This window comes from bacterium, assembly GCA_035549195.1.
In the GTDB taxonomy this organism is placed as follows: Bacteria; Oederibacteriota; Muellerivitia; order Muellerivitales; family Muellerivitaceae; genus DASZRK01.
This window is the reverse complement of the sequence record DASZRK010000040.1, coordinates 1-57,671: the sequence shown is the minus strand read 5'-3', so window position 1 is coordinate 57,671 and position 57,671 is coordinate 1. Positions and strand designations below refer to the sequence as shown.

51 protein-coding genes, 1 tRNA gene and 1 pseudogene (1 of these 53 running past the window's edge) are annotated in these 57,671 nt (G+C 61.5%); 5 read left to right on the top strand and 48 right to left on the bottom strand.

Features of this window, described 5'->3' with window-relative positions:
- The 7 genes in view from lptB to VHE12_08345 are tightly spaced (at most 53 nt apart) and all read right to left on the bottom strand, a layout consistent with a single transcriptional unit that may run on beyond the window.
- On the bottom strand, positions 1–737 hold the 5' portion of the coding sequence (gene lptB / locus VHE12_08375; protein HVZ80798.1) for an LPS export ABC transporter ATP-binding protein. 1 nt of this gene lie to the left of the window's left edge; only the first 737 of its 738 coding nucleotides appear in the window; its start codon is at positions 735–737; only part of the stop codon is in view: it crosses the left edge, with 2 bases visible at positions 1–2.
- A gap of 53 nt (positions 738–790) precedes the next feature.
- A complete protein-coding gene (locus VHE12_08370; GenBank protein ID HVZ80797.1) occupies positions 791–1,588 on the bottom strand; it encodes an LptA/OstA family protein in 798 nt (265 codons plus the stop codon).
- Positions 1,589–1,596: 8 nt separating this feature from the next.
- On the bottom strand, positions 1,597–2,262 hold the full coding sequence (gene lptC, locus VHE12_08365; protein ID HVZ80796.1) for an LPS export ABC transporter periplasmic protein LptC: 666 nt from the start codon (positions 2,260–2,262) through the stop codon (positions 1,597–1,599).
- Positions 2,263–2,273: 11 nt separating this feature from the next.
- Positions 2,274–3,209 (bottom strand): lysophospholipid acyltransferase family protein, encoded by a 936-nt coding sequence (locus VHE12_08360; GenBank protein ID HVZ80795.1) that lies wholly within the window; start codon positions 3,207–3,209, stop codon positions 2,274–2,276.
- 2 nt (positions 3,210–3,211) lie between these two features.
- On the bottom strand, positions 3,212–3,754 hold the full coding sequence (locus tag VHE12_08355; GenBank protein ID HVZ80794.1) for an HAD hydrolase family protein: 543 nt from the start codon (positions 3,752–3,754) through the stop codon (positions 3,212–3,214).
- Positions 3,755–3,767: 13 nt separating this feature from the next.
- Positions 3,768–4,736 (bottom strand): KpsF/GutQ family sugar-phosphate isomerase, encoded by a 969-nt coding sequence (locus VHE12_08350; protein ID HVZ80793.1) that lies wholly within the window; start codon positions 4,734–4,736, stop codon positions 3,768–3,770.
- A gap of 9 nt (positions 4,737–4,745) precedes the next feature.
- Positions 4,746–5,450: a C4-type zinc ribbon domain-containing protein gene (locus VHE12_08345; GenBank protein ID HVZ80792.1), complete on the bottom strand. Its 705-nt coding sequence runs from the start codon at positions 5,448–5,450 to the stop codon at positions 4,746–4,748.
- Positions 5,451–5,587: 137 nt separating this feature from the next.
- Here VHE12_08345 and VHE12_08340 point away from each other — a divergent pair, with 137 nt between their 5' ends.
- Positions 5,588–6,067, top strand: a complete 480-nt coding sequence (locus VHE12_08340; protein ID HVZ80791.1) for a flavin reductase family protein — start codon at positions 5,588–5,590, stop codon at positions 6,065–6,067.
- Here VHE12_08340 and VHE12_08335 read toward each other — a convergent pair.
- The 7 genes from VHE12_08335 to VHE12_08305 form a co-directional block, all read right to left on the bottom strand.
- Positions 6,064–6,639 (bottom strand): hypothetical protein, encoded by a 576-nt coding sequence (locus VHE12_08335; GenBank protein ID HVZ80790.1) that lies wholly within the window; start codon positions 6,637–6,639, stop codon positions 6,064–6,066. The two genes, VHE12_08340 and VHE12_08335, sit on opposite strands and share 4 nt — an antisense overlap.
- 9 nt (positions 6,640–6,648) lie before the next feature.
- Positions 6,649–8,919: a nitrite/sulfite reductase gene (locus tag VHE12_08330; protein ID HVZ80789.1), complete on the bottom strand. Its 2,271-nt coding sequence runs from the start codon at positions 8,917–8,919 to the stop codon at positions 6,649–6,651.
- Between the two features lie 94 nt (positions 8,920–9,013).
- Complete coding sequence (locus tag VHE12_08325) at positions 9,014–9,544, bottom strand: DinB family protein (GenBank protein ID HVZ80788.1); 531 nt, start codon at positions 9,542–9,544, stop codon at positions 9,014–9,016.
- A gap of 61 nt (positions 9,545–9,605) precedes the next feature.
- Positions 9,606–10,367, bottom strand: coding sequence for a class I SAM-dependent methyltransferase (locus tag VHE12_08320; protein HVZ80787.1), 762 nt, complete (start codon positions 10,365–10,367; stop codon positions 9,606–9,608).
- 25 nt (positions 10,368–10,392) lie between these two features.
- Entirely contained in the window at positions 10,393–10,665 is a 273-nt protein-coding gene (locus VHE12_08315) for a hypothetical protein (GenBank protein HVZ80786.1), read from the bottom strand.
- A 513-nt stretch (positions 10,666–11,178) separates the two neighbouring features.
- Positions 11,179–11,382, bottom strand: a complete 204-nt coding sequence (locus VHE12_08310) for a hypothetical protein (GenBank protein ID HVZ80785.1) — start codon at positions 11,380–11,382, stop codon at positions 11,179–11,181.
- Between the two features lie 92 nt (positions 11,383–11,474).
- Entirely contained in the window at positions 11,475–12,518 is a 1,044-nt protein-coding gene (locus VHE12_08305; protein ID HVZ80784.1) for a hypothetical protein, read from the bottom strand.
- 153 nt (positions 12,519–12,671) lie between these two features.
- On the opposite strand from VHE12_08305, the gene VHE12_08300 reads away from it, so the two are divergent.
- The 3 genes from VHE12_08300 (at position 12,672) to VHE12_08290 (ending at position 15,749) form a co-directional block, all read left to right on the top strand.
- A complete protein-coding gene (locus VHE12_08300; GenBank protein ID HVZ80783.1) occupies positions 12,672–14,663 on the top strand; it encodes a beta-galactosidase in 1,992 nt (663 codons plus the stop codon).
- Positions 14,660–15,400 (top strand): hypothetical protein, encoded by a 741-nt coding sequence (locus tag VHE12_08295; protein ID HVZ80782.1) that lies wholly within the window; start codon positions 14,660–14,662, stop codon positions 15,398–15,400. Before VHE12_08300 ends, VHE12_08295 begins: the two co-directional genes overlap by 4 nt.
- Before the next feature lie 148 nt (positions 15,401–15,548).
- The gene (locus tag VHE12_08290; protein HVZ80781.1) at positions 15,549–15,749 is read left to right on the top strand and encodes a cold-shock protein; all 201 of its coding nucleotides are present in this window, start codon (positions 15,549–15,551) and stop codon (positions 15,747–15,749) included.
- Positions 15,750–15,860: 111 nt separating this feature from the next.
- On the opposite strand, the gene xylB is transcribed toward VHE12_08290, so the two are convergent.
- From xylB to VHE12_08165, 25 genes and pseudogenes are all read right to left on the bottom strand, one after another.
- A complete protein-coding gene (gene xylB / locus VHE12_08285; protein HVZ80780.1) occupies positions 15,861–17,393 on the bottom strand; it encodes a xylulokinase in 1,533 nt (510 codons plus the stop codon).
- Positions 17,394–17,408: 15 nt separating this feature from the next.
- Positions 17,409–18,479: a M24 family metallopeptidase gene (locus VHE12_08280; GenBank protein HVZ80779.1), complete on the bottom strand. Its 1,071-nt coding sequence runs from the start codon at positions 18,477–18,479 to the stop codon at positions 17,409–17,411.
- Between the two features lie 120 nt (positions 18,480–18,599).
- A complete protein-coding gene (locus VHE12_08275) occupies positions 18,600–19,883 on the bottom strand; it encodes a sugar ABC transporter substrate-binding protein (protein HVZ80778.1) in 1,284 nt (427 codons plus the stop codon).
- 127 nt (positions 19,884–20,010) lie between these two features.
- A complete protein-coding gene (locus VHE12_08270; GenBank protein ID HVZ80777.1) occupies positions 20,011–21,003 on the bottom strand; it encodes a LacI family DNA-binding transcriptional regulator in 993 nt (330 codons plus the stop codon).
- Between the two features lie 91 nt (positions 21,004–21,094).
- Positions 21,095–22,261: a xylose isomerase gene (gene xylA / locus VHE12_08265; GenBank protein ID HVZ80776.1), complete on the bottom strand. Its 1,167-nt coding sequence runs from the start codon at positions 22,259–22,261 to the stop codon at positions 21,095–21,097.
- Positions 22,262–22,407: 146 nt separating this feature from the next.
- Positions 22,408–22,483, bottom strand: a tRNA-Ile gene (locus tag VHE12_08260).
- 31 nt (positions 22,484–22,514) lie between these two features.
- The gene (rpoD, locus tag VHE12_08255; GenBank protein ID HVZ80775.1) at positions 22,515–24,314 is read right to left on the bottom strand and encodes an RNA polymerase sigma factor RpoD; all 1,800 of its coding nucleotides are present in this window, start codon (positions 24,312–24,314) and stop codon (positions 22,515–22,517) included.
- Positions 24,311–26,098 carry a DNA primase gene (dnaG, locus tag VHE12_08250; protein ID HVZ80774.1) on the bottom strand — a complete coding sequence of 596 codons (1,788 nt, stop codon included), beginning with the start codon at positions 26,096–26,098 and terminating at the stop codon, positions 24,311–24,313. The genes rpoD and dnaG overlap by 4 nt, the downstream gene beginning before the upstream one ends.
- A 12-nt stretch (positions 26,099–26,110) precedes the next feature.
- Positions 26,111–28,501, bottom strand: a complete 2,391-nt coding sequence (locus tag VHE12_08245) for a Smr/MutS family protein (protein HVZ80773.1) — start codon at positions 28,499–28,501, stop codon at positions 26,111–26,113.
- Between the two features lie 65 nt (positions 28,502–28,566).
- Positions 28,567–29,202, bottom strand: coding sequence for a DNA-3-methyladenine glycosylase (locus VHE12_08240; GenBank protein HVZ80772.1), 636 nt, complete (start codon positions 29,200–29,202; stop codon positions 28,567–28,569).
- 16 nt (positions 29,203–29,218) lie between these two features.
- Complete coding sequence (locus tag VHE12_08235; GenBank protein HVZ80771.1) at positions 29,219–29,671, bottom strand: GatB/YqeY domain-containing protein; 453 nt, start codon at positions 29,669–29,671, stop codon at positions 29,219–29,221.
- Between the two features lie 181 nt (positions 29,672–29,852).
- A complete protein-coding gene (gene rpsU / locus VHE12_08230) occupies positions 29,853–30,053 on the bottom strand; it encodes a 30S ribosomal protein S21 (protein HVZ80770.1) in 201 nt (66 codons plus the stop codon).
- A gap of 163 nt (positions 30,054–30,216) precedes the next feature.
- Positions 30,217–30,555 (bottom strand): histidine triad nucleotide-binding protein, encoded by a 339-nt coding sequence (locus tag VHE12_08225; protein ID HVZ80769.1) that lies wholly within the window; start codon positions 30,553–30,555, stop codon positions 30,217–30,219.
- Between the two features lie 11 nt (positions 30,556–30,566).
- Entirely contained in the window at positions 30,567–31,169 is a 603-nt protein-coding gene (locus VHE12_08220) for a class I SAM-dependent methyltransferase (GenBank protein ID HVZ80768.1), read from the bottom strand.
- A 14-nt stretch (positions 31,170–31,183) separates the two neighbouring features.
- On the bottom strand, positions 31,184–32,494 hold the full coding sequence (mtaB, locus tag VHE12_08215) for a tRNA (N(6)-L-threonylcarbamoyladenosine(37)-C(2))-methylthiotransferase MtaB (GenBank protein ID HVZ80767.1): 1,311 nt from the start codon (positions 32,492–32,494) through the stop codon (positions 31,184–31,186).
- 28 nt (positions 32,495–32,522) lie between these two features.
- Entirely contained in the window at positions 32,523–33,602 is a 1,080-nt protein-coding gene (locus tag VHE12_08210) for a hypothetical protein (GenBank protein ID HVZ80766.1), read from the bottom strand.
- 66 nt (positions 33,603–33,668) lie between these two features.
- Positions 33,669–35,105: a tetratricopeptide repeat protein gene (locus VHE12_08205; GenBank protein HVZ80765.1), complete on the bottom strand. Its 1,437-nt coding sequence runs from the start codon at positions 35,103–35,105 to the stop codon at positions 33,669–33,671.
- Between the two features lie 166 nt (positions 35,106–35,271).
- Complete coding sequence (locus VHE12_08200; protein HVZ80764.1) at positions 35,272–36,477, bottom strand: hypothetical protein; 1,206 nt, start codon at positions 36,475–36,477, stop codon at positions 35,272–35,274.
- Positions 36,478–36,532: 55 nt separating this feature from the next.
- Positions 36,533–37,357 (bottom strand): phosphatidate cytidylyltransferase, encoded by an 825-nt coding sequence (locus VHE12_08195; GenBank protein ID HVZ80763.1) that lies wholly within the window; start codon positions 37,355–37,357, stop codon positions 36,533–36,535.
- Positions 37,345–38,127: an isoprenyl transferase gene (locus VHE12_08190; protein HVZ80762.1), complete on the bottom strand. Its 783-nt coding sequence runs from the start codon at positions 38,125–38,127 to the stop codon at positions 37,345–37,347. Before VHE12_08190 ends, VHE12_08195 begins: the two co-directional genes overlap by 13 nt.
- 9 nt (positions 38,128–38,136) lie before the next feature.
- A complete protein-coding gene (gene frr, locus VHE12_08185) occupies positions 38,137–38,652 on the bottom strand; it encodes a ribosome recycling factor (protein ID HVZ80761.1) in 516 nt (171 codons plus the stop codon).
- A 63-nt stretch (positions 38,653–38,715) separates the two neighbouring features.
- Entirely contained in the window at positions 38,716–39,456 is a 741-nt protein-coding gene (gene pyrH / locus VHE12_08180; GenBank protein HVZ80760.1) for a UMP kinase, read from the bottom strand.
- Positions 39,457–39,507: 51 nt separating this feature from the next.
- Positions 39,508–40,098, bottom strand: a complete 591-nt coding sequence (gene tsf / locus VHE12_08175; GenBank protein HVZ80759.1) for a translation elongation factor Ts — start codon at positions 40,096–40,098, stop codon at positions 39,508–39,510.
- A gap of 317 nt (positions 40,099–40,415) precedes the next feature.
- Positions 40,416–41,084: pseudogene (gene rpsB, locus VHE12_08170) on the bottom strand (30S ribosomal protein S2).
- A gap of 239 nt (positions 41,085–41,323) precedes the next feature.
- Positions 41,324–43,603 (bottom strand): GH92 family glycosyl hydrolase, encoded by a 2,280-nt coding sequence (locus VHE12_08165; protein HVZ80758.1) that lies wholly within the window; start codon positions 43,601–43,603, stop codon positions 41,324–41,326.
- A 162-nt stretch (positions 43,604–43,765) separates the two neighbouring features.
- Between VHE12_08165 and VHE12_08160 the strand changes: the two genes are divergently transcribed.
- On the top strand, positions 43,766–44,779 hold the full coding sequence (locus VHE12_08160) for a GNAT family N-acetyltransferase (GenBank protein ID HVZ80757.1): 1,014 nt from the start codon (positions 43,766–43,768) through the stop codon (positions 44,777–44,779).
- A 10-nt stretch (positions 44,780–44,789) separates the two neighbouring features.
- Here VHE12_08160 and VHE12_08155 read toward each other — a convergent pair whose 3' ends face one another.
- The 9 genes from VHE12_08155 to VHE12_08115 all read right to left on the bottom strand — a co-directional run.
- Positions 44,790–45,473: an NrsF family protein gene (locus VHE12_08155; GenBank protein ID HVZ80756.1), complete on the bottom strand. Its 684-nt coding sequence runs from the start codon at positions 45,471–45,473 to the stop codon at positions 44,790–44,792.
- The gene (locus VHE12_08150; protein HVZ80755.1) at positions 45,470–46,027 is read right to left on the bottom strand and encodes an RNA polymerase sigma factor; all 558 of its coding nucleotides are present in this window, start codon (positions 46,025–46,027) and stop codon (positions 45,470–45,472) included. The genes VHE12_08155 and VHE12_08150 overlap by 4 nt, the downstream gene beginning before the upstream one ends.
- Before the next feature lie 43 nt (positions 46,028–46,070).
- Entirely contained in the window at positions 46,071–46,769 is a 699-nt protein-coding gene (locus tag VHE12_08145; GenBank protein ID HVZ80754.1) for a chlorite dismutase family protein, read from the bottom strand.
- An 80-nt stretch (positions 46,770–46,849) separates the two neighbouring features.
- Positions 46,850–48,913, bottom strand: a complete 2,064-nt coding sequence (locus VHE12_08140) for a DUF2723 domain-containing protein (GenBank protein ID HVZ80753.1) — start codon at positions 48,911–48,913, stop codon at positions 46,850–46,852.
- Positions 48,910–50,889, bottom strand: a complete 1,980-nt coding sequence (locus VHE12_08135; protein ID HVZ80752.1) for an O-antigen ligase family protein — start codon at positions 50,887–50,889, stop codon at positions 48,910–48,912. Before VHE12_08135 ends, VHE12_08140 begins: the two co-directional genes overlap by 4 nt.
- A gap of 47 nt (positions 50,890–50,936) precedes the next feature.
- Positions 50,937–54,893 (bottom strand): autotransporter domain-containing protein, encoded by a 3,957-nt coding sequence (locus tag VHE12_08130; protein HVZ80751.1) that lies wholly within the window; start codon positions 54,891–54,893, stop codon positions 50,937–50,939.
- 103 nt (positions 54,894–54,996) lie between these two features.
- The gene (locus tag VHE12_08125; GenBank protein ID HVZ80750.1) at positions 54,997–56,145 is read right to left on the bottom strand and encodes a glycosyltransferase family 4 protein; all 1,149 of its coding nucleotides are present in this window, start codon (positions 56,143–56,145) and stop codon (positions 54,997–54,999) included.
- Between the two features lie 7 nt (positions 56,146–56,152).
- A complete protein-coding gene (locus tag VHE12_08120; protein ID HVZ80749.1) occupies positions 56,153–57,301 on the bottom strand; it encodes an NAD-dependent epimerase/dehydratase family protein in 1,149 nt (382 codons plus the stop codon).
- Between the two features lie 45 nt (positions 57,302–57,346).
- Positions 57,347–57,671, bottom strand: a 325-nt coding sequence (locus VHE12_08115) for a hypothetical protein (GenBank protein HVZ80748.1), incomplete at its 5' end; no start/stop codon positions are given.

The window sequence follows — 57,671 nt, the reverse complement described above, 5'->3', positions numbered from 1 at the left end:
TACTTCAGCGAGAACCGCTCGCCCAGGTAGATCTCCTTGGCCTTCTTGTTGGTGGCGAGCTTGGAGGCGGTGCCGGCGAGCAGGATCTTCCCTTCGAACATGATGTAGGCCCGGTCCACGATGGAGAGGGTCTCGCGGACATTGTGGTCGGTGATGAGGATGCCGATCTTCTTTTTCTTGAGGTAGCGGATGATGGCCTGGATGTCCTGCACCGCGATGGGGTCGATGCCCACGAAGGGCTCGTCCAGCAGGATGAAAGTGGGTTGGAGCACCAGGGCCCGGGCGATCTCCACCCGGCGGCGCTCGCCGCCCGAGAGGGTATAGGCCTTCTGCTTGGCCAGGTGGGAGACCTTGAACTCCTCGAGCAGTTCCTTTTTGCGTTTTTCCCGGTCCACCTTGGAGAGGGGCGTCAATTCCAGGATGGCCAGCAGGTTCTCCTCGACGGTGAGCTTGCGGAAGATGGAAGGTTCCTGGGGAAGGTAGGCGATCCCTAGGCGCGCCCGCTTGTACATGGGAAGCTCGCTGATGTCCTGGGCCCTTGTCTCGTCCTGGAAATAAACGGCCCCCGCGTCGGGCGAGATGAAGCCGGTGGTCATGTAGAAGGTCGTGGTCTTGCCGGCGCCATTGGGCCCGAGGAGCCCGACCACCTCGCCCTGGTGGACCTCGATGGAGACCTGGTTCACCACCCGCTTCTTGTTGTAAACCTTGATGAGGTTCTCGGTGCGAAGGGTCTTCAAGCGGCGCTCCTCATGGAATGGTCGGGCCATTATGGCCTAAACCCGCCCACCCGTCACCGGTTGAAGGGCGATGTGGGACCGCCGGGCGTAGCCACCGGTGTAACGGAAGATAAAGGAAGTATGGGTCCCGGGCGTTGGGTCGTCGGGATCCTGGAAGCCGGAGAGACGGGACCTCCCGTCGGATTGAAATAGCCCTCGGCCATTCCCTCGACGATGACCCCGCGGTCCCCCGAAAGGTTGGAGAGGATCCGCCTTCCGGTCAGAAGGGCGCTGGGAGTAGTGAACCGGGGATCATCCTCCAGGACGAACTGGTCTTTCTGCGATAGGAAAGTGGCCTTTTGGGCCTCCGCCTTCCCGTCCGCGTTCTGGATGAGGACGTTCTGGTTGATGGTGACGGTCTTCTTGTCCGAATCCATTTCCATCTGGCGGCCCGTGACCGAGATGGGTTTCCCATTCTCGTCCAACGTGGTCATGACCGGGTGGTCGTGGGCGGTCATCAGGTTCATCCGGTCCTCATATTCCAGGTTGCCGCAGGTGAGGGTGATCCCTTGGCCCATATCCATGACCCGCACGTGTCCCTCCGCCGAGGCTTCCCGGTTGTCCTCCAGGGCCTGTAACTTCGCGCTCAGGAGAGTGATCTGGTCGTGAACGGCCTTCACATCGCCGGTAAAAAGGGTCAGCCCCTTGGGTTTGTCGAAGGTCAGCTCGTCGGCCGAGATGCGCACCGGCTTTTGGGACGAGACCTGCTGGACCTTTCCCTGGTCGATGTCATAGGCCCATAGGGGCGCCACCAGAACGGCCAACCCAAGCCATCCTGCCCGCTCCATTCCCCTCCCCCGTTCAGAAAGCATCGCGCCCCTCAAAAAGGCTTCGGTTTGCTGAAGGTCTGGATCTCCTTCGTGTCACGGACCTGCGTTTGGACGTTCCGGGTGAACTTGATGTTGTTGAGCTGGGTGTCGGCCACCATACCGTCGGCGCTGATGTCGTCCTTCCCCTTGAAGACATGCACATGCCCGTCGGTGTGGATGAGGTCGGTGTCCGGGTCCCAGCTCAACTTCTCGGTCTCCAGTTTCGAGCCGTTCTGGACGATGAGCTCCACGTGTCCGCTGGCCTCGGTGGCATTGGTCTCGGTGTTCACCACCGCCTTGTCCGCCGTCAGGGTGGAGACCAGCTTGTCCTTGCGGTAATACTCGGCGTAGATCGTGTCGGTGTAGGCCTCTTTCTTGTTCTGGTAGAGCCGGGCCTCGTTGGCATAGAACTCCCAGGTCTTGCGTCCTTGCACGGTGGAGACCAGGTGGAACTTCTGGATCAGGGCGTCCGGTGAGTTCTCCCCCTCGGAGAAGGTCTCGGGGACGGCCACGGGAGCCCGGTCCTTCCAGATCCCCCAGGCCACGAACCCGATGAGGGCCAGGGAAACCCCGACGATCCAGGTGTAGCGCCGCCGTTTGACCACGGCTGGTTCCTCCCCCAACGCCATGGGGATAGGTTCAGGAATAGGGACCAGGGGGGTCGATCGTTTGGGCATAGGCTTCTATTTTAAACCTTGTTCTCGTCATCCGGCCTGGTTTTCCAACGATCGTGCATCCAGACCCATTGATCCGGGTATTCCCTCACGTATTTCTCGATGGTCCGGGTCAGGTCCGTCACGGCCTCCAGCACGTTCTTTTCCTTGTCCCCTTCGGCGGGTACCAGGATCGCCTTTTCGACGTGCATCTCATAGCGGCCGTCCCGCCCTCGGACCATGAAGGCCGGCACCAGGGAAGCCCCCGTTCTCTGGGCGATCCGGGCCACCCCGGACTGGGTCCAGGCCATTTTCCCGTAGAAGGGCACGAAGACCCCGTCCTTCCCCGTGTCCTGGTCCACGAGGGCCATCATGAAATGCCCCTGGCCCAGGGCCTCCAGGATGCCGCGCAACGCGAAACCCCGTTTGATCATCTGGACCAGCCCCAGGTTCTTCACGCGGAAGTCCGTCACCAGGCTGTCGAAGCGCGGGTCATAGAGGTTCTGGGCCAATCCGGAAGTGGGCCCCAAGCCCGAAACATGGGAGGCCAGCAGTTCCCAGTTCCCCAAGTGGGCCGAGACCACGAAGACGCCCTTTCCCCGGGCGAAGGCCGCCTTGAGCTCCTCTTCCCCGTAAACAACCGCCACCTGGGAACGGATCCTTTCGGTCGTCCAACGCAACCAATGGACCGCCTCGAAGATGTTCCGCCCGAAATTGCGCCAGACCCGCCGGGCCAACCGGAGCCTCTCGGCGGAGGTCAGGTCGTCCCCGTAGGCGGTCTTGAGGTTGCGAAGGGTCTTGGCCGCTTCCCGTTCGGAGAGGGCGAAGACCACCGACCCGAAAAGGAGGCCCAGGCGCCCGACCTTTTCGTAGGGCAGGGCCTGGAGCAGGGCCATCAGGCCACGGGCGCAATGATAGATGACCTGGTGCTTGAATTTGACCGGACGTTCGGGAGCGGCGGCGAGGGGCAAGGTCAGACCAGCATGGCGCCGGAACCTATCCGGACATTGTTCCGGTGGAAAAGGTCCAGGGCCTTCTTCCAGCGGCCTTGACCCTTGAGGATATGTTCCACCACCTCGCGGAAGGCGCCTCCCCCGGCAGGGGCTTTCGTCACGTAATCGACGACCTTCTTCACCTCGGGACGGCCGTAGGGGTTGGTGGCGGAGAAGCCGACGCGTGAAAGCAGGGGGATGTCGATCAGGTCGTCCCCCATGTAGGCGACCCGCGAAAGGTCCAGCTTCAGTTTCTTGCAAAGGGCTTGGGCGGCGATGAGCTTATCCAGCTTGCCCTGGAACAGGTAGGGGACCTTCAAATGCTTGGCGCGACGGGCCACCGGCTTGGAGATGCGTCCCGAGAGCCAGCCGATCCGCAGGCCGCCATAAACGGCCAAGCGGTGCCCAATGCCGTCCTGGATGTCGAAGGCGCTCAGTTCCTCCCCGACCCCCAGATAGACCTTCCCGTCGGTCAGGCATCCATCCACGTCGGTGAGGAACAGCTCGATGTCCTTGATGGCCATATCGCTCTCGCTTTCAAACGATCTTGACGGCACCCCGCCCCAACAAGTCGTGCAAGTGGACCAGTCCGACGGGCCTTTTCTTCCCGTCCACCACGATCAACTGGAAGATGGACCTTTGCTCCATGGTTTGCAAAGCCTGGGCCAGGGTGGCCCCTTCCGGGATGGTGGAAGGCTTGGGCGTTCGGAGGTTCGAGGCGTTCCACCGGCGGATGTCGGGATCCTTCAGCATGGCCCGACGCAGGTCTCCATCCACGATGATGCCCTCCAGGCGTCCCGCCTTGCCCGTTACGCAGGCGCACCCCACCCTCTTGGCGTTGATCTCCCGAACGATGGCCGGGAAGGATGCCCCCATCGCCACCTTGGGCACCCGGGAACCCTGCCGCATGATATCCCCCACCTTCAAATGGAGCCGGCGGCCCAGCTCCCCCGCGGGATGGAAAAGGGCGAAATCCTTTTCGGTGAAACCCTGCGCCTCCATCAGGGCGACGGCCAGGGCGTCCCCCAAAGCCAACGCGGCCGTGGTGCTGGCCGTGGGGGCCAAGCGCAAAGGACAGGCTTCCTTTTCGACCCCCGCATAGACCACCACATCCGAAAGACGGGCCAGGGCCGAGCGGGCATTGCCGGTGAAAAGGATGATACGGCAGCCCATGCGCTTCAAATGAGGGATCAGGGTCTTGAGTTCGTCGCTTTCACCGCTGTTGGAAAGGGCCAGGACCACGTCACCCTTGGACGCCTTGCCCAGGTCCCCGTGCATGGCCTCCGAGGCGCCCAGGAAAAGGGCGGGGGTCCCGGTGGAGGAAAGGGTGGCGGCGATCTTCTGGCCGACCAGGCCCGATTTGCCGACGCCCGTCACCAACACCCGGCCCTTGGACCTAAGGACCAGCTTCACGGCGGCCCCGAAAGAAGCCCCGGTCAGTCGGGCCAAGCGGAGCAACCCTTGGGCCTCGATGCGGAGGACTCGTTTGGCGGTCTTGGCGCTCATGGTTCCCTTTTAGAGATAGAGATATCGGCCGCAATCGCAACGGTGGATCGCGATGCCCTTCTTCACTTCGTTCAGGAGCTGGGGAGGGACGTTCATATGACAGCCTTCGCAGATCCGGTCGTCGGACACCTTGGCCACCGCGATCTTCTTGTTGGTGTTCCGGAGCTTCTCGTAACCTTCCCGGAAATCCTCCGGCAATTCCATCAGCTGGGCGGACCGTTCGGATAGTTTCTCGGCCAGGGCCTTGTCCAACTCCCCGATCTTGGAGCGGATCTCCTTTTTTTCCTGTTCGGCCCTTTGCTCGTCCCGGTCCAGCTGCTCCTGGAGCCCTTGGATCCCGGCCTTCAAAGTGTCCTCCCGGAAAAGCCCCTCCAACGCCTTTTCCTCGGCCTTGGACCTGTCCTCTTTCGCCTTCGCGGTCTCGTGCTGGAGGGCGAGCATTTGCTCGTTGCTTTTGACCTCGCCCTCCTGGCCCTGGTATTTCTTGATCTTGGTCTCCAGGGTCCCGACCTCGATCTCGAGGGTCTTGCGGGCCTTGGCCTGGTCCTCCAGGACCTTCTTCTCGGCGGCGATGCGGGCCTTCAGTTCGGCCACCTTTTTGTCCAGGGCCGCGATCTGGGCCAACTGGTCCTTTTTCAGGCGCTCCAGCTCGTCCCGTCCCGAGTCCGTATGTTGCACCTGGATCAATTTTTCGAGGATATCGGCGGGATGCAAAGGGAGGTCCTTTCAGGGGCCGGGCAAGTTCCGAAAGTTTAACATGGCCCATCGGGATTGCCTTCCCCCAAAATGGGCCGTTGCCTTCGGCCCGGCCTTTGGGCTAAAAGGACCCATCCTGTGGAACGAGGTGCCCCATGAACGAAGCGGCGAAGAAGAAGAACCTTCGGATGATCCCCCACGCGCTCTATGTGCTGACCTCCCGGGCCGGCGACAAGGTCGCCGCTTCCACCGTCAGTTGGGTGACCCAGGCCTCCTTCCAGCCGCCCCTCATCGCGACCGGCATCAAGAAGGACTCCCACACCTACCAGGTGGTCTCGGAATCCGGGACCTTCGTCCTGAACTTCCTGGGGAAGGACCAAAAGGAGACCGCCCAGAAATTCTTCAAGCACGTGGAACCCCAGGGGAACACCCTGGCCGGGGAAGCTTTCCAGGAAAGCGCCGCGCTCAAAACGCCCTTCTTTCCGGGCATGGCGGGTCATGTGGAATGCAAGGTCACGGGCAAGCTGGACCAGGGGGACCATGTGGTGGTCTTGGCGGAGGTGGTGGGTGCGGAGGAAGGACCCTTGGAAGGGCCCTTGTTGCTCTCAACGACCGGCTGGCAATACGGAGGTTAGGCCGGCAGGCGCCCGGCCAGGGTCTCCAAGCTCTCGGGCTTCGGGACCTTCACTTCGAACCCGACGCGCCTCTGGGGGTCCTTCTCGGGGATCAACTGGAACTTTTCCCCGGCCAATAGGGAGGACAGGAAGGGGTTCAATTCGCTCTCCAAAGCCCCCAAACTTTCCGAATTGAACGGGGCTTCGGCGCGGTCATTGACGAAGACCTGGAAACGGGTCGTATCGAACTTGACCCCGCCCACCGCCGTGTCCTTCTCCAATAATTGGCATCCCTTCAAGACCCGGCGGAAGGCGGTGGCCAAGTGCTCCTGGGAGGATTTCTCCGGCGGCCGCTTCTGGGTGTAAAGGAAGCCACGCTTTCCCAATTCCTCATCCAAGCTGTAGTTGGCCTCATGGGCCACCACCAGGACCCCCGGTCCCTGGTGCACATGGGTGTACTCGGCCACGTCCACCAGCAGGCCTTCCAACAGGTCGTCCTGGATCCAATGGTGGAATACGGGGATGAAGGAAGAGAGCGGGATCTCGGTCCCCGACCCCAGGAAGAATTTCACGCCGATCTTTTGCAGGTTCATGATCCCCCCTTACTTCACGCCCGGCAACGGGGCCGGGACGGGGGCGGCATTGGCGACGTAGCTGTGGGCGGCCTCCAGGAACAGCTGGGCTTCCTCCACCCGGCGATGGGCTTCATCGTGGTTGGGGTTCTCCAGCCGGTTCTCATGGGCCTTGAAAAGGAAGGCCGCGAACTGGGTATTGTTGACATGCTTCACGAACTCGCCGGTATCGAAAAAGTGCTTGCGGAACTCGGCGACGGTGGCGTCCGACTTGCCCACCCATTCCCGGTCGCGGGTGCGCACCACGCCCTCGGCCGCGAAGATCATGGCCTCGTAGGCCAATGCCACGGCGGCTTTCAGGTCCTTTTCGTCCAGCTTTACCTGGGCCTCGAAGACCTTAGCCTCGGAGGCGGTCAGGGAGAACTCGGCCGGCGTCACCACCTCGCCCGCGCATTCGCCCTTACCGATGTCGGCGATGGTGTATTCCCGCACATCGCCCCAGTCGGTGAAAAGGGCTGGCTCGGCGTCGTGGGAGGGGATGACCGACAGGTCCGCCAGCAGTTCCTTGATGGCCACCTTGCCGATGCGTTGGACAAAAGCCTGGAAATCCTCGTCCTTCTTGCGTTCCTTCACGAACTTGTCGGTCAGACGCTTCACCGTCTCCGGGATGCGCTTGGAGGGGACCGCCGCCACGGCCAGGCCGTAGGACCCGCCGTTGTTCTTCCATTGCCCGCCCAGCACCAGTTGGAAATGGGGAACGGTATAGGACCCCGCCTTGCGGGAGACCCCGTAGAAACCCAGGTCGGAGATGTGATGCTGTCCGCAGGAATTGGGACAGCCGCTCACCTTGATCTTGAGGTCCCTCACCTCGGGGGGAAGTTGGGAAAGCATGGCGTCCATGCGTTGGGAAAGTTCCCGGGCCAGACCGCGTGAAGCGGAAATGCCCAGCTTGCAGGTATCGGTCCCGGGACAGGACGTGATGTCCGAGATGGTGTTGGCGCCTCCCTGGGCGAGCCCAATGGCCTGCAGTTCCTCGAAGAAGGCGGGCAGGTCGGCCTCGCTGACCCAGCGGAAGAGCAGATTCTGCTCCACCGTGGTGCGGACCGAGTCCTTCACATATTGGCGCGCCAGGCGGGCAAGACCCCGCAACTGCGTCGAGGTCAGGTCCCCCAAAGGAACCTTCACATAGACGGAGACAAAACCGAATTGGGGCTGGGTGACCACATTGGTCTTTTTCCAGTCCAGGAAACCCTTCGGGAGGGAGGAAGCGCGCAGGCTGGCCCCGGGCTTGACGGGTTTTTCCTCCTCTTTCAGGTACTGGGTGATCAGGCTGGTCCAACGGTCGTCATGGGGAAGGATCTTGCGTTCTTCCTCGACCAGTTTTCGGAATTCGTCGATGCCCAGCTTGGCCACCAGGAACTTGATGCGGGCCATGCCGCGGATCTTCTTTTCGCCCAGCCGGCCATAGACCCGGGCCACCGCCTGGGTGATGGGGAGCATCTCCTCCACCGGCAGGTCCTGGAACAGGAGCTTGGCGTTGTAGGGGACCGGCCCCAACCCGCCGCCCACGAAGACATCGAAGGCCCGGGTCGCCTTGCCCTGGACCATGGCCTTCTTGGCGATGAAACCCATGTCGTGCATGTTGACCAGGCCGCAGGCCTCGCCCGCGCAACCCGAGAAGGCGATCTTGAACTTCCGGCCGAAGTCCTGGGCGTCGGGGTGCCCCAGCATGAACTTGAAGATGGCCTTGGAGTAGGGCGTCACGTCGAAGGATTCGGTCTTGCAGACCCCCGCGATGGGGCAAGCCGTCACGTTGCGCACCGAATTGCCGCAGGCTTCCCGGGTGGTGATGTTGACCGAGGCCAGGCGGCGCATGATGTTGGGGGTATCCTCCACGTGGATGAAGTGGAGCTGGAAATCCTGCCGGGTGGTGATGTGGGCGATGCCGTCGGAATATTCCTCGGCCAGGTCGGCCAGGACATCCATCTGGTCGGCGGTCAGTCCCCCCCAAGGGAACTTGATCCGCTGCATGCCGGGAGCGTCCCAATGGGTGTCGGGACCCTTCCAGGTCCCGTCCGAGGGGTATTTCAGGTGGCGGATCTGCTTGCCGTCATTACGGTGCCCGTTGTCATAGCGCTGGCCATAGGCCCCCCGGCGCAAACGGGTCTCGGCGAATATGCGGGGCTCGATCTTCCCCTGCTTGTTGAGGCCGATCTGGGCCTCGAACTCATCGACCTCGCGGGCCCAATCGGGGGGCATGCTGTCTTGGAGCTTTTCTTTCCAATTCTTGGGTTGGGTCATGGGGACCGATTTCCTGTTCTTTCCTTGAAGAATGAGGGTCATTTGTACACTACCGAAGCCTTCAAAATCAACGATGGAATCCCCGGCTACGACGCTACTTCCCGGCCTTCCACTCCCTCAGGCGCCTTTCCATTTGCCGCAAATGATGTTCCAGGTGCCAAATGTTCAGGGCCACCATGTACTCCAGGTCCTTGGTCCCCCACTCGGGATGTTCGACCTTCCCCTTCCAGGCCCTGCGGGGGATCCGGGCCAAAAGGTCCGAGTTCGCCTTGCGCAGAAGGAGGATCAGGTCCCGCGCTTGTTCGGCCGGGGCTTTGGGATAGGCCAATCGGTCCGCCCATATTTCCTGGTCGTAGGAGGACACGAAGGAGCCGGGTTGGGCCGCCGCCAACCGCAAGCGGACATAAAGGTTCGCCTCCTGGTCCGCCAAATGCCAAAGGACCTGGGCGATGGTCCAGTGGGTCTTTTTAAGCGTGAAGGACCACATCCGCCGCGGACAATGACGAAGAACGGCCGTGAGGCGGATATCCCCTTGGGCGAAAGCCTTGGCTTTTTGGGGGATAGGCCAAGCCTGGCTTTGGGCCTTCAGCCGGGCGGTGGCTTCTTCGGTCAACCTGATCTTCACGATCGTCTCCTTGAAAATTGGGTGGTGGGAAAATCAATCTTGGGAGCGGCGGGAGGGGATTTCAAGGGCGCGCGACGAACAGGACCCGATCCACGGACCCCGGATCGGGCAATGGTTCCCCGATCGTTCCAAATCCCGAGAGGGTCACTTTCCTGAAACCTTCGGCTTGGAGCCATTGGACGACCTGGGCCAGTGGATAGGACCGGTTCCAGATCGTCCCTTCGAAAGATTCCCCGTCCTGCCGGCCCCTTAAGCGCATCCAAGCCTGTCCTTCCCCTTCTTCGAAGCCCCCGGAAACCTCCAGCTCTTCCCCGGCCACCGACCCCTTTTCCGGCCGGGCCCAGGCTCGGAGTCCTTGGAGGGTATGGAAATCGAACAGGAAGGCCCCCAGGGGATGGAGGGAATTCTTGACCGAACGAAAGCACTCCCTCAATTGTCCCGGATCCTTCAAATGGTTCACACTGTTATAGGAAGAGACCGCGGTCCCGAAGTGACGGCCGGGGAGGGATCGGGTCATGTCCATGGCGAGGAACTGGGCCTGACCGGTCGGAAGATAACGGGCACAACGGACCTTGGCCAAGGCCAGCATTTCTTCCGAGAGGTCGAGACCCGTGACCCGGTAACCGGCTTCCAAAAGAGGCAGGGCCAAATGGCCGGGACCACATCCCAGGTCCAATATCTCTTTTAAAGGCGGCTGGTTGGAAGGATCGGCCCAGAAACGGAGCAAGCGAGGGGCGAGTTCGCGGGCATGATTCCCGAAATGACGGTCGTAAAAGGACGCGAAGGGACCATCGTAAAGGGACGCGCCTTTAGGTTCGGGCATGGTCAGGGATGCGGCGAATTGGATTTTAGCGGCGGGTGAGCCTCATATTCACATAGACACCCTTGCCCTGGACCTGGGCCTTGAAGTTCAAGAGGCCCTTCTCCTGGCAAAATTCCCTCTCGCTGAACGGAAGGGTCTCGATGTCCCTAACGACGCTCCCTCGGGTCCCGCAATCGACACAGAGCACGTCGATCTCGACCTGGGAAGCGGCTTTCGCCTTGGCGGCCACGGTACGGCCGTTCACCATCTTCACGCTGCCTTCGCAAACATGGCAGTGAATGCTTTGAGCGTACTTCATGAAAACTCCTTCTCCGACACGACCCAAAAAAGTTGAATAATTTTATTGATTTTGGGGGAGCGGTAAGTATAGGCCCCCACCCCATGGAACTCAAGGCGCGGCCGCAAAGACGTGGGGCCAAAGGATTTTCCCGCCTTTTTTCAACGCTCCTATGACAGCCGTCAGATTGAAGGGAAATATCAGGGTTTTTAACGGCCCAAGAAGGCCGCCACGAAAAAGACACCACTTTATCCATTAGTTGGGCTCTTGTTAGGTGGGGGTACATCTGCCGGGGTCTCGTTGTTGAGGTTCTTCTCGCTCCATCCGCCCCCCGAACCCCATGACTGCCGAACAGGGAATGGGAACAAAACACCTTCTTTTACCCGCACATACCGCCCGGAAGTGGCCGGGGCCTGACATTCCCCGGATAACGCTTGGGAAAATATGGCTCGAACTTGTCCCGCGAAATAAAAAAGCCCCCGGGACAATTCCCAAGGGCTTTTGTCGTGATCGGGGATAAGATCCCCGATTCGATCAGTTGGTCGGCGTGGTGGAAGTCGTCGCCGGAGCGGCTTCGACCTTCTTGGCCTTCTTCATTTTCTTCATCTTCTTGGCTCGCTTGGCCTTGTGGCTCACTTTCGCCACGGGCGTGGAAGCCGGGGCCGTTTCTTGCGCCAAGACCAAACCGGTGCTGCCCAAGAACAGGGCCGCCAACAGAACTAAGATCGACTTTTTCATGGATTTCCTCCGGGCCCTTTCGGGCCTTTGAATTAAGGGACCTTCGTCCCTTGCGAATAAGACGAAGTTTACCTCTGAAAAGTTGCAGGGGCTCAACGACCCCGGGCGGCTCTGTCCCGCAACCGGGCCAGGGAGACCAATTCCCGCCCAATGGAAAGGAAAGTCAGCTGATCCAGGGGGAATTCCAACAGGACATGGGCAAAGCTGAGGAAAAAAAGCCATTTCAGGCCCCATAAGTAATTCCAGGCGTAAAGACCTATCGAAAGGGCCCATAGGGCCAAGATGACCCAAGCCCGTCGCCGGGGGATCTCATGCCATCCGATGACCGAGGTCTTCGAGAACCAATTGAGGTAGTGGTAGGTATAGGCAAAGGCGATGAAAGCCATGAGGGACAGGGCCGCCGGATGGGAATAGAGGTAATGGTTGGCCGCCTGGGAGCCGCCCGTGAGGACCTCGGAGCCAGGGAATCCCAGACGGTGCGCCAGGAACCGGTTGATGAGGATGAAAGGGCTGGTGCCACCGCCTCCTTCGGTCAGGACCCCATAACTATCCTGCACATAAGGGCTGGGACTATAGGATGCGCCCGGGTGGACCCAGAGGAACAACAGCATCATGGCCCCGAAAACGGCCAATGAAAGGATGCCGGAGAGGCTCCGTCCCTTCAAAGCGCCCAAGAGGATGAAGATCCCGGTGAAGAGGAACACATGGACCAGCGTCGGCAGGAACATGCCGAAGGCGATCTTGAGGGGAAAAGGCAACCCGAAAAGGAAAAGGGCCAAGGCCCCGGCCCCGGCCAAGAGCCAACGGGAGGGATGGTCCTTCAAGGCGACCGAACCGAAAGCGATCCAGAAGGACAGGGTGACCAGCGCCTCTCCCCAACCTCCGCCCGAAGGTTGGGGAATGGCCCCGAGGAAGAGAAGTGTGATCAACGCCGCGATGGCCAGCAGGACCCATGGGTCGGACCTGCCCTTCACATAAAAATCCCGGTCGTGGAGCCAGGAGATCTCCGTGAGGTAGTGCAACGGTCCCAATACGCCATATGAAAATAGAAAAAGCTCGAAAGGGAACATCAAGGCCAAACCGGCCGACAAGACCATCAAAAGGATATTGAGATAGTTCAGCCGGTCGGTGGTCAAAGGAACCTCGCGCGCGAAACTCGAGTTGCAAAGTTTAACGGGGTTTCACAAAAGATGTCCCATCATAACAAAAGCCGTAAAACCATTTTTGAATCGGAAACATAAAAGTTATGCTGGGGTCGCTTTCCATGAATCGAGCGGGGAAAGGAATCCATGTCCAGGGTGACCGTCCAAGAGCAACGGGGTCTCGTCTATTCGGGGCAAGGCCCCGAACCCTGGATCAGCGGCACCTTCCACTATTGGCGCGTCCAACATGAGCTTTGGGCCGATGTACTGGCCAACATCAAGGCCATGGGCTTTTCCATGGTGGAGACCTACATCCCCTGGGCCGTCCACGAGGTCGAGCGGGGACGCTTCGATTTCGGCGGGACCGACCCCAACAAGAACCTGGAAGGCTTCATCCAGAAGGTCCACCAGGCCGACCTGAAGCTCATCGTTCGGCCCGGGCCCCACATCAACGCCGAGCTGACCTTTTTCGGCTACCCCGCCCGCGTCCTTTACGACCCCGAGGTCGCCGCCCAGGAAGCCTCCGGAGCCTTTTCCATCCATGACGCCTATCCCAAGGCCTTCCCGAATCCCAGCTACGCCTCGGGCAAGCTCTACGCCGAGACCGCCCTTTGGTTTGACGCCCTGGCCCCCATCCTCAAGCGCAACCTCCATCCGGAAGGCCCCATCGTGGCCCTGCAGGTGGACAATGAGACCGGTTATTTCTTCCGCACCGGCGCCTATCTCTTGGACTACGGCAACGATTCCCTCCTCTGGTACCGGACCTTCCTGGAAATGCGCCACGGTTCCCTGGAGGCCCTGAACCGGACCTACGGCACCACCTACCGGTCCTTCCAGGAGATCGAACCGCCCCGTTCCTTCGACGGAAAGGAACGGAAGGACCTTCCCTATTACCTGGACTGGAGCCGCTACAAGGAATGGCAGATCAACCAATGCCTCAAGCAGGTGGGGGAAATGTGGAAGGAAAGGGGTGTGGACGGGATCCCCTTCTTCCACAACTTCTTCGGGCCTTTGACCAGCCCCTACAACACCAACCAAGCGGAATGGGGGGGATTCGGCCTCGACGTGGTGGGCATCGACAATTACCCCCGCAAAGAGCAGTTCCTGGCCACCTCCCGCATCGCCAGCTACTTGGCGGGCACCTCCAAACTCCCCTTCATCCCCGAGTTCGGGTCCGGTTGCTGGTCCCTGCCCCTTTGGGAGAACACCTTCACGGTCACGGACGAGCGGTTCACGACCCCCCTTCTTTTCATGTTCGGCCTCAAGGCCGTCAACTACTACATGCTGGTGGAGCGGGACCGCTGGATGGGAAGCCCCATCACCCAGGACAACAAGATCCGTACCCCCTATTTCGAAATGTACCGTCACTGGAACGCCTTCCTGAAACGCCATCATTTCCACGAATGGGACCTGCAGGCGGACCTCCTGCTCCTGGCCAACTACGACCAGGACCGCCTCCTGAAGGCCCTCAAGAAGGTGGAGAACCATTTCGTCCACTTCCTGCCCGAAGAGATCGGTTACGAAGAGGAGCAGGGGCTTTTTCCCTACCGCGTCGAGGAGGAGGTCCCCCGTTGGTCCGACGGGTCATGGTCGTTCGCCCTTCGGAACCATCTGCCCTTGCGCTGTTCGGATACAGTGGCCCCCCTGGAACGCTTGCGCGGCCACAAGGTGGTCTGGGTCCCGACCTTCGAGGCCTTGGATAAGGAGGCCCAGGACAACCTGCGCCGCTACGCCGAGGAAGGAGGCACGGTCCTGATGGGACCCCTGGTCCCTTCCTTGGACGCCGACTACAAACCCTACTGCGCCTTTCCGGAACTCCACTCGGCGCCCGAAGCCAAGGTCGGAAAAGGCAGGGTGGTCCTGATAAGGGAGTTCGATGAGGGAAAACTGCTCCGAACCCTGGCCTCAGCCGGGGTGAACCCCGTCCTGGAAGGCCTGCCGAACCAGGTCCTGGCCACCCGGTTCCATAAGGATGGCAAGACCATGGTGTTCCTGGCCAACGCCCAGGATGCCCCGGCCGGTTTCGAGGTCTCCCAGAAGCTCGCCCCACTTTACGGGATCCCCGAGGATAAACCCCTCAAGCAAGGCCACCTAGTCCTGGAACCCTGGTCGGTCACCGTTTGGGAGCTGCGCCCATGATCCATCCGGACGTCAAGTTCGAGCACATCGATATCGAACAAGCCCGCCGCTTCGTGGACATCTCCAAGATCGCCCAACCCAACCCCCGGACGCTCTATGTGCTCCATGAAAAAGGCAGGGTCGTGAAGGCTTGGGACAGCCGGAAAGGGAGGGTCCTCCTGAAGGAAATCCTAGAACCTTCCCGGGAACTGGCCGAAACCCTCCGAAAGGCCCATGGGGTGGACGAGGTCCAACTGATCGACCGGGAAGGCCTGATGGGTTATTACCGGGAAGCCTTAGACCTGAAAAAGGCCGAGGAATTGACGGGTTACGAGTTCAAGGAAAGGGCCCAGGCCCTGAAGGATACCCAGGGCAACGGATTCCTGATCCACCCGCCGCGGGAAGCCTACGATTACTACCACTATTTCGAGCGCAGTCGCCGCTTCGTGAAGGAAAAACTGGAACCCGACTGTTCTTTCCTGGTCGGCGTCCACGAAGGGAAGGACTGGTGGACCTCCCTTTACGCCGATCTCGCCCATGGAAGCATCGTGCGCCTCTCGACCTTCGAGCCCTTCCCCCCCGGGAAGTTGGCCAATGCCTCCATGCCCGCCACCCACCAGGAACTGGTCAGGCTCGCGGCCCAAAAGTCGGGCAAGAACGCCTACGGCCTCTTCCTGGACCGGCCCGCCTTCGAGGGCTTCGCCAAGGCCCAATGGCGGGGTCTCGGCTCGACGCCTTTGCTCAAAGTAAAGCCCTAAACCAAGGCTTTTTAGGGTCCCTGGCCTCATTTTTGAACTTATCCCTTCTTTTTTGCCGTCTTTGTTTGTAGATTAACCACTCCTGAACGGGGCCACCAAGGACCGTGATGGTGCAGTTAAATTTTTAAGAAGCAGAGGTTTCAAGCAAATGGCTCAAGGTACAGTGAAGTGGTTCAAGAACGAGAAGGGTTTTGGTTTCATCTCCCAAGACGGTGGCGAGGATGTTTTCGTGCACCACTCGTCTATTCAGATGGACGGCTACAAAACGTTGAACGAGGGTGACCGTGTTGAATTCAACGTCACTCGCGGCGACAAGGGCCTCAAGGCCGAGAACGTCGTTAAGATCTAACAAGGTCTTTCGATAATCAAAAGCCCCTGGAGCGAAAGCTTCAGGGGCTTTTTTATTTCCGGGACTTTTACCGGATCATTGGCCGTTCTTCGTGCCCTTCGTGGTCCGATATCAGGTTTTCAGCCTTTCCCCGATGGACCGGAAGGAACCTTTCAAGGCCGGATAAAGTTCCCGGTATTCCCCATACCAAACGTCGTATTCCTTGACCCTCTTCGTGTTGGGTTGGGTCCGGGTGACCACCCGGATGAGCTTGGAGCAGGCCGCGGGGACCGAAGGATATAGTTTAGCCCCCACCATGGCCAGGATGGCCGCCCCATAGGCCGGCCCTTCCTCACTGTTCACCGTGACCACTTCTTCCCCATAGATGTCCGCCTGCATCTGGCGCTGGAAGGGATTGGCGGCCCCGCCACCCGTCGCCACCACCCGGCGGATCGGCACCTTCAATTCCCGGAAGATCTCGAGCGAATCCCGCATGGCAAAGGTGATGCCCTCGAAGACGGCCCTGGCGAAATGGGCCCTCCCGTGCCGGGCGCTCATCCCCACGAAAGCCCCCCGGGCGTAAGCATCCTTATGGGGCGTCCTTTCGCCCATGAGATAGGGTAGGAACAGGAGTCCTTCGCTTCCCGGAGCGACCCTTCCGGCCATCTGGCTCAGGATCTTATAGGCGCTGGTCCCGGTCCTTTTCCCAAGGTCCTTTTCGCTCAAGCCCAAGGTGTCCCGATACCATTGCAAGGAGAAGCCCGCCGAGAGGATGACACCCATCAAATACCACTTGTCCGGCACGCTGTGGCAAAAGCTGTGGACCCGCAGGCCCGGATCGACCTTGACCTTGTCCGAGTGGGCAAAGAAGACCCCGGAAGTGCCCAAGCTCGCCATGACGTCCCCGGATTTGATGATCCCGTTCCCCACCGCTCCGCATGTGTTGTCCGCGCCGCCTCCGACCACAGGGCAACCTTCCCGAAGGCCCAGCTGCTTGGCGACTTGGGCCGTCAGGCGCCCGCAGATCTGCTGGGACTCCACGACTTGCGGGAACCAAGCCAAGGGGATCCCCAACTTGCCCAGGAGTTCCTTGGACCAACGCCGGTTCTTCACATCGAAATAAAGGGTCCCGGCGGCGTCGGAAACTTCGGTGGCCAAGGCCCCGGTCAGCTTGTAGCGCACGTAATCCTTGGGCATGAGGACCTGGGCGATCTTGGCGTAGGTCTTGGGTTCGTGCTTCTTGACCCAAAGGATCTTAGGAAGGGTAAAACCTTCGAGAGCGGGATTGGAGACCCATTGGCGTAGGTGGCTCTCCCCAACCTTTCGGGTGATCTCCAGGCATTCCTCATGGGTGCGGGTATCGCACCAAAGGAGCGCCGGGCGCAGGACCTTGCCCTGCTTATCGAGAAAGACCGAGGAGTGCATCTGGCCCGAAAAACCGAGGGCCTTCACGTCCGAAGGCTTTACGCGGGCCTTTTTCACCGCCCCGGCAATGGCTTGAAAAGAGGCTCTGACCCATATGTCCGGGTCTTGCTCGGCCCAACCTGGATGCGGCGTGGAGAGGGGATATTCGACGGTCACCTTGGAAAGGATCTTGCCCGACTCCGAGACCACGATGGCCTTGGTCCCCGAAGTGCCGACATCACAACCGATCACGAAAGACATAGGATCCTCCGTCTTTTATTTCGCTTCAAGAATATCGGGCCGTTCAAAGGTCTTCCCGCTACACTTCACTTCCACCATCGGCCAATTCGGGGTCGAGGTCAGGACTTCCAACCCCTTCTTCGTTAAAAGGACCGTGTCCTCGCTTTTGGTTCCCGTAATGGAAGGGTTCCAGGCAAGGGCCTGGTTCGCCACCAGCTTTTCTTTACAACTAGGGGTAGCCAAATAGTCCCGGGTTTCATAACCCGTGGGACCGCCTTGGTGGTGCTTCTTCCACTCGCCGTCGAAACCTTGGGCGGCATACTCCGAAACGCCAGCTTGGAAAACTTCTCGGGCCTCTATCCCAATGGCCGTCTTGTCCCACATGGCGCATTCCACCTGCAGGCAAGCCCGGTGGCGAAGCCGGAGGTCCATAGGCATCGGCCCGAAATGGACGATACGGGTAAGATTGGCGATGAGCCCATGACCCTTGGCGCAGATGACCATCATGACCCTGTTCTGGATCTTCTTAGTGGTGGGCAGTGGGTGACGATAACGTTTCAGGCGCTCATCAGAACCGACCAGGATGACGGTCGCTTCCAGGCCCCGGTCCACCAGCTCTTTGGAGAGCTCGGCGGCCACCTGGTTCTCGCGCCAGCCTTGACGGACCTTCTTGCCTACGATCTCCATGGCCTCGCCGGAAAGCTTTCCCACCCGGCGGTAGCGGGTCATTTCCTCCGGTAAAAGGGACCACCGCAAACGGGCGATCTCATCCTTCAAGGACGGAAGCCCATAGGCCCCGTCATCGGAAGCGGCTTTCTTGCGCCTGGGCTTTGCGGGCTCGTACCAAGGATGGGTCCGGTAGGCGAAAGGAAGCCCCTTTGCCTCTTCCTCCCGGAACCGCTTCTCCTCGATGGAGTTGCACCAAAGTTCCACGTTCGCGGGGGTCACCCAGAGGGCGGCCACCCCCTTCTCCACGTCGGACCTGATATGGCTGGTATGCCCGCCCGTGAGCCAGGAGAAATTGGCCCGATTGGAAAGGAGGATCCCCTGCAACCGATGTTCCCGGATCAAACCACGAAGGCGTTGGAGTTTTATCTTTAATTCCAAGGCAACCCCTCTTGAACCACAGAGAACACAGAGGTCGCAGAGAAAACACGGATGGTGTTACGGCTTCAAACCCAATAGCTTCTCTCTGTGTTCTCTGTGCCCTCTGTGGTGAATAGCTATTTATTTTTTGAAATACTTCTCGTTGATCTTCTTGGTCAGCCCCGGCAGCACATCGGCCGGACCCGTCTGGCTCATCCAGACCGAATCCAAGGCCGGGGTGAGGGTCCCGTAGAAGATCTCAGGCCAACTGGCCAGGAAAGGCTGGTAATGGGCGTGTGCCGGCATCTTGAGGAGGATGGCCTTGTGCTCCGCTCCCGGCGCCTTCAAGAAGATGTCCGACTCGGCCAGGCTCTTCAGGGCCGGCTGCATCATGCCCGTCTGGGTCATCTGGGTGAGCGAGGCGGCCGTGGTCATCTCCTTGGCCACCAGCCAGGCCAGGTCCTTGTTCTTGGAGCTCTTGGAGACCGCGTAGCCCGACCCGCCCGTGCCCCAACCCTGGATCCCCTGGGGGCCGCGGGGGAACTCGACGACGTCGAAGTCCAGGTCCTTCTTCTCCAGGAACCGGGGGGTCTGCCAGATCCCCGAGCAAAGCATGGCGACCCGCCCGTTGAGGAACATGTCCATCTGCCCCGCCGCAGGGCTGATGGTCTGGATCTGGGACGGGTCGGGCGACACGTGGTGTTTCTGAATCAGGGCCCAACGAAAGGTGATGGCCTCGATGGCCTTCGGATCGTCCAGGATCAAGCGGGTCGGATGGGCCTCGTCGTCCACATAGTTCGACCCGTTGCTGTAGAGAAAATTATCGTATTGGGTCGAATAGGCGTCGGTGAAGGCCCAGCGGGTCACGTTCCCGGCGGCGTCGGTCTTGGTGAGTTTCTTGCAGATCGTGAGGAAGGGTTCGGGCCAGGACCACTTGGCGGTCGGATAGTCCAGCCCTGCCTCGCGGAAGAGCTTCTTGTTGTAGAAAACGAGCCCCGAAGGGGCCGTGTCCTGGGGCAGGACGTAGGTCTTACCGTCGGGGCTGAAGCGGCGGACGAGCCCTTCGTAATAGCCCTTCAGGTCCACCCCGTCCTTCTGGCAATAGGGCGTCAGGTCCTCGAAGACCCCGCGCAGATAGAGGTCCACGAAGTTGTTCACCTCCACGAAGATGACGTCGGGGGCGTTGCCGGCCGCCAGTTGGGTGGTGATCTTCTGCTGGTATTCGTTGTAGGGGATGTTATCGACCTGGATATGCAGGCCCGGATGCCGCGCCTCGATATCGTGAACGACCCGGGTCATTTTTTCGATGAGCACCGGATCGGTGAGGAACTGGGCGAGCCGGACCGTTTGGCCGTTGTTCTTGGAACAACCCGCCAACAGGACCGCTGAAAGGACCGCCCAAAGAACCACGGTTGTTTTTTTCATAACCCCTCCGGGATGAACGTCAAAGGCTGGTCAGCCACCGATGAACGAGATGAATGGAATGGCGAAGATCAAAAGGCTTTTGTCGTATCGGCGTTCATCCCCTTCATCGGTGGCGAATAGGTTTGGTTTACGCCGATTCCCTGACCACTAGATTCGGCTTCAGTTGCAGCACCGAACGGTTCTTCTCCTCGCCCGTCACGAGCCGCATGAGCTTGTGAACGGCGTTCCGGCCCAGTTCATGGAGGTCGTAGCTCACGGTGGTCAGGGTCGGGCTCACCAGGGAGGCCATCTCGATGTCATCGAACCCGACGACCGCCATGGTCCCTTCCTTCTTGCGCTCCCGCAGGGCCTTCAGCACCCCGATGGCGGTGGCGTCGTTGGCGGCGAAGACCGCGGTCGGCGGATTGGCCATGGCCAGGAACTTCTCCCCCGCCTCCAGGCCCGACTTCACCATATATTGCCCGGGCAGGATGAGGGAGTTATCGATCGGGATCCCCGCCTCGCCCAAGGCGGCCTTATAGCCTTCCAACCGCTCGGTGGAATCGCTCAGTTCGGGGCGACCTCCGACGAACCCGATGCGCTTATGGCCCTTGGAGATCAGGTGTTTGACGGCCTGTTGGGCCCCGTCGAAGTTGTCGATGACCACCGAGGAAGCCAGGCTCTCGAAACGCCTCTCGCAGAGGACCACCAGGGGGAATCCCTTGCGGATGAGGTTCTTCAGGAGGTTCTCGGTGGCGGTCGTGGGCAGGAAGAAAAGCAGGCCGTCCACCACCGGGGGTTCGGTCATGGTGCGGATCACTTCCCGCTCCGCCTCCGGTTCCCCGTTCTCCTGGACCACGCCCAGGGTCAGGAGCTTCCCGTAGCGGCGGGCCTCCTGTTCCATCCCCATGATGACGGAGGCGATGAAGGGGTCCATGGAAGGCGTCACCACGCCCAGGAACCCGGTCTGCTGGGCCGCCAAGCCCCGCGCGAAGCGGTGGGGTCGGTACTGCATCTGCAGCATAATGTCCTTCACGCGTTGTTCGGTCTCGTACTTGACCGCCAAACCGTTCAACACGCGGGACACGGTGGCCTTGGAGACCCCCGCTTTGGCCGCTATTTGTTGGATCGTCACACCCATCCACGACCTCCGAAAAAATGAATTTGAATTCCTGTTCCTTTTTTAATTCCGTTCCATTTCAAGGCGCGGTGGGGCCCCTGCCCCGCCCTTCTTAAAGGACGCCCAGCAACAGTTCCTGCAGGCGCTGGTCCAGTTCCTCGTAAGGAAGGCGCTTCTTGGAGATGGCCATCGGGTCGAAGACCCTCTTCCTCAGTTGGTCGGCGCCCTCGGGCGTGTAGCGGCGCATGATCCCCTCCAGGCCCGGGTCGGACCCATGGATGTCCTTGAGGATCTGTTGGATCTTCTTGTCCGAATTGAACTGTTTCACCTTCTCCCAAAGGATGAGGTAAGTGCGCATGGACCCTTCCACGAAGTCCCAGACGCCCTTCTCGTCCTCGCTCCGGTAGGGATGCTCGTCGAAGTTGCGGGTGCCCGCCCAGTGGTTGTCCTCGAGCAGCTTGACCACGAAGAAGGTCTCCTTCAGGTCCTCGCTCCCGAACCGCAGGTCCTGGTCGAAGCGGTTGGGCTTTTGGGCCCCCAGGTCCACGTGATAGAGCTTGCCCGCTTCCATGGCCTGGGCGAAGTCGTGGTAGGTGTTGAGCCCCGCCATGCGCGAGTGCTCGATCTCCGGGTTCACCCCCACCATCTCGGGATGGTCCAGGGTCTCGATGAAGGCCAGCACGTGGCCCGCGGTGGCCAGGAAGATGTCGCCCCGGGGCTCATTGGGCTTGGGTTCGATGGCGAACTTGAAGTTGTAGCCGTTGTGGCGCGCGTAGGCGCAGAGGTAGTTCATGCATTCCCGGTAGCGCTTGAGGGCCTCCTCCGGGGTCTTGGAGGCGTCCACTTCGGTGCCTTCCCGGCCGCCCCAGAAGACATAGACGGTGGCGCCCAGTTCCGCCCCCAGGTCCATGTTCTTCATGACCTTCTGCAGGGCGAAGGCGCGCACCTTCGGGTCGTGGCTGGTGAAGGCGCCGTCCTTGAAGATGCGGTGGTAGAAAAGGTTGGTGGTCGCCATGGCGCAGGCGATCTTGTAGTCCTTCATGGCCTTCTTGGTCTCTTTGATGATCTTGTTGCGCAGTTGAAGGGAGGCGCCGAAGGGGATCAGGTCGTCATCGTGGAAGTTGAAGCCGTAGACGTTGCGCTTGCCCAGTTCCTTGATATTGGTGATGGGATCGAGACGGGCCCGGGTCTCCTCGCCGAAGGGATCGCGGCCGCGGTTGGCGGTGGTCCAGAGGCCGAACGAGAAGCGGTGTTCTTTCTTGGGGGTAAAAGAGGCCATTCTGACTCCTTCATGCAAAAGTTATGTAATTTATTGGAACCGGTTTAATAATAAGTCGCTTCTAAAGTGAACACAATCGGCCTTTTTACCTGTTAAACAATGGTTTCGATTGGAAATTCATGAAAAAGGACAAGTCGAAGATAGGTTGGTGGGGCATCCTGGATTCGAACCAGGGACCAAGGCATTATGAGTGCCCTGCTCTAACCGCTGAGCTAATGCCCCATTTACAGACTGCGTATTTTGGACTGAAAACCTATTCGAGGAAACCCTTCAATTTGCGGCTGCGCGAAGGATGACGCAGCTTGCGAAGGGCCTTGGCTTCGATCTGACGGACCCTTTCCCGGGTCACCTTGAAGGTGTTCCCTACTTCTTCCAGCGTATGGGGATGCCCGTCCTCCAGGCCGAACCTTAGGCGCAGGACCTCGGCCTCCCGTTCCTTCAAGGTCCCCAGGACCTCGGTGATCTGCTCCTGGAGCAGGACAAAGGCCGTCGCATAGGCGGGCGAGACCGCCTCCTTGTCCTCGAGGAAATCCCCCAAACTGCTGTCCTTCTCCTCACCGATGGGCGTCTCCAACGAAATGGGCTCCTGGGCCACCTTCAGGACCGCCCGGACCTTCTCCACCGGCAGTTCCAGCCTCTCGGCGATCTCGTCCACGGTCGGTTCCCGTCCCAACTCCTGCACCATGTCCCGGGAAACCTTGATGGACTTGTTGATGGTCTCGATCATGTGCACCGGGATCCGGATGGTGCGGGCCTGGTCCGCGATGGCCCGGGTGATGGCCTGGCGGATCCACCAGGTGGCGTAGGTGGAGAACTTATAGCCCCGGCGGTATTCGAACTTCTCGACCGCCCGCATGAGGCCGATGTTGCCTTCCTGGATCAGGTCCAGGAAAGGCAGTCCCCGGTTCGTGTATTTCTTGGCGATGGAGATGACCAGGCGCAGGTTGGCTTCCACCAGCTCCATACGCGCTTGGTAAGCCTCCTTTTCGCCAATGCGGATATTGCGCATCAGGTGCCGCAACAGGTCCCGGCCGGCCACGGCCTCTTTCTCGAGCGTCTTGATCGCGGCGCGCGCCTTCTCCCAATGGCGGGCGGCGCTCAGGAAGGACTCGCCCTTCAAACCGGCCTTCTTCTCCAGGTCCCGGAGGGCCGCGGAGGTCTCTTGCTTGAGCAAACTGGGAAGTTTGAGGTAGCTTTCCGGGCCCAAGGCTAGGTGGCGCTCTTGCAGGTGCATGAGGTGCTCCTGCTCCTCCACCGCCTCCGCTTTTTCCCGCAACGAGGCGATGAGGTGCTCCCGGACCTTCTTATGGAACTGGCAATCTTTCACCAGCCAGATGAGGTCCACCAGCCGGACGTCCAATTGTTCCAGGACCACCTTCTTTTTCTCGAGGGAAAGGGACTTCTGGGACGCCTTGTGTTGCAGGTCCTTGACGGTCTTTTCGAGCTTCTTGAACTTGGCCTGGTTCTTCTTCAATTTGGCGAGGATCTGCTTTTCCGGGACTTCAGGCATTTCCGAATAGGGTTCCAGGTCCATGGTCTCCTGGAGGGTCCGCTTGGCGTGGAGGATGTCGCTGAAAAGCCCGTTCAACTGCTGGAGCCCCAGCGCGCTGCCCAGGACCGCCTTCAGCACCTTGAATTCGCCCGCCTCGATGCGCTTGGCGATGGCGATCTCCTGCTCCCGGTTCAGCAGCGAGATGCGGCCCATCTCATGGAGGTACATCTTCACCGGGTCCACCATGCGGTGCTCGCCGCCCGACTCGGGACCCTTCTCGAAATCCTCTTCCTCTTCTTCCTCTTCCTTGACGATGGCCGCGCCCGGGGCCTCGGCGGGGTTTTCCTTGTCGCCATCGGTGAGGACGGCGGCCTTTTCCTCCTGGTCCACGATCTTGATGTCGTTCTCGCCCAGCATCACCAGGATGTCGTCGATCTCGTCGGAGGAAACGACCTCTTCGGGCAGGATGTCGTTCACCTGTTTATAGGTGATATAGCCCTTTTCCTTGCCCGCCTGGAGGATCTTTTGGACGTGTTCTTGGGACCGGTTCTCGGTTGTCATGGGTTCACGCCTTCTTGCTCGAATTGGCGCTTCAAAAGCACCATTTCCTGGGCCAACCGGAGGGCCGTATCCGCCAGCCCGTCCTTTTCGGCCTGGGTTTGCCGGGCCTTCAGCTCGGACATTTGGCGCCTTAAATGACGTTTTTTCAAGGCCGACGCGAGGTCGTTCAGCATGGCTTCCCGGTGTTTGGGTTCGGTACGGCTCTCGATGAACAGGAAGGAGGCCTGCAGGTCCGGGACCTGGGTCAACTCCTCCGGCTTCATCTCTCCCGCGCTCAAACGCTCGAAATATTTACGGAAATCCTCGCGTTGAAAAACCTCGGGCGAGAGTTCGTTCACGGCCCAGGGCACGAACTCCCCGTTCTGTTCGGTCAGGAGGGCCAGGAAGTCGGCCTCCATCCGTGAACCATCGGGGGCGGCGGAAGCCGCGGCCTTGGCCGGTTCCTCCGGGGTGCCCCGGGGCGCCAAAGCGGACCGCCCGGCTTTTTTCCGCTCGCTGTTCACGATGGTCAAAAGGTCCCGGTTGTCGAGGGCCAGTTCGGATTCGATGGCCGAACAGGCCGCCTGGACCGAGACTTCGTCGGGGATCTGCAGGATCATGGGGACGAAGGCCTGCAAGGCCCGGGTCTTCTCCTCCACCGGAAGGCCCTGGATCTTGGGTTTGAGGTTATGGGCCCACCAGCGGAAAAAACTGGGCGCCTTCTCGATAAGGGCTTCCAATTCTTCCCTGGGGTGTTTGGTCAGGAACTCGTCCGGGTCCTTGGCATCGGGCATGACCAGGACCTTGATGTTGAGCCCCGCCTGCACGAGGGGCTCGAAGCCCCGCTGCACCGCCGCCTGGCCCGCCGTATCCGTATCGTAGGAAAAGACCACCTCCGTCGTATAACGCTTGAGCATCCGCCCATGCTGGGGGGTCAAGGCGGTGCCCAGGGTCGCCACCGCGTTCTCGAACCCGTGGTGGTGCAGGGCGAGGGCGTCGAAGTAGCCCTCCACCACCAGGACATAACCCTTGGCCCGGATGGCCTCCCGGGCGGCATTGAGGAGGTAAAGACACTCGCTCTTCTTGAAAAGCAGGGTCTCGGGAGAGTTCAGGTATTTGGGTCCTTGTTCTTCGTCGGCAAGCGTCCGGCCCCCGAAAGCGATGATCTTCTCGTAGTTGTTCTTGACCGGGAACATGAGACGGTTGCGGAACTTGTCGTAAAAGGTCTTTTTCTCCTCGTTCTTCACCAAGAGACCGGCCGCCACCAGTTCCTCCATCTCGAAGCCCGCCTTGGCCGCTGCGTTCTTGAAGGCATCCCATCCTTCCGGGGCCAGCCCGATCTGGTGCTTGAGGGCATCCTCTTTGGTGAACCCGCGTTTCTTGAAATAATCCCGTGCCGATTGCCCCTCGGCGGAAAGCAGCCGTTCCTGGAAGAACTTGCCTGCGAAATCGTTGATGGCCTGCATCCGTTCCCGGGCCCTCTCCGCCTCGGTGTCCCGTTCCTCTTCCCGGGGTTTGGGAAGAGCGATGCCCGCCTTCTCCGCCAGGGTACGCAGGGCCTCGGGGAAGGTCATCTTCCCCATCTCCATCAGGAAGGTGATGACGTTGCCGCCCTTGCCGCAGCCGAAGCAATGGAAGCTGTTGCGTGACGGGGACACCATGAAACTGGGGGATTTTTCGCTATGGAATGGGCAAAGACCCTTGTAGCTGGACCCGGCCTTCTTCAAGGGCACGTATTCGCTGATGACGGCCACGATGTCCGTGGCGTCCTTGACCCTTTGGATGATCTCGTCGGAATACTTCATTCGGGGACCTTGTTATTTCTTGAACTTGACGACCGTCGCGCCGGCTCCGCCCATATTGGGCTCGGCCAGGGTGAATTCCAGCCCCGGATGGGCGCTGGGCAGATGCTTGTGGATGGCCTCTTTCAAGGCCCCGGTCCCCTTGCCGTGGATGATCCGAACGAAAGGAAGGTTCATCAGCATGGCGTCGTCCAGGAATTTGTCGATCAAGGGCAGCGCCTGGTCCACCATCTTGCCCCGGATGTCGATCTCCAGCTTTCCCTTGTCCTCCAGGGCCTTGGCGTTCATCACGTTGGTGACCTGGGGCCGGACCACCGGTTTGGGCGCGGTCACCGTGACCCGCCCCAGGTCGGCCCATTGGCAGGTCATCTTCATCCCGTTCTCCATGAGGATCTCGGCCTCTTCCCTGTCCTCGTCCACACCGACCACCTTGACGTCCACCTGGGCCTTCTTATGGAAGACCGTATCCCCTTCTTTCAGGTCCCGGACCTCGACCACCTGTTTTTGGGGCTTCGGGGCGATATTCCGCAGTTTTTGGTTCACTTCCTGCCGGGCGTCCTTGATGCGGCCCTTGTTCGGCCCCCCGTCCTTGGTCTGCACCCCCTGGATGAGATGTTCCATCTTCCGACGGGTGTTCTTGAGCAGGCCTTCGGCCTCGACCTGGGCCTCTTTCTTGATGCGACGGGCCTCGTCCTTGATCTGACGCCGTGCGACCTCGAGCTCCTGGGCGGTCTTGCGGGCCTTGTCCCGGATGGCCTCGGCCTCCTGCCGGGCCTTTTGGGCCGCCTGTTTTTCCTGGCCCAATTGGGTCAGTAGTTCCGAAAGATCCGCCTCGCCCTGGGGCAGGTGGGACTTGGCCTTTTCGAGCAGTTCATCGCCGAACCCCATCTGGCGGGCCAGGGTCAGGGCATAGGACTGGCCTGGAATGCCTGGCACCAAGCGGAAGGTCGGCTTGCCGGTCCCCTCGTCGAAGACCATGGCGGCATTGGCCATGCCCTTCTCTTCCTGGGTCAAGAGCTTCAGGAGCGGCTGATGGGTGTTGGCCATGACCCAACTGCCCTTCTCGCGGAAATGTTCCAGACAGGCAAGCCCCAAGGCCCCCCCTTCCCGGGGATCGGTGCCCGCGCCCAATTCGTCCAGCAGGAAGAGCGTCCCGGGGCCGCAATGGTCGATCATGCGCTTGAGGGCCTTGAGCTTGGCCGCGTAGGTGCTCAGGTGGTCCCCCAGGTCCTGCTCGTCCTTGAGGTCGGTGTCGAAATGCCCAAGGAGGGGCACTTGGCTTTGTTCACTGGCCAGCACCGGAAGGCCCGACTGGGCCAGGACGCAGGAAAGACCCAGGGTCTTCAGGGCCACGGTCTTCCCCCCGGCGTTGGGGCCCGAAATGAGGAGGACCTGGACCCCGGGACCCATTTCCACCTCCAGGGGAATGACCTTCTCTCGGAAAGCGGGCCCAGCCTCCAAGGCCAACAAGGGGTGCCGCGCGGTCCGAAGGACCAGGGGTGCCTGGGGATCGGGCTTCAGGAAGGCCCCGTCGAAACGGGACGCGAAGGAGGCCAGGGCCTGGTGGGCGTCGATCTCGGCGCAGGCGATCAAGGTCGTTTCCAGGGCTTCGCCGTTCTTCAACACCTCTTGGGTGGATTCCCGCAGGATCTTGCGCACTTCCTCGTCCTCCTGCAGGATCGCTTCCCGGACTTGGTTGTTGTTCTCCACCATCTCCCGGGGTTCGACGAAAAGGGTCGCTCCCGAGGCGGACATTCCGTGGACGAACCCGGATACCTGGGACTGATGGTCCCGTTTGACGGGAACGACCAAGCGGCCTTCCCTCTCCGTCACGATCCTCTCCTGCAAGGCTTCGGCGTTGCCCGCTTGCTGGAGGAAGGATTGGTAGAATTTTTGGATCTCGGAACGCAGATGGCGCAATCGATCCCGGGCGCTCGAAAGGGCCGGGGAAGCCGAATCCAGGACCTCGCCCTTCTCCGACAGGCGATCCTTCAGGAACCGGGACAGATCCGGCAGGGCGTTCAACCGTCCCAACCATTCCTCGAAGGCCTTGGGTTTCACTTCTTCGACCGAGAGCCCCTGGCGCAAGCGTCCCACTTCCCCCAAGTAAAGGAGGAGGGCGGCCAATTCCTTGCCGGACAGGACCTGGCCCCGGGAACGGGCTTTCTCCAGGGATTCGACGAAATGCTGGGGATCGGGAATGGCGGGCAACTTGTGTTTGGCCGAATGGCGTTCGAGTTCCCGGGTCCTTTGGAGGCGGATCTCGATCGCTCCCGTCTCCAAAAGGGGGCCGAAACTGGTCATGTAATCGCGCCCCGCCGGGGTCTGGCAGGAACGGGCCAGTACCCCCAAAAGCTTGGGGAACTCGATCGCGTCCAGGAATTGGCGCAAGGCGGGGGAGCTCAAAAGGGGCCTTTCCGGAAAATGGGTGGAAGAGGATTTTAATCCCAACCGGCCGAAGTTTCTCTTATTTAGGGGCGGCGAAAGACCTTGGTCTGTTGCTTCTTTTTTCCCGGCGACGGCCTATCCAACCCCGGCTTGACGGAGACATAGGGATTGCCCTGCAGGTAGAAACGCAGGGGAAGGTCGGACCCTTCGGTCAGGCCGATCCGGGTCGTGACACCGACGGGTTCCCGCCTTTCGGCGGACAGGATGGTCAGGGGCTTCCGGAAGACCGGAAGCCGGTTCTGCCCTCGGTCCAGCCCCAAAGCCTGGGCCAACTTCCCCGGGCCGTTGGTCAGGTTCTTCTGTCCGACCTCGCCCCTTCGGCGCCTGGCCATGAGGTATTCACCCTTCACCGGCTCCAAGGCCCTTACCAGGACGGCTCCCGGAACGCCCTGCTTCTCCGTCACCACGTTGAACATGAAATGGTTCCCGTAACAGAAATAGACATAGGCGTGGCCCGCGGGGCCGAACATCACCTCGTTGCGGGGGGTCATTCCTCGGGCGGCGTGGCAACCGGGATCGCCCTGGGGGAGATAGGCTTCCACTTCCACGATGCGCCCTGCGGCAAGGCCGGAGGGGGTTTCGTGGACGAGGACTTGGCCCAAAAGGGCCCGCGCGACCTGCCGGGTGGAACGGGAGTAGAAGGAAGAAGGTAGGATCATCGGCGTCGGATCAACGTCAGCCCAGCTTGGCCTTGACCATCCCGCTGACCTTGCCCATGTCGGCCCGGCCCTTGATCTTGGGCGTCAGCACCCCCATGACCTTCCCCATGTCCTTCGGGCCGGCGGCTCCGCTGGACTGGATGGCCTCGGCGATGAGCTTCGCCAGTTCGTCGTCGGAAAGACCGGCGGGCAGGAATTTCTCGATGAGGGCCAATTCGGCCTTTTCCTTGTCGGCCATGTCGGAGCGGCCGCCCTTCTCGAACCCTTCGATGGATTCCTTGCGTTGCTTGGCCTGTTTGGAAAGCACGTCGATGACGTCCTCGTCCTTCAGCTCGCGTTTCAGGTCCACTTCCTTGTATTTCAGGGCGGACTTGAGCATGCGCAGGGCCGAGGTGGACGCCTCGTCCTTGGCCTTCATGGCCGTGATCAGGTCGGCATTGATCTTGTCGAACAGGGGGGATGCGCTCATGGGAGACCTCCAAACCAATTTTGAGTTCTTAATTCTTGATTCTTAATTGACGGGAATTTCCGCGTCGCGGAAATCGACCGTCATTCAAAATTAAGCATTAAAAATTAAGAATTCTGGGGCGATCATCAGGACGGAACAGCCAAATAAAAAGGGGCCCGTCGTTGAAACGAGCCCCGGTTCGCTAATCGCGGTTCAGCTTCATCTGGCGGCGCCGGGCCTTTTTGCGGGCGGCGGCTTCGCGCTTCTTGCGGCGCTCACTGGGCTTCTCGTAGAACTCCCGCTTCTTCATCTCCGAGATCAACCCCGAGTTCTGCACCACTTTCTTGAAACGCTTCAAAGCGTTCTCGATCGGTTCATTCTCTTCCAGTCGGACTTCGACCACTTGGGTCACGCTCCCCTCTGTGGGTTCCGCGGGCCTTCCCGGGATCCCTTATTGGCCTGGCCTTTTGCCAGGGAGGAGGAGTTTAGAGGTTCGGCCTGGGGGCGTCAAGCAAGGGGAAAAGGCGGAAGGGCGTGGATTATGCGGAAAAAGGGCCGAAGGACCCTCAGCCCGGAGGCCAGGTCATGAAACGGCCGCCCAGGAGGTGCAGATGGAGGTGGTAGACCGTCTGGCCGCCATTGTCGCCGTTGTTGATGACCAGGCGGAAACCCTCGCGAAGGTTCAGCTGTTTGGCGATCTGGACGGCCTTTTCCGTCAGCAGGGACACCAGGGGGCTTCCCGCCGGGACCTCCTCGACGCTCTCGATATGCTCCTTGGGGATGATGAGCACGTGGGTGGGAGCCGCCGGATGGATATCGGTGAAGGCCAGGATTTTCTCGTCCTCATAGACCACGTTGGACGGGATCTCCTTGTGGACGATCTTGCAGAAGACGCAATGGCTCATGGGGATCCCCCTCACCGATAGAGATGGACCGTCATATCCTCCGGCAGGTATTGCCCCACTATCTTATATTTACCACCGTGCCATTGCCTTATCTTTTCTTCCACTTGGCGGGGATGGGCGTAAAAAAGGTCCGGATCCATCCAGCCGCCCTCGGCGTTCAGGAGGGTCAAGGCCACCCCTTCCTTGGCGTGGGCCGTGCACTGAGCGAGCCCCCGCCGCATCCATTCCCAGTTGTCCTTCACCCGGTGGTTGAAGATCCCGTTGACGAAGACGTAATCCCATTCCCCTTCGGGGAACCTCTCCGCCACGTCGCCTTCCAGGAACCGGGCGTCCGGAAAACGCCGGCGGGCGCCTTTCACCATGAACCCGAGCAGGTCGAAGCCCGTGTAGTCCCCGTCCCAACCCCGGTCCTTCAGGTAGCCGTAAAAACAGCCGAGCCCACAGCCTGCATCCAGGATCTTTTTTCCACGCAGGTCCCCGATGGAAGCCAGCATCTCGAAACGGATCTCCTGGTTCTGGCGGGAACGCCAACCCACCCGGTTCTCGGGCAGGTCGAACTTCCAGGATTTCATCCGGTAGAAGAAGCGGAGATAGAGCCGGTCCAGAAGGCTCAAGGGGCCGGGCAAGGTCAGGCCCACTGGGCCAGCGCGGTCTTGGGACCCGCTCCGGTCACCCGCACCCTGGCCTCCTGGCCCAGGCGTTCCGCCATCCTTGGAAAGACCACCCGCAATCCCTCGTCGGTGAGGCCCGATTGCCGTTGATCGTCGTAGCGCTCCACGATGACACGGAATTCCCGGCCCACGGCCCTTTCGGCCGCTCGCGCCAGGACCTCCCGCTTCAGGGCCCAAAGACGGTCCATTCTTTCCCGGATCACCGCCGGATGGACCTTCGGGACCAAGGCCGCACCCGGTGTATCGGGCCGGTCCGAATAGGGGAAGGGATGGAGGTCCACGAAACCGAACTCGCGGACCTGGGCCTCGGTGTTCCGGAAGGCCTGTTCCGTCTCACCGGGAAAACCGGCGATAAGGTCGGTGGTCAAGCCTACCTGAGGCGCGGCTCGGCGAACCTTCTCCACGACCGCGGCGAACTGCGCCAGGGAATAGGGACGCCGCATGGCCCGGAGGACCCCTTCGTCCCCGCTCTGCAGGGGCAGGTGAAGATGGGCGCAAAGGGCCTGTCCACTCTCCCAAAGCGGCAGGAGGGCCTCTTCGAAATCGGCCACCGCATAGGAGGAAAGCCGCACCCGTTGGATGCCGGGAACGGACAGGAGTTTCTCCAGGACCGGGGCCAGGCGGGGCTCGGATGCCTTGAGGCCCCAGTCCCTTCCATAAGAGGAGAGCTGAATGCCCGCCAGGACCAGCTCCTTGACCCCATGGGACGCCAGGCGCTTCCCTTCCTCCACGATCTCCAGGACCGGGCGGGAGACCATCGTTCCCCTCACCCGGGGGATGAGGCAGAAGGAACAACCGAAATTGCATCCGTCCTGGACCTTGACGGTCGCCCTTTGATGTCCGTCGAAACGGGTAATGCCGTCCAGCCAAGGGGACGGATCAGGTAATGCGGATGGAGTGGAAAGCGGCCTGGAAAAGCGCTCCAGGATCCGGGGGACCAGAAGGGACTTTTCCGCGTTCCCCACCACCAGGTCCACCCCGGCCAGGGCGGCGATCTCCTCGGGGCGGTCCTGGGCGAGGCACCCGGTCACCACCACGAAGGAATCGGGGTTGCGGCCCTTGGCCCGGCGGACCAGTTGCTTCCCTTCCGAATCCGCTGCGGAGGTCACCGTGCAGGTATTGATGACGTAGATGTCGGCCTTCTCATCGAAGGGAACGGCGTCGAAAGAGGCCCGTTCGGCCTGTTCCTTCAGGGCCTGGCCGTCGTATTGGTTGACCCGGCAACCCAGGGTCGTGAAGGCGATCTTCGGTCTGGTCAACGCGTCCATGGCTTCCGCATCCCGCTCCGGCGAGGTTTCAACGGTCTTCCGCGGGGGCGGAGCCGCTTTTCAGGTTCCCCAGGTCGATGTCCAGGGGGGCCCGGACGCTCAGTTTATAGGAATAGGCCGAGGTGTCGTCCATGAAATGGACCCGGAACTCAGCCCGGAAGACCGCGCCCCCGTCCATGGGGAAATCACGGAGGGCGCCCAGTTCGAAATAGGTCCTCTCGCTCTTCACGAAGCCATGGAGTTGGTCCAGGCTGGCACTGTCGGGCGTGGAATAGGAGGCGTAATTGGCGTCCCCTTCCTGCGAATAAAAGTCCCTCCCCACCCAACCGATCCCGAAGAGGTCCAATAGGTCGTCCGGATGGACCTCGGTCTTCAAATATCCCCCCCCGCCCCATTGGGTGGAACCGGTGGCCCCGCCTTCCAGGTGGCCGGCCCCGACGCCGAAGGCCGAGAAGCGGGTCATGCCCAGCAACCCGGGGACCTTCCAACGGAACCCCAGTGCCGGGACCCAATTGTTGAAGACGATGGTGTAGGAAAGTTGCCCCCCCATATGGAAGCCGTGGAACTGCCCTTCCAACTCCAGATCGTCGTCCAAGGGCTTGCGAAGGACCCCTCCGTAGTCGAACTCCTCGGGCTGGAGGCCGACGTTCAATTGGTGCCAATCCAGGAAAAGGTCGCATTGGAAGCCGGGATCGTTCTCGATCCACTGGAAGCCGTATTCCACGGGCCGTGTGATCTCAAGGGTCGTGACCTCCAGGGGCTCCAGGAAGCCATGCCGGTCGTCGGCGACCAGGGTACCCATAACGAACCGCGATCCCCCTTCCCGGTATTGGAAGGACAGGAGCGGCTTCACGTCCACCGCCGGGTCCTGGGTGCTGGTGCTTCGGAAATCGCCGAAGACGCCGAACTGCAGGAAGGTCCGGGGGCCCAGTGCGGCCTCGAAATAACTGTTCCCCTGCTGGCCCAGGAGGGTCTCGCCGGTCCGATAGGGCTCGAAGAATTCGGAATTATCCCCGTAGAAAAAGAAACGGTTATCCCAGGAAAGGTCCAGGGCCAGGACCCGGGCCGTGATGAAAAGCGCCGAAAGGCAAAGGAAGGTCTTCCGCAAGGTTCCCCCAAAAAGAAAACGGGCCCCTTAGGGGCCCGTTCGTTCAAAAACTGGACCGGCGCTTGATCAGAAGGAGAAGGACAGGTCCAAACCGGCCTCCAAGCCGCTGAAATCGAGCTGGAGCGGGGTTGTGCTGGTCGGGGAAACGTTGTTCGTCCCGGCCAGACCCACGGAACCCTTGGACGTATCCACCACCAGGGAATTGCCGCTCCGCTGGAAGTTATTCGCGCTCAGGTAGCGGTAACCGATGTAAGGCCCGAGGGACAGGCCCTTGTCCAGGATGAAGTCGATCCCCAGGACCATCTGCCCATTGAAGGCCACGGTGCTGTAGTCCCCGCTGGCGGCGGTGTCCGTGGATTGGACCGTCGTGGCGGTACTGTCATATTGGACCTTGGTGAAGGAAACGCTGACGGGGGAAATGCCGGCCCCCAAGCCCAGGTAACCCTTCACATCCTGGTCCCCGAAGAGGAGTTTGATGCCCAGGTCGGTGGTGATGATGGTCGTGTTGAAGGTGTATTTCCAGACGTCCGGGGTCCCCGTCGGACCGGAAGTGGCGTAGTCATAGGTGGTATAGGAGAGGTTCCCCACCGGGAAATAACCGATGGCCAAGTTGATCTCGAAACTGTCACCCAACTGGACGAAAGGAACGAACTCGGGGAGGGCCACCATATTGGGGGTCACCCCGTTCAGGGAGACGCTTCCGGCCGCGGTCACATATTGCTTGATCTGGCTGGGATCGGCGAAGACATATTCCATGCCGCCCAAGAGGTGGAAGCCGAAGCTGATCTTGGCGGGCTTGGATGGGCTTCCCCCCCCGGCATAGGCGGCACCGCCCGTGTAACGGGAGAGCTGGTTATCCACCCATTGCTGGTCATCCGGGGAAAGACCGGCCTTCACCCGGTCCCCATAGGCCTTGATGGAGGCGTTGGGCTGTTTGGCGTTGGCGATGGCGAAATAGAGGGCCGCACTCTTGGCGTTGCCCATCATGTAATAGGAATATCCGGCGTAATAGTAGCCCCGGTAATCGGAGGGGTTCTGTTGGATGGCCGCGTTGAAGTACTGGATGGCCTGGGCATATTGTTTTCGCTGGAAAAGGGTCATCCCGCCGTTCAGGTAGCTCGACCCGCCGGCCACGGACGCGCCGGGGGCGACGGCCCCGCCGCCGGTCTGGGCCCGCAGGCTCTGGATGGCTTGGGCCAACTGAGCGTTGTTGGGGTTCAACTGGTAGGCCTTCTGCAGGTAGGCCAGGGCATATTGCTTGTTGCCCATGGCGTAGTAGCAATAGCCGATCCCCTGATAGGCCGCCGGATCGTTGGGGTTCAACTTCATGGCGGCGTTGTAATACTGGAGGGCTTGGTTGTAGTTGCGGGCCTGGTACATCTTGGTCCCCGCTGCGATGTATTGGGCCTCCGAGGCGCCTTGGGAGAAACCTGGTCCGGGGAAGACCGCCATCACCAGGATGGCGAACGCCAGACAGGATCCTAAGGTCTTAAAACCTCTCATGAAGGCCTCCAAAAAAGCGGGTGATGGGACAGGACGGGAACGGAAAAAAGCCGAAAAGCAATGGTCATTATAAAGTTTATAGAAAACCCGTCTAGGAAAATGATTTTCGGTCCTCGCCAGGTTTAACGGTTTTTTCCAAGCCCCCAGGAAAAACACGGTTTTTTTCTCAGCCCATCGTGGAGGTGGAAACCGGGGATTCGACCTCCCGGGCCCCCTCCTGCGGCTCGTTGAGGAAGACCTGGGGGGAGATGTTGACCTGCTTCTTATAGTCGCCCCGGACCCGGTCCATGAAGGACGCCGCTTCCTCCGCCTTGACCAGGCAGACCAGGGCCCCGCCCCACCCGATCCCCATCATCCGGGAACCCAGGCAGCCGGGTTGGGCCCGGACCACTTGGGTCAGGATGTCCACCTCCTGGCAGGTCACCTTCAGCTTGTCGGCCAGGGAGTCGTGGGATTCGCTCAGGAGCCTCCCGAAGCCCGGGTAGTCCCCTTGGGCCAGTATCTCCTTGGCCTTCTTGACCCTTTCGTTCTCATAGACCACATGGTCCAGGCGTTTGCGCAGGATGATGTCCAGGTTCTTGCGGGCCGTGTCGTAGGCCTCCCCGCCCACATCCCGGAGCGAGATCACCTTGGGCACGAACTTGCGGATCTCGGTCAGCAATTGGCCGAAGAGGGCGATGCGTTTCTTGAACTCCTCTTCCCGTTCCTTCTTGCGGACGCCGCTGTCCACCACCACCAGCTTGTAGTTCTTGGAATCGAAGGGCATGTAGTCGGGCTTGAAGGTCCGCGCGTCGAAGGCCACCAGTTGGTCCTTTTTGGCGAACTTCACCGCGTAGGGGGAGAAATAATCCCCCTTCAATGCCATGAACTGGGTCTCCACCCTTTGGCAGAGCTTGGCCAAAGTGGCGTCATCCACGGGGTTCGTGCCCAGGATATTGCAGGCCACCGCCGTGGCCACCGTGATGGCCGCCGAAGCGCCCAGCCCCACGCCCTCGGGCATGTCCCCCGCCACCACCATCTGGATCCCCTCCATCTTGCGGCCCGTGCGCTCGTAGAAATAAAGGACGCCCTTGGGATAGTTGGCCCATCCGTCCGCGCGGTCGAACTTGAGGGTGGCCAGGGAGACCTTGATCTTCTCGTCGTATTGGAGCGAATGGATGAAGGCCATCTTGTCGCCCCGGCGCTGGGCGGCCACCACCACCGTGTGGTTCCCCGCGGCCAGGAGCGAATGGCCGTCCACCGCCTCCGTGTATTCCCCGCCCAGGAGCACCAGCCGGCTGGGGGCGGCCACCAAGGTGACCTTCTTTCCCGAATCGCCGTATTGGTGCAGGAAAGTGGAATGGGCTTTCTTGATCAGGTCTGCCAAGGCCATAGGTCCTCCAAAAGGGGTCGAACCTTCTTGGGCAAGGGACCGGGAATGCCCGGGCTCAGTGCTTGAAAAGGCTCAGGTAATAGAACAACAAGGGGGCGTTGAAGAGCAGGCTATCGATACGGTCGAACAGGCCGCCATGGCCGGGGAAGAAGGACCCCGAATCCTTGGCGTTGAGGCTGCGCTTGATGGCCGATTCCACCAGGTCGCCCAACTGGCCGAAGACGGAAAGGAGGACCGCCAGGACCGCCATGTCCGCCAGTGTGAAGAAGCCGTGGAAGAAGGGGACCCAGGCCCAAAGGCCCGCCAGGGCGAGGAACGCCAGGGCCACCCCGCCGGCGCAGCCTTCCCAGGATTTCTTCGGCGAGGCCTGGGGCGCCAGTTTGTGCCTTCCCCAGCGGCCACCCACGAAGAATCCACCCGTGTCATAGGCCCAGGTCGCCGCGAAGACCAGGAGCAGGTGCCAGGAGCCGTTCGGCAGTTCGCGGAGCCTGAAAAAATAGACCCCCAGGAGCCCGAAGTAGGCGACGCCGAAGAAGGTGGCGGCCACCGAAGGGATCATATCCTTCACGCCCCGGTCGGACCAAAGGAAGGAAAGGGTCAGGATCCAAAGCCCCGCCAGGAGCGTCCCCCAGCCTTCCCAATCGACCATCGGCTTCAAGACCCAGGGCAGGAGGATAAGAAGGAGCGCGATCATCCCTTCCACCCTCAGGACCTTCCCCTTCTGCCGGGCTTGGACGAGGGTCAGGTATTCCAAAAGGGCCAACCCCAGGCCCACCACCGCCAGGAGCTTGAAGAGCGATGTGTGTTCCCAGAAGGTGGCGAAAATCAAAAGGGCGATGGCCGGCACCGCCACCACGATCCGCTTGGTCAACGCGCCCATGAGGTCACGCTCCCGGTGATGTTCTCGACCCCGCCGAAGCGGCGTTGCCGCCCCTGGAAATCCCGCAGGGCCTCCATGAGATGGGGGGTGCGGAAGTCGGGCCAGAGGGTCTTGGTGATGTGGAATTCCGAATAGGCCAGTTCCCAGAGCAGGAAGTTGGAGACCCGCATCTCGCCCGAGGTGCGGACCAGCAGGTCCACTTCCGGCAGGTCCCGGGTGGACAAGGCGCCCGACAGGGCTTTTTCGTTGATGGCCTGGGGCCGGAGCTTCTTCTTGAGGACCTGTTCGGCCAGGGACCTGGCCGCCCGGGCCAGGTCCGCCCGGCCGCTATAGGACAGGGCCAGGACCAGCTTCAACCCGGTGCAATGGGAGGTCCTTTGGATGGAGTTCTTGAGCTCCCGCTGGATCTCCCGGGGCAGGTCGCCTGAATTGCCGATGGTGCGCAGTTGGACGTTGTTGCGGATCAGCTCCGGCACCTCGCTCTTGAGATATTGGCGCAAAAGGGCCATGAGGAGCCGCACTTCGGTGGCCGGGCGCTTCCAGTTCTCCGTGGAGAAGGCATAGAGGGTCAGGGCTTCCAGTCCCAATTCGCCCGAGGTGCGCACGATCTCGCGGATGGAGTGGGCCCCGGCCCGGTGCCCGGCGATGCGGGGCAGGTGCCGCTTTTGGGCCCATCGGCCGTTGCCGTCCATGATGATGGCCACGTGCCGGGGAAGGTTGTCCTGGAGGCGGTAGCGTTTGAGAAGGGCGTCTTTGGGGGCGGTTGGCAAGGGAGGCCTTTAGAACTCCAGGATCTCTTTTTCTTTATGCTCGGCGAGCTTCCCGATCTCCTGGGTGTGGGAATCGGTCATTTTCTGCACCCGTTCGTGGAGCTTCTTGAACTCGTCCTCCGGGACCTCTTTCTTGATCTGGTCCAGGGACTTGTTGGCTTCCTGGCGGATGCCCCGCAAGGCCACCCGTCCCGTCTCGGCATGCTTGTGGACCAGCTTGACGAAGTCCTTGCGGCGTTCCTCGGTCAGGGGCGGCATGGAAAGCCGGATGACCTTGCCGTCGTTGTTGGGGGAAATGCCGATGTCGCTCTTCTGGAGGGCCTTCTCGATCTCGACCAGGGCCTGGGGGTCCCAGGGCTTCATCTCGAGGGTCCGGGCGTCGGGCACGGAAACACTGGCGACCTGGTTCAAGGGGACCAGGGAGCCGTAATACTCCACCTTGACGTGCTCCACCAGGGCGGCGGAGGCGCGGCCCGTTCGCACGGTGGCGAAATCCCGCTTGGTGGCCTCGATGGCCTTCTTCATCTTCGCTTCGGTCTCGTTGAGGATCTGGTTCGCGTCGGCCACGGTCAACCTCGATGGACTGGATTAGCTCTTGACGACGGTCCCGATCGGCTCGCCCAAAACAGCGCGGTGGATGTTCCCCGGTTTGCGCAGGTCGAAGACCACGATGGGGAGCTTGTTCTCCATGCAAAGCGTAAGGGCGGTGGTATCCATCACCTTCAGGCGCTTGTTGATGGCGTCGATGTAGGTGATGTTGGTGAACTTCTTGGCCTTGGGGTCCTTCTTCGGGTCGGCGCTGTAGATGCCGTCCACGTTGGTGGCCTTCAGGATGGCGTCGGCCCCGATCTCGATGGCCCGAAGGGCCGCCGCCGTATCGGTGGTGAAATAGGGGTTGCCCGTTCCTCCGGCGAAAATGACGATGCGGCCCTTTTCCATGTGGCGCAGGGCCCGGCGGCGGATGAAGGGCTCGGCCACCTTGGACATCTCGATGGCGCTCTGGACCCGAGTATGGGCCCCCTGCTGCTCCAAGGCGTTCTGGAGGGCCAGGGCATTGATGAGGGTAGCCAACATGCCCATGTAGTCGGAGGAGACCCGGTCCATCCCCATGCGCTCGCCGTCGGCGCCGCGATAGATGTTACCGCCGCCGATGACCAGGGCGATCTCCACGCCCGACCGCTGGACCTCAAAGACGGCCTTGGCGATGGAACGCACGACCTTCTCGTCGATGCGGTGTTGGCCGTCCCCGCCCAGGGCCTCGCCGGATATCTTCAACAACACCCGCCGGTAGCGGGGCTTGGTTTTGGGACGGGCAGGGGTCCGGGCCATGGCTTTCCTATTCCAGGTCTTCATTGAACGGCCAAACAGAGCAACCGGGGACTATTCCCCCAGCTGCATGCGGCTGAAGCGGCGGATCACCACGTTCTCACCCAGCTTGGCGGCCACTTCGGTGACGTAATCCTTCACGCTCTTCTTGGGCTCACGGATGTAGGGCTGGTCCATCAGGCAGACCTGCTTGTAGTAGCTCTCGATCTTCCCTTCGGCGATCTTGGCCTGCACCGCTTCGGGCTTCCCCGACTGCTTGGCCTCGTTCATATAGATGGCCTTTTCCTTCTCCACCTCGTCGGCCGGGACCTCGTCACGGCTCACGTACTTGGGCACGGAAGCGGCGACCTGCATGGCCAGTTCCTTGGCCAGGGACTGGAAATCGTCGGTGGCGGACACGAAATCGGTCTCGCAGTTCACCTCCACCAGCACACCCACCTTGCCGCTATGGATGTAGCTGCCGATGACGCCCTGATTGGCGCTGCGGCCCGAGCGCTTGGCCACTTGGGCCATGCCCTTCTCCCGCAGCCACACCACAGCCTTCTCGAAATCGCCCTTGGTCTCCGCCAGGGCCTTCTTGCAGTCCATCATGCCCGCGCCGGTCTTCTCGCGCAGGTCCTTCACGGCAGAAGCGGTGATCTCCATGTCATGGTTCCTTTGATCGGGGTTGGGCCCTGGGGGTCTTAATGGGCCGGTTTATCGTCGCGGACCCGCTTGGTGCGGATGCGCTCCACCTTCTCGTTGGCCAGTTCGTCGGCCAGGACCGAGACCGTCTCGGCGTCGCCGGCCAGGGTTTCGACGTTCGCCACCAGGAGCTCGGACTCTTCCTTTTGTTCCTCGGGAGTGGCGCCTTCTTCCGTCGCCGGGGCTTGTTCGGCCGCCGCCAGCATCTCCTCGCCCACTTCGGAGGGGCCCACGCCGCCTTCGGCGGAGACCTCACGGCCTTCCAGTTCCTTGGAACGGCCCTCGAGCACGGCCGAGGCCATGACCGAGGTCATGAGCTTGACGGCGCGGATGGCGTCGTCGTTGCCCGGGATGACCACGTCGATCTCGCCCGGGTCGCAGTTGGTGTCCACCACCGCCACGACGGGAATGCCCAGTTTGCGGGCTTCCTGCACGGCGATGTGTTCCTTCTTGGTGTCGATGACGAAGATGGCGCCCGGCAGCTTGTTGACGTTCTTGATGCCGCCCAGGGACCGGCTCAGTTTCTGCTTGTCCTTGTTCAGGCCGGCCTGTTCCTTCTTGGTGCGCTCGTTCATCTCCTGCTCGGAGATGCTCTCCAGCTCCTTCAGGTAGCCGATGGACTTCTTGATGGTGGTGAAATTGGTCAACATGCCGCCCAGCCAGCGGTAGTTGACGTAGGGCATGCCGCAGCGCTCCGCCTCTTCCTTGATGGCGTCCTGGGCCTGTTTCTTGGTGCCGACGAAGACGATGGTCTCACCGGAAGCGGCCAGGTCCTTTACGAACTGGTAAGCTTCCTTGAGTTTCTTGACGGTCTTTTGGAGGTCGATGATATGGATCCCATTGCGCTCCCCGAAGATATAGAGGGCCATTTTGGGATTCCAACGGCGGGTCTGGTGGCCGAAATGCACCCCAGCTTCCAACAACTGCTTCATCGAAACGGACATCATGATGCGGCTCCTTTAAGTTATTCCACCGCTTCCACCGACCGCGCGTTCCGCGGGCCCTTTCCCAACCCCTCGACCGCAAAGAACGCGCTCGGGGCCACTGAAAAGGACTTGGGTGAAGCGTGAGAGATGGGAGGCCCGAAGGCCATCCCGCTTCGGGGAAACAAGGTCCGAAAGCCGTGTAGTTATAGCATGGGGTTTATGGGGTCACAAGGGCCCGGGACCTTAAAAACAAGGCTCATTTAAGGGGTTGGGCCAGGCGTGGGGGGCGCCAACAACCCATGGGGTGGTTCCCCCGTCATCTGGAAGACCAGGGTCCTTCCATAGACCAGGTCCTCATGGCCGATCCAGGATTTTTTGTATTCCATCCCGTCCTTCCGCACCGAGTGCACATAGACGTTCCGGGGTGACCCGTTGATGGTCTTGAGGACCAGCCGCGCGCCCGGATAGACGCGGTTGTTCAAATGGATGTCCACCTGTTGGAAGAGGGGGCTTCCCAGGAAATACCGATCGCTGCCCGGACAGACCGGATAGAACCCGAGCGCGGAAAAGAGGTACCAAGCCGACATGGTCCCGCAATCGTCGTTGCCCGGGATGCCGTCGGGCGTGTCCTTATAGGAACTTTCCATCAGGGCCCGGACCTGTTGCTGGGTCCGCCAGGCTTCGCCCGGGACGGAATCGAAAAGATAGGGCCAGGAAAGGTCGGGCTCGTTGGCGGCATCGTAATGGCCCTTCTCGAAGCATTCCTGGAGCCTGGCCACGAAGGCCTCGGGCCCGCCCAAGAGCATCTGCAGGCCGTCCAGGTCCTGGGGGGCGTAGAAAAGATATTGCCAGGCCGTCCCCTCCACGTAACCCGGCCCGCCGTTGCCCGGCCAGCTCTGGTCGCAACAGGAGGCCTGGGGATCGAAGGGCGCGATCCAACTCCCGTCCCTTTTGCGTGCCTGCAGGAACCCGGTGGCCGGGTTGTAATAGTTGCGGTAATCGCCCGAAAGGACCATGTAACCCTTCGAGTCCTCGTCATGTCCCAGGTCCTTGGCCATTTGGGCCAGGCACCAATAGGCATAGGAATACTCCAGGCCCGTGGAGACCGAGCCCCAGATCCAGTCCCCCGAATCATCGTCCTTGGGGATATAGCCGAACTTCAAAAGGGACCGAAGCCCCCCATAGGTCTTGTTCCCCTCCGGGTCCAGGCTCTTCGCCATCGCCTGATAGGCCGCGTCCTGGTCGAAACGCTTGAGCCCTTGCCGGAAGGCGTCCAGGATCACCGGTACGGCCGGACACCCCACCATGACGCTGGTCTCGTTGCCCGCCAGTTCCCATTTCGGCAGCCAGCCGCTTTCCTGCTGCATGGCAACGAGGCTTTTGACCATATCCAAGGCCCGCGTGGGATAGAAAAGGCCCAAAAAGGGGTGGAGGTTCCGGTAGGTGTCCCAGAGGGAGAAGATGTGGTAACGATTGTAGCCGTCGGCGACCTTGACCCCCTTGTGGCCCATGGACGGATATTGCCCGTTCACGTCGGAAAAGAGGCTGGGGTGGATCAGGGAGTGGTAAAGGGCCGTGTAGAAGATGCGCAGCTGCCGGGGGGTGCCCCCGGTGATCTGGAATTCGGAGAGTTCCTTCTCCCATTTTTGGCGGGCCTGGGCGCGGACCCCCTCGAAATCCCATCCGGGGCATTCGGTCTGGAGGTTGAGTTCGGCGTTCTCCACGCTCACGAAAGAGATCCCCACCTTGGCCAGGACGGGCTCCTGGGCGGCGGTGGAAAAATGGAAGACGGCGCCCGTTGAAGGCCCGGTCCGTTCCTGATCCCCTCCCATCCGTTCCCCGCTCCAGGTCTCGAAGGACTGGGCCGCCTTGCTGAACTGGACACAAAAATAGATCCGCTGCTTGTTGCCGGAATAAACGCTGCAAAAATCGCCGCTTTCCGAATAACCCTCGACCAGGGTGGGCGAGACCACCTTGACGCTCGACTCGAAGGTCGGGCTTTTCAGGGTGACCGGATCGGTGGTCAAGCGGTGGCCCGCGTCCAAAAGGATGTTGGCGTCGCCCTTGCGGGCCGGGAAACTGAAAAGGAGCAATCCCACCCTTTCGGTGGCCGTCGCCTGGACCTGGATGCCGCTGTCCTTCAACAGGACCGAATAATAACCGGGCGACGCCATTTCCCCGCCATAAGCCGTTCCCCAGTTCGACGCGCCCGGTCGGACCGGACCCACGTTGGCCGTCAAAAGGACGTTCCCCAGGTCGGGACATCCCGTTCCGCTCAAGTGGAGTTGCCCGAACCCATAAAGGAACGGACGGCCCTGAACATAACCCGACGGCGCTTGGGGATCGTTGTGCGGTGAAACGGAGACCATGCCCCAGGGCACCAGGGCGCCGGGAAAAGTGTTGCCCCCGTTCGCGGTGCCGATGAAGGGATCCACGCGGTCGCAGACCGGGGCCGGGGCCGCGAGAAGACAAGCCGGAACGATCACCAGAACGTTCAACAAAAGGGCGAGGGACCTGCTGGCCAGGTTTTTCTTTCCCAATCGCCGGGAGGGGGGCTTAAAATGAATCGGCGTTTCAGGTCGGTCAGAGGTCCGGAACTTCCCGCCGGGGGCGTCGCCCCTTTGGAAAGCGCCCGGACGGCGGGTGCCTAAGATCATTATTCGTCCCTAGTTCGAGCCGGAATTCCTTCGGGGAGAGCCCTCTTGCACTTGCGGCCCCAATTATCCTCCATCCGCGCCCGCTTCGGATACCCCTATCACCAATGGATGACCCAGGAATTCGACCGTGCCGGTTGGAACCTGGTCCAAAAGAGCCTCTCCCAAAAACGCACCCACGATGTGACCCTCCTCATCGAGGGTCCCGACGGCCGCTTCGCCCTCATGAGCAAGCACAGCTATCCCCCCGGCATCTTCCGCTCCCCCTCGGGCGGTGTGCACCCGGGCGAGGATTTCGTCCAAGGCGCCCTTCGGGAAGCCATGGAGGAGACCGGACTTCGATGCGAACTCAAGCGGTTCCTGCTCCACGTGACGCTGGACATCAGCTTCGAGAAGGAAGTGGCCACCTGGGACACCTACGTCTTCCACGCCACCACGAAGGACACCCAGCTCAAACCCACGGACCTCAAGGAGGTCCGGGACACCAAATGGGTGGGACGGGAACACCTGCAATCCATGGTGACCATGCTCAAGGAGACCGGGAACGGGGGGCTCATCTACCGGGGCGATCTGACGGCCGCCACCTTATGGGCCCTGGACAATCCCTTGAGCCTGCGGGAGGGCGGCCCCAAGGACATGCCCGGCATCGCCCATTCGCTGCTGGCCAACAAGATCGCGGTAGCGGACCCCAGCCGGACCTTCTGGTGGATCGCCGAGGTCCAGGGGTTGTCCTCCGGGACGGTGGGCATCACCAGCCACGATGACTGCGCCGAATTGACCGGATTGACCGTGGATCCCCTTTTCCGGGGAAAGGGACTGGGGCATGCCATGGTGGAATACGCCTGCGACCAATGGACCAGCCCCTTGAAACGCAAGAAATTGACCGAGGGGAAGGTCATCCTCAATGACAAGCTCTGGTTATTGACCCCGACCCCCGCCTACTTCCTGCCGGTCAATTTCGTGCTGACCGATCCGCCCATGGTCCCCAAGAGCCTTAAGGAGCAGCAGACCGGCTTCCGGGCCAAGTGGGTGGGCATGCGGTATCAGCTTTACCGGATCTGACCTTCTCCTTTCAATTCGAGAGGGGTTTCTTCCGCCATTTGGAAAGCCACCCCGCCGTGAGCAAGGCCACCAAGAAGGCATAGACCAGGACCGGCAGGAAATGTTCCATCAGGATATGGAACAGGTTCCCGCTCGGGCAATGCAGGCTGACCGCGGCAAGCCCCATCAGGAAGGCCGAAGCCCCCGCCCAAAGTCCCGCCCGGAAAGGCCGCAAAGGCGCGGTCTTCTTGAGGAAGAAGAAAAGGATGGCCCCGAAAAGAACTCCCATCTCCAGGACCACCGCGAAGCAGGAATCGGGGGAAAGAACGGGGGTATAGACCTTCCATTCGCCCGGCAAGGCTAGGAAGGTCCAGGCCAGGGCGCATCCCCAGGCGAAAACTGCCGCCCAGAATTTCCACCGGCCCCGTCCCTCCTCGCCCGGAACCCCGGCCTCCAGGGCCCCATAGGCCGCCAAACCCGCCCCGACGAGCATGAGCAGGATGGCCCCCCAAAAGGAAAGGGCCCCCAGGTCGCTTCGAAGATGGAACTGGGCCAGGAAAAGCCCGAGCAGGGCGATGTTGAGGATGGCCCAGACCATCCATTGGAAGGTCAGGGAAACCGGCGGGGGGACGGGCTTCAGGTCGCGGGACAGGCGGTCCACCAGTTTCCGGTGGGCGGCGGGCATGGGGAACGAGGGTTTCTTTTTCTTCTTCATCGGTCCAACCGTTCCTTCAAAAGGATCTGTTTCAATCGGGCGTAACCCCGGTGGGCCCTCACCTTGAAGGCGCTCAGGGAGATCCCCAAGGACTTCGCCCCTTCCTCGGCGGTGCGTCCCTCCAGCTTCAGCATCACCACCGGGACCCGCAGGGTCTCGGGCAATTGGGCCAGGGCTCCCTGGAGCTCGTCCCCCAGTTCCCCGTCCTCTTTTTCCCGGGCCGGCGCCTCGGGAAGGGATTCCACCTGCAGTTCCCGTTCGGCGAATTTCCGGTCGCGGCCAATGGCGTCCAAAAAGGCGTGGTGGGCCAGGGTGAAGAGCCAGGGGGCGAAGGGCCGGTCCGTCATGTAGCTGTGGCGGGCCCGGTGGAAGGTGAAGAGCACTTCCTGGTAGACGTCGTCCACCAGGGACTTCCGGAACACCCGGCGCCGCACATAGCCGTAAAGCAGGGGGCCGATCTCATCGAGAAGGGTCCGGTAGGCTTCCTCGTCGCCCGCCTGGACCCTTTTCATCATCTCGGCCCAGGACCGCCATTGGGAAGGACTGGCTTTCAAATGGGCTCCTTGGCGTTACGGCCCGGGGGGTGGGAAGGTTACCTCAACCCAACAGGTCGAGGGCTTCCTTCAGTTCCATGAGCCGGCAGGTGTAGATGGGGGTATCCCGGACGGTGTATTTGGACCCCTCGGTCTCCCGCAGGGCCATGACCAGGTCCAGGAAATCCCCGGGCAGGTCGGTCTCGAAGGCGACCACGAAATCCTGGTCGTCCAGGCCGAAAGAATAAGTGGTGTTCAACTTCACTGAAGGGTACATGTTCCCCACCCGGATATGTTCGTCCATGACCCTTTGGCGGGCTTCCTTGGAGAGCAGGTACCATTCCCGGGTCTTCACGAAGGGATAGATGAAGATGTACTTGAACCGGCCGGGGTAGATATTGGTGCGCGATTCCTCGCTCCCGCCCACATGCTGGTGCTTGTCGATGTAGGTGCTTCGTTTGGTCATGGAAAGATAGGAGGCCGGGGTCTTGAGATAGGGTCCCAGGGCGCTCTTGGCCAGCGCGGAACTTTGGGCCTGGATGACGTCCAGGTCATAGCTGATGCGCCAGAGCATCAGGTCCACGTCGGCGCGGAAGCCCAAGGTCGAATAGGAGAGCAGGATCCCGTCCTTCTTGAAGCTTTCGGCCGCCTCCAGGAACGACTTTTTGGCTTTCTCCTTCTCGGCGGCGGGGAGCTTTTGGAAATCCTCGCTTAGTTTGTAGAAGGCGAAGGAAACGAATTGGCGCTTCATGGGTTCGGCCATGGGAAACCTCGGGATTTTTTTTGGAGGCCGTATTGTAGGGCAGGCGACCGGGAATTCAAAACCCTAATGGCCGGAGCGGCTCAGTCGTTGGGCTCGATGGTCAGGACCGAGGCGGGGACAAAACGCGGATCGGCAATGGGATAGCGCGTCCTCGTGGCCGGCCAAAGGGCGTCTTTCCAGGCGCGGGAGTTGTCCATGGAGAATTGGACCACCGCGCCCCCCTCCCCCCGGCCCATGAACTTGTCCAGGTCCTGGGCGGCGGTCCGTTCATAGAATTCCTTGTCGAAGGCCTCCTGGCCCTGTTCCTTGGGCGGAAGGACCCTTTGAAGGCCGATGGAAAAGGCGTAATCGCCCGGCGGGAAATCCGAGGGAATGAACAGGACGCGTTTTTCTTCCCGCAAGGTGCCGGGGCGGATCGCGGCAAAGCCCTCACCCGCCGGCTCATGCAGGTCGTGGAACCAGAAATTGCCGTTCTTCATCCAATAGCTCCCATGCCGGTCGATGAAGAGCCCGACGACCAGGTCCGTGCGGTCCTGGGGGGAAGGCCGGCGCCTCACCCATTGGTAATGGATCTCCACGATCCCCCCGGCCTTGACCCTTTGGGGCACGATCCCGACGCCCACCAGGTCCAATCCGCCCCAGGAAGCCAAAGGCACGGTCTTGGGCGCGGGAAGCACCGGGGCGCGCATGCCTGCCGGAACGACCTTCAAGAGCGGACCCCAAGGCTGATAACCCCATGGGGGCGGCAAGGCCCAGGTCCGTGTGACGTAAAGGGGCCTTCCCTCGCGGAGCGCTTCCTCGATCCTGGGCCTGACCCGGTCGGGAGCGGTTCCCGGCTCCAACACTTCCACATCTCCCCGGAAACCGAAGGATTGCTGGTAGCCCACCACCGGGAAATATTCGTTCTCCTCCGTGGGCACGTAGAGGGCCTTGGGCTCCAGGATGGTCAGGAGGTCCTGGGCGTAATCCTGCGCGCCCCTTTCTTTCTTTTTCTCCCAAAGCGCCGGTGCGTTGGTCAATTGGGCCAGGAGGAAGGCGGGGAGAAGGAGCTTGGCCGCGAAGGAACCCCAGGACCCCTTCGACCCCAGCCCTTCCAACCATCCCAGGCCCAGGCAGGCCAACCAGCCGGCGAAGACCCATCCCAAAAGGGTCTGGTGGGACTCGAAGGTGGGATAAGGGATCGTGAAGACGAAGAGCCCTTCAAGTCCTCCCCATCCCAGGGCCACCCAGAGGAATCCCGGCACCCTATCCCGGCGGGAGAAGAGGAGAAAGAGACCGGCGAGCAGCAAGAGGACCCCAAAAAGCGTCAGGTCGTTCCAGGCGTGCAACGCCATCTGCTTGAGGGTGGAGGCGATGGAATCCAGGGTCACCGTCCCCACGAATTTGGAGAACTTCAGGGCGAATACATGGCGGAACCATTCCAGGGGGGTCGCCACGGGCCCGAAAGCGATCGGTGGATGCAGGGCCGAGCGCAAAGGCAGATAAAGGGCGGTGCTTCGGCCCAAGGCGAAGAAGGGGGCCAGCCGGAGGAACTGCGCGAAGGAACGGTCCTTCCTCCCCCACCATTCCCACAGGAAAAGCAGTCCCACGAAGGGCAGGGCGAAGAATTGGGTCGGGCGGAAGACCGTGGCCGTCCCCATCACTAGGGCGGCCAAGTACCACTTTCCCGGCCTTGGGAGCCCCAATACCCAGACCAGCAACGTGCCCAAGAGGATATGGAGGGCATAGACCAGGGGCGTCAAGGAATAGCGCCACCAGGGCAGGCTCAGGCTCCAGCAAAGGGTCAATAAAAGGAGATGGGAACGCGTCCATCCGCTCAAAGGTCCCCGGGAAAGGGCCATCAGCCGCGACCCCACCAGGAAGAAAAGACAGGAAGCCAGGGACGAGAGCACCGCGGAAAGGAAGGCCAGCTTCCAGGCCGGTGTTCCCCAAGGGAGAAGAAGAAAGACCTTGCCCAGGAGGTGGAAAAGGACCTGGCCCGAAGGGTGGGAGATGCCGAGGCAGACCGTGGTCCCCACCATCTCACCCGTGTCATACCAGCCGATGAAGGGGGAAACGAGGAAGGAATTCAGCAGGACGAGCCCCGTGAAAAGCGGGAGGACCCAGGGCCAAGCCCTGGGGGAGTTCGCGGCTTTCGACCTCAAGGGTGGCCCTGCAACCGGTCGATGTTCGGTTGGACCTGGCCCGAGGGGTCCTCTTGATCGATGTTCTTGAGCATTTGCCGGGCATCCTCATAGGTGTGCAGGGCCTCGGTCCGGCGGCCCAAAGCTTCCAAGGCCTGGGCCTTGGCGAAATAGGCCGGGAGGAAATAGGGGAATTGGTCGATGGCCTGTTGGGCGGGCCCCACCGCTTCCTTGGCCCGACCCAGGCGGGTGAGGATCCGGGCCAGTTCGGTGAAATGGGTGGGCACCCGCGGGCCTTCCGCGACCAATTTTTTCTGAAGTTCCAGGGCCTGGGACCAACGCCCCCGCTGGAGCAGGCTTTGGATGCGGTTGGTCTTGGGCTCCTCGGTATAGGGCGAGTAATGGAGGGCCGTCTGGAAATCCTCGTCGGCTTCGTTGAAGAATTTTTCCCTTTCGTCATGGTCCTTGGCCGAGAGGCCCCGATAGACTTCCACCGCTCCCAGGGAATTCCAGGGATCGTCGTTGTTCGGCCGGAAGGCCAGGCTCCGCCGGGCGAAGTCTTCGGCCCCCGCCCAATCCCCCCGGTTCTGGGCGAGGACGCTCCTGAGGTCGTAAAGGCGCGAGAGGCCGTCCCGCACCGTGCCCACCCCCAGGGCCCAGGACACGAAAAGGAAAGCGGCCGTGGTCATTCCCCAGAAGGGCAGGGGAGCGAACTTCAGGTCCGCCGACATGGGTTCGACCGCCCCCTTCTCCCGCAGGGCGAAGGTGACGAAGCCCAGCAGGATCAGCCGGTGGGACCATTCGTGGAAAGTGAAGTCCACGCAATTGTGGAGGGCCTCGAAAACGAGGAGGTAGAAGGTGAACTCGGCCGTCGAGCCCCGGGAGGTCAGGAGCCGGTGGGTGGGGCGGGCCCCCCCGGAGGGCCGGAAGGCCGCCAACAGGACCGCCAAAAGCAACAGCACCAGCAGGAGCGCCGGCAGACCGCATTCGGCGGCCACCTGCAGGAACTCGTTATGGGCGAAGGGGTTGGAGGTGTTCCAAAGGCTGGCCGGACGGAAATAAGGATAGACATCCCCGTAGGTCCCGGGGCCGAAACCGAAGAGGGGCTGGGCCTTGATCATCTTCAGGGTGCTGAGCCAGACATCCAGCCGGAAATAGGCGCGGGGGTCGATGGCATCCCCGTTCAAGAGACGGTTCACCATCAACGACACCGAGGCCCCTAAGAAAAGGACCGCGCCCCCGAAGATGGACCATTGTTTCATTTTCCAGCGGACCAAGTGCTGTTCCACCTCCCGCATGTTCAGGACGAGATAAAGCACCACCGCCAGGGTCATGGCCGCGAAGGCCCCCCGGCTTTCGGTCAAGCCCCAAACGACCAAGAGGAAACCCAGGGTCCACCAAGGCACCCGGCGCCCATGGAGTTTTTGGTAGGCCCCCCAAAGGAGCGCCATGCCGAGATAGCCTGCCGCGATGTTCTGGTTCGGAAAGGTCCCTTGCCGCAGGAGGTTCAAGGCGTCGATGTGGAGCAGATGCAAGTTGGTGCCGACCACGTCCGCCAGGACGAAAAGGGCGGCCACCAGGGCGGTCCCGAAGAAGAGCCACTCGAACCGCTCGAAGATCCAGGGCTTTTCGCTCCACAGGAGCCGCAGGCCGGACCAGAAGAGCAACAGGGCCAGGAAGCCGCGGAAGGAATAAAAAGCCTGGAAGGATGTCGCCGAGGTCAAAGCGGCCAAAAGCACCCAGACGGCGAGGAGAAAAAGGAGGATATCGGCGGAATCCAACTGGACCTGGAAAGGGCTTTTCACGCCCTTCAGGGCGTGGGCCATGACGACGATGAAAAAGAGGGCCGCGGCCCAGCGAAGAAGGAAGTCCTGGGTCAGCCAAAGAGGCATGGGGCCGTAGGGCACCAAGGTGACCAGAGGAAGGAGGAAGAGAAAAAGGCCCCCGATCCCAAGGGTCGGGGCCTTGGGGGCCGTTCGCGATGCGGAGGATGCCATGCCCTTATTCTAAAGGGCTCCCTTGGGACGGGCGAGGGAAGAAATGCTCAAAAGCCGATGCGGCTCCCCAGGTCCACCTGGTGGGAACTCAGGCCCGCGCGGCCGAACTGGCCCTGGTAATCAGCGAAGAACCGCAGGTCCTTGTGGACCGTCAGGTCCGCGCCCGCCGAAGCCAGGAACCCATCCTTGCCGACCACGGGACCGGCGACGGTGAAGACGTCGCCCGTCCCCATCCCCGCCTGGAAGGTGCCACCCTGATAGTCGAACTCGTGCTCGTAGCCGACCTTGATCCCCGGCGTCAGGACAGCGCCTCCCGCCAGTTTGAGATCCCCGCTGGCCTGTAAACCGGCCTGGCCGAGCAACGAATCATTGGATTGGGAGGGATAGGTCAGGGGCGCCTGGGAGCCGGACTCGCTGAAGGCGTTCACCTGTACCAAGGTATATTGCAGGGCGCCATAGGGACCCAAATGGACCTGCTTCATATCGATGGCGTAGCCCAGTTCCAGGGCCCCGTCGAACTGGGTCCCTTGGGGGGTGCCGGTCGCGATCCCGTTGTAGCCGGTCCTCTTGGTGCGGTAGTTGTGGAGCCCACCCTCGGCCAATCCCTCGGCGTAGAACCCCTCCGAATAGACCATGCCATAGACCCCGCCCTGGACCTCGTCATCGGCCAGGGTGCCGCCGGACCCGAAGGTCACATCGCCATGCTGATAGCTCAAAAGGAATCCGGCGGCGGCCTCCCGGGACAGGCGAATATCGAGCCCCGCCGCGGTCAAGCCGAAGGAAGTGGTCTTGTAGCCGGAGGCGTTGGCGTCGGCGTCCACCTGGTAAAGGCCTCCATTGGCGGCGACGAAGCCGCTCCATTCCTCACGGTTCTTGCCGGCCAAGGCCCTTTCCCGGGTGGCCGGCAGGTTGGCGGCGAAAAGGGTTTCCCCATTCCAGGAAAACCCGGGCAGCCAAAGGGTCCCATCCACATCCTGCCGCAATTGCTCCAGACGGTGGCTTACCGCGTCGAAGCGGGCGGCCGCGCCCTGGAACCCGATCGAATAAAGGGAGACAAGATCCTCGGGCGACAATTCGGTCAGGGCGGTGCGAAGGTCCGGGTCCGCCAAGGTCCCCAGGAAAGACATCAGGCCGTTCAACTGGGGCTTGAAGACCACCTGGTCTAGGTCCTCCCCGATGGCCGCCTGATTGGGGGTGAGGGCCGCGGTCCGGAAGGATGGATTGATGGAAAGGAGCTCCACCGCGTTGGAAAGATAGATGGGGAGCAGGCGGATCCCGGCGCTCAGGTTCTCCACCACATCCTGAAACTCGCCCGAGACCGTTCCACCGGAGGCGAGGAGCAGGACCGCGTTCCCAATGGGCGCGGCCGTCAAACCACCATAGGAAAAGAGGGACAAGGTCCCATCCAGGGACATGTCGCCAATGACGGTCATCTTGTCGAAAGAAGAAATGCCGGACCCGCCCAATCCCATGTTCAAGGTCCCCGAAGCCGTCTGGGTATAGTCGGCGCCCAGTTGGACGGTCAGGGGCCCGCCCGTCGTCCGCAATTGAGCTGCGTTGTAGACATTTCCACCTCCCAAGGCGTTCGCGGACCCCAGGCTCAGGGTCCCTCCCAGGATGGAGGTGCCACCGGTGAAGGTGCTGGCGGCGGTGAGGACCAGGTTCCCCGTCCCCACCTTGGCGACCGACCCCAATTGTTGGAAGAGACCCGCAAAAGTGGTGCTTTGTCCATTGGAGCCGATGGCCAGGGTTCCGGTCCCCAAAAGGACATCCCCCGTCCCCGTCAAGGACCCGATGGTCACGGTCCCCGTGGCGCCACCGATGTTCAGGATGCCCTGGGTGCCGCTGGAAAGCAGGTTGAAAGCGGCCGTCCCGCCGGAAGCGCTTCCCGTGAAAAGGACCGTGGCCCCGGCGGCGTCCACCACCTGGGCGGACCCCGCCGTCGAAGTCCCCGTGAAGGCCAGGATCGAGTTGTTGGTCACTGAGGCCGTTCCTGCGCTGGAGGAGTTGGCGAAGACCAAGGAAGCCCCCGCGTTGTTCACGATGGTCGTGGCCGAGGCATTGGCCGAATTCAGGTAGGTCAGGAGCGACCCACTCCCCACTTGGACGATCCCCACTCCCAGGGTTCCTCCCGTGTCGACCGCCAGGGTCCCGGCCAAGACCGAGGTCCCCCCGCCATAACTATTGGCGCCGCCCAGCACAAGGGTGGCCCCGGAGGTCTTTTGGAGGTTCTCCGAACCCGTCAGAGTGCCCGTGAAAAGCCCTTGGGATATTTGCAGGACGGCGCTGCCGCCCATGTTCACGCTTCCCGACCCGTCCAAGTTCCCGATGGTGGCGAAAGCCTGGCCGTTCGCCCCCGCGCTCCCGCTGGTGCCGGCCAAACCGCCCGAACCACCGGCGCCGCCGGAAATATTGAGGACGTTGCCCGAAGCCAGCGTGACCGAACCCACCGAAAGGGTAACGTTCCCGCCCGACCCTCCGTCACCGCCCGTTCCGCCGGAGGCCACCGCCCCACCGCCCCCGCCTGTGCCGCCCGTCAGGTTCAGGTTGGAACCCGTTCCCAAGGCCAGGCTTCCCAAGGTCACGGATAGGTCGCCGCCGTTCCCTCCCGCTCCGCCGGTCCCGCCGCTATTGGCCGTTCCCCCGACCCCGCCGAACCCGCTGGATAAGGACAGGATGGTGTTGGTGCCGACGGCCAAGGTCCCGAGATGGAAGGTGGTATCGCCGCCCGCGCCTCCATCGCCTATTCCCGCTCCCGAGGAGCCTGAACCGCCCGCGCCACCCAGGACCTTGAAAGTGGAAGCGGACAGGATCTCGAGATCCGTCAGGGAGACCGAGGCCGAACCACCGTTCCCGCCGTCACCGCCCGGGCCCGAGGCCAAGGGAGCCAAATTCCCCCCATTGCCGCCCAGTACCTGGAAACTCGAACCGGGGCCGTTGATGGTGATGCTCCCGCCGGCCAATGTGGCGTTCCCACCCTGGCCGGCCGAATTGACCGCCCCACCTCCGTTGCCTCCCGCGATCTTGAGGTTGGAACCACCGGTCCCGATGAAAGAACCGATCGAGGCGAAAGCCGAACCACCGTTCCCGGAAAGGCTGGGACCATTCCCGCCCTGGCCGCCCAGGACGTTGAATCCCTGCGTCAACCCCAGGGTCCCGACCAGGGCCGTGGCCGCGCCACCGTTACCCGCGGTCAAGGCGGACCCGCCATCGCCGGCCTGGACATAGAAGTTGCCGAAAGGCCCGCTGTTCACGAAACCATAAGAGACCGAGGCCGACCCCCCGTCCCCTCCCTGATGGCCCGTCCCGCTCCCCAGGTCGGTCACCGACCCACCGTTGCCCCCCAGGACCTGAAAGATGCTCCCTGCCATGACCAAAGAAGTCCCTGTTAGATAAGCGTTCCCTCCGTTGCCGCCCATGTCATTGGAACCACTCGTGTCGGTCACCGCGCCCCCAGCGCCGCCCTTGATGACCCAGCCATTGTTGACCGTGAGAAAACCGATCGTGACCCCGTTATTGCCGCCGTCACCCGCGGTAAAACCCGATCCCCCCGAAAGAGTGGTATCGGTCACGCTTCCCGCCCAGAGGTTCGTGAAATAACTGCCGTTCTGGACCCAAGAGCCGGCGGTCACTGACATGTCGAGACCGGATCCCGAGGTTCCCGTATCCTGGAAGAAGAAATGGTCCTGCTGATTGAGGGCCCCCTGGACCAGGAACTGGCTTTGGGCGCTGTTCTGCCCGAAGAGGTTCAGCGGATCGCCTTGGAGGGTGACATTGGAGGAACCCAGGACCGGGAGGGGCTGGGTAAGGGTCACGTTCGCCGAACCGTTATCGATACTGATGGCGCCGTCCCCGGCCGCGTTGAGGGAAGTGACCGCCCATCCGAGCGAATTGGCGCTTTGGTCCCCGGCACTGGTGGTCACGGTGAAGACCGATTGGGCTTGAAGGAACCCGGCGGACAGGGACAAGAGTCCCGCCAGGAGGATGGACCAGGAACGATTCAAGGAAACTGGGTTCAAAGGGGACCTCAAGGGCGGGAATGGGCGGCCCGGATATTTTACCCTCAACAGCCCTGTGGGGCGGAAGGGAAGAGGAAAAAGGCCTGGTTCAGGGCAGGAAAACCCGCCGATAGTTCCCTTCGATTTCCTTGAGCATTTCCCGGATCAAAAATGTGCCTTTTAGGGCCCGCTTCCCGGCTTGGCCCATCTTGCGGGCTTTGGCCGGGTCCTTGAGGAGCAACGATAAACTGACCGCCATGGCCCCCGGCTCACCCGGTGCATGGAGGAAACCTGTGATCCCATGGCGGACCGCCTCGGGCGTGCCCGAGACCGCGGTGGCCACCACGGGCTTCCCCGCCGCCATGGCCTGCAGGACCACCCGGGGCAAGCCTTCATAAAGGGAGGTCAGGAGAAGGACATCGCAAGCCCCCAACAGGGCCCCCACATCCTCCCGCCAACCCAACAAGCGGAAGTTGTCCTCCAACCCTTTGGACCGGATCGAAGCCCGGACCTTTCCCATCATGGGACCATCCCCCGCCCAAAGAAAAAGGGCCTTGGGCACTTCCTTCGCTAATTTTTCGGCGACGGCCACCACTTCGAAAGGAGATTTTTGTTTCTTGAAATTGGAGAGCACCAGGACCGTGGGGCGGCCTTCGGACCTGAACTCACGGCGGGCCAGGGCCGCCTGCGCCCGGCCGGCCTGGTAAAGCTTGGGATCGATGCCGCTGTGGATGACGCGATATTGTTCCGGCCGTCCGATACCGGCTTTCAGTCCCGTTTCCACATTCTCCCGGCTGACCGCGATCAGGACATCGGTGAACCCGGCGGCCCAACGCTCGAGGGCCTGATAGAGCCATTTCACCGGAAGGAATTGGCCCGGGTAAAAACCCCAGCCATGGACCGTATGGAGGATGGCCTTCACCCCCGCCCGCTTGGCGGCCAAGCGGCCCAGGATGCCCGCCTTGGAACTGTGGGTGTGGACCAGGTCCACCTTTTCGGCCCGCAGGATGGCTTCGATCCGTTGCAAAGCCTGGTGGTCCCAATAGGGCCGGATGGGGTGCTTCAGTTCCGGAAGGAAGTAGGTCTTACAACCGGGGATCTTCTGGGCCGCCCCGTCCAGGTAGCCGCCCTCCCCGCTGATGAGAAGGACCTCGTACTTTTTACGGTCGTGATGGGCGCAGCAATAGAGGGTGTTCTGCTGGGCTCCGCCCAGTTCCAGGCGGGTGATGATGTGGGCGATCTTCATCTTTTTGGGCAAGTGGACCTCAAGTCCCCTGGGGATCGGGTCCCTCCCCCAACGGCATCTGGTCGCTCTTCCCGGCCTTGGAACCCTTGGACTTGCGCTGGGCCTTCTTATGGGCCTTCTCGTCGGCCTTGGCCTCGGCCAGCACGGACGCATCAACCGCTTCCAGCGGTTTCACCTGGGCCTTGATGGATTGCTCCTCGTCCTCGGCATGGACGAACTTTTCCATCCATTCCCATTGGCGGCGCAAACCGTCCCGCAGGGGGGTCAAGGGCTTGGTCCCGAAGACCTGTTCCAAACGGGTCGTATCGGCCCGGGTCGAGAAGACGTCGCCCTTCTGCCGTTCCAGGAAGGTTTTGGGGCAGGTCTTGCCGCTGATCTCTTCCAGGATCGCCACCGCTTCCAAAAGGGTGCAGGGCGAACCGCCCCCCACGTTGACCACTTGACCCACGGCGGGCTCGTGGGTGACCGAGGCCGCGATGATCTCCACCACGTCGTCCACATAGGTGAAATCACGCACCTGGCGGCCGTCGCCGTAGATGGTCAGGGCCGCGTCATGGAGGATGCTGTGGCAGAAACGGTTGAAGGCCATGTCGGGCCGCTGGCCCGGGCCATAGACCGAGAAGAACCTCAGGGCGACCGTGGGCATCTTGTATTCCTGGTGGTAGATCTGCACCAGGTTCTCGGCGGCCAGCTTGGTGACCCCATAGGGGCTGCGGGGCCGGCAGCGCATTTCCTCGTTCAGGACGGCCACTTCCTCGCCTTCCTTGGGGGGGATATCGCCATAGACCGACGAGGAAGAGGCATAAACGAAACGCTTGAGCTTGTTCCCCTTGGATTCCTCCAGGAGCTTTTGGGTGGTCTGGATGTTGTTGGCGATATAGCGGTTGAAGGAGGAGCCCCAGGAGCCCCGTACGCCGGGCTGGCCGGCCAAGTGCACGATGGCTTCGGTGCCCTTGACCACCTTCACCAGGGCCATCTCGGACAGGTTGTCCTCCACCAGCTTGAAGCGGGGATCGAGGAGCACCGACATGAGGTTCTTCTCTTTTTGGCTGCGGGAATAATAAACGTCGAAATTATCGACCCCGGTCACCTCATGGCCGTCCTTCAAAAGACGTTCCACGACGTGGGAACCGATGAAGCCCGCGGCACCTGTGACGAGAATTTTCATGAGGACCCTATTCTCCTTGAGAGATCATTTTACCCCGGATGGGGATCAGGAAATTTCCTCTAAAACCAGCACCCGCAGATACTCCGTCTCGGGGATGGACAACACGATGGGATGGTCCTGGGGCTGGGTCAGCCGTTCCACCAGCCGGAAGGACCGGCCCGTCTCCTCCACCGCCTCCCGCACGACCCCTTCGAGGACCGTCCAGGAGAAATGGTGGGAGCAACTGGCCGCCACCAGGTAGCCGCCCGGGTTCAGGATATCCAGGGCCTGGGCCGTGAGCCGCTTGAAGGCCGTGCGGCCTTGGGGAAGATCGTGCACGCTTTTGGCGATCGGCGGCGGGTCCAGGATGATGCCGTCGTAGGACGCCCCC

What these genes read in the sequence shown, in the direction of transcription:
- VHE12_08370 (HVZ80797.1), bottom strand. Translation starts at nt 1,588, where the DNA reads ATGCTTTCTGAACGGGGGAGGGGAATGGAGCGGGCAGGATGGCTTGGG.
- lptC (HVZ80796.1), bottom strand. Translation starts at nt 2,262, where the DNA reads ATGCCCAAACGATCGACCCCCCTGGTCCCTATTCCTGAACCTATCCCC.
- VHE12_08355 (HVZ80794.1), bottom strand. Translation starts at nt 3,754, where the DNA reads ATGGCCATCAAGGACATCGAGCTGTTCCTCACCGACGTGGATGGATGC.
- VHE12_08350 (HVZ80793.1), bottom strand. Translation starts at nt 4,736, where the DNA reads ATGAGCGCCAAGACCGCCAAACGAGTCCTCCGCATCGAGGCCCAAGGG.
- VHE12_08340 (HVZ80791.1), top strand. Translation starts at nt 5,588, where the DNA reads ATGAACGAAGCGGCGAAGAAGAAGAACCTTCGGATGATCCCCCACGCG.
- VHE12_08335 (HVZ80790.1), bottom strand. Translation starts at nt 6,639, where the DNA reads ATGAACCTGCAAAAGATCGGCGTGAAATTCTTCCTGGGGTCGGGGACC.
- VHE12_08330 (HVZ80789.1), bottom strand. Translation starts at nt 8,919, where the DNA reads ATGACCCAACCCAAGAATTGGAAAGAAAAGCTCCAAGACAGCATGCCC.
- VHE12_08320 (HVZ80787.1), bottom strand. Translation starts at nt 10,367, where the DNA reads ATGCCCGAACCTAAAGGCGCGTCCCTTTACGATGGTCCCTTCGCGTCC.
- VHE12_08315 (HVZ80786.1), bottom strand. Translation starts at nt 10,665, where the DNA reads ATGAAGTACGCTCAAAGCATTCACTGCCATGTTTGCGAAGGCAGCGTG.
- VHE12_08310 (HVZ80785.1), bottom strand. Translation starts at nt 11,382, where the DNA reads ATGAAAAAGTCGATCTTAGTTCTGTTGGCGGCCCTGTTCTTGGGCAGC.
- VHE12_08300 (HVZ80783.1), top strand. Translation starts at nt 12,672, where the DNA reads ATGTCCAGGGTGACCGTCCAAGAGCAACGGGGTCTCGTCTATTCGGGG.
- VHE12_08295 (HVZ80782.1), top strand. Translation starts at nt 14,660, where the DNA reads ATGATCCATCCGGACGTCAAGTTCGAGCACATCGATATCGAACAAGCC.
- VHE12_08290 (HVZ80781.1), top strand. Translation starts at nt 15,549, where the DNA reads ATGGCTCAAGGTACAGTGAAGTGGTTCAAGAACGAGAAGGGTTTTGGT.
- xylB (HVZ80780.1), bottom strand. Translation starts at nt 17,393, where the DNA reads ATGTCTTTCGTGATCGGTTGTGATGTCGGCACTTCGGGGACCAAGGCC.
- VHE12_08275 (HVZ80778.1), bottom strand. Translation starts at nt 19,883, where the DNA reads ATGAAAAAAACAACCGTGGTTCTTTGGGCGGTCCTTTCAGCGGTCCTG.
- VHE12_08270 (HVZ80777.1), bottom strand. Translation starts at nt 21,003, where the DNA reads ATGGGTGTGACGATCCAACAAATAGCGGCCAAAGCGGGGGTCTCCAAG.
- xylA (HVZ80776.1), bottom strand. Translation starts at nt 22,261, where the DNA reads ATGGCCTCTTTTACCCCCAAGAAAGAACACCGCTTCTCGTTCGGCCTC.
- rpoD (HVZ80775.1), bottom strand. Translation starts at nt 24,314, where the DNA reads ATGACAACCGAGAACCGGTCCCAAGAACACGTCCAAAAGATCCTCCAG.
- dnaG (HVZ80774.1), bottom strand. Translation starts at nt 26,098, where the DNA reads ATGAAGTATTCCGACGAGATCATCCAAAGGGTCAAGGACGCCACGGAC.
- VHE12_08240 (HVZ80772.1), bottom strand. Translation starts at nt 29,202, where the DNA reads ATGATCCTACCTTCTTCCTTCTACTCCCGTTCCACCCGGCAGGTCGCG.
- VHE12_08235 (HVZ80771.1), bottom strand. Translation starts at nt 29,671, where the DNA reads ATGAGCGCATCCCCCCTGTTCGACAAGATCAATGCCGACCTGATCACG.
- VHE12_08225 (HVZ80769.1), bottom strand. Translation starts at nt 30,555, where the DNA reads ATGAGCCATTGCGTCTTCTGCAAGATCGTCCACAAGGAGATCCCGTCC.
- mtaB (HVZ80767.1), bottom strand. Translation starts at nt 32,494, where the DNA reads ATGGACGCGTTGACCAGACCGAAGATCGCCTTCACGACCCTGGGTTGC.
- VHE12_08205 (HVZ80765.1), bottom strand. Translation starts at nt 35,105, where the DNA reads ATGAGAGGTTTTAAGACCTTAGGATCCTGTCTGGCGTTCGCCATCCTG.
- VHE12_08200 (HVZ80764.1), bottom strand. Translation starts at nt 36,477, where the DNA reads ATGGCCTTGGCAGACCTGATCAAGAAAGCCCATTCCACTTTCCTGCAC.
- VHE12_08195 (HVZ80763.1), bottom strand. Translation starts at nt 37,357, where the DNA reads ATGGGCGCGTTGACCAAGCGGATCGTGGTGGCGGTGCCGGCCATCGCC.
- frr (HVZ80761.1), bottom strand. Translation starts at nt 38,652, where the DNA reads ATGAAGAAGGCCATCGAGGCCACCAAGCGGGATTTCGCCACCGTGCGA.
- pyrH (HVZ80760.1), bottom strand. Translation starts at nt 39,456, where the DNA reads ATGGCCCGGACCCCTGCCCGTCCCAAAACCAAGCCCCGCTACCGGCGG.
- tsf (HVZ80759.1), bottom strand. Translation starts at nt 40,098, where the DNA reads ATGGAGATCACCGCTTCTGCCGTGAAGGACCTGCGCGAGAAGACCGGC.
- VHE12_08155 (HVZ80756.1), bottom strand. Translation starts at nt 45,473, where the DNA reads ATGAAGAAGAAAAAGAAACCCTCGTTCCCCATGCCCGCCGCCCACCGG.
- VHE12_08145 (HVZ80754.1), bottom strand. Translation starts at nt 46,769, where the DNA reads ATGGCCGAACCCATGAAGCGCCAATTCGTTTCCTTCGCCTTCTACAAA.
- VHE12_08135 (HVZ80752.1), bottom strand. Translation starts at nt 50,889, where the DNA reads ATGGCATCCTCCGCATCGCGAACGGCCCCCAAGGCCCCGACCCTTGGG.
- VHE12_08120 (HVZ80749.1), bottom strand. Translation starts at nt 57,301, where the DNA reads ATGAAAATTCTCGTCACAGGTGCCGCGGGCTTCATCGGTTCCCACGTC.